This is a genomic window from Nocardia sp. BMG51109, assembly GCF_000526215.1.
In the GTDB taxonomy this organism is placed as follows: Bacteria; Actinomycetota; Actinomycetes; order Mycobacteriales; family Mycobacteriaceae; genus Nocardia.
The window spans coordinates 6,601,905-6,659,575 of record NZ_JAFQ01000004.1 but is presented as its reverse complement, the minus strand read 5'-3'; the positions used below and the strand labels follow the sequence as shown (position 1 = coordinate 6,659,575).

48 protein-coding genes and 3 pseudogenes (2 of these 51 cut by a window edge) are annotated in these 57,671 nt (G+C 67.1%); 34 read left to right on the top strand and 17 right to left on the bottom strand.

The genetic code is table 11. The features are described from left to right. Positions 1-763, top strand: partial view of a universal stress protein gene (locus D892_RS0131415; RefSeq protein ID WP_024805050.1) — the 3' portion only. Its footprint begins 164 nt before the window's first position; 763 of the gene's 927 nt are visible here — the last part of the coding sequence; its start codon lies off the left edge, out of view; it ends in the stop codon at positions 761-763. 41 nt (positions 764-804) lie between these two features. On the opposite strand, the pseudogene D892_RS0131410 reads toward D892_RS0131415, so the two are convergent. Then, positions 805-1,215, bottom strand: a pseudogene (locus tag D892_RS0131410) (cation transporting ATPase C-terminal domain-containing protein); the annotation flags it as partial. Positions 1,216-1,252: 37 nt separating this feature from the next. Here D892_RS0131410 and D892_RS0131405 point away from each other — a divergent pair. Then, a complete protein-coding gene (locus tag D892_RS0131405) occupies positions 1,253-2,005 on the top strand; it encodes a universal stress protein (protein WP_232236212.1) in 753 nt (250 codons plus the stop codon). A 211-nt stretch (positions 2,006-2,216) separates the two neighbouring features. Here D892_RS0131405 and D892_RS48880 read toward each other — a convergent pair whose 3' ends face one another. Further along, positions 2,217-2,585 (bottom strand): DUF302 domain-containing protein, encoded by a 369-nt coding sequence (locus D892_RS48880; protein WP_051499961.1) that lies wholly within the window; start codon positions 2,583-2,585, stop codon positions 2,217-2,219. Between the two features lie 63 nt (positions 2,586-2,648). After that, a pseudogene (locus tag D892_RS48875) lies at positions 2,649-3,104 on the bottom strand (GyrI-like domain-containing protein); the annotation flags it as partial. Positions 3,105-3,341: 237 nt separating this feature from the next. On the opposite strand from D892_RS48875, the gene D892_RS42575 reads away from it, so the two are divergent. From D892_RS42575 to D892_RS0131370, 5 genes are all read left to right on the top strand, one after another. Further along, positions 3,342-4,370, top strand: coding sequence for a hypothetical protein (locus D892_RS42575; RefSeq protein ID WP_156959755.1), 1,029 nt, complete (start codon positions 3,342-3,344; stop codon positions 4,368-4,370). Between the two features lie 110 nt (positions 4,371-4,480). Beyond that, positions 4,481-4,750, top strand: a complete 270-nt coding sequence (locus D892_RS0131390) for a hypothetical protein (protein WP_036567601.1) — start codon at positions 4,481-4,483, stop codon at positions 4,748-4,750. A 421-nt stretch (positions 4,751-5,171) separates the two neighbouring features. Further along, positions 5,172-6,554, top strand: a complete 1,383-nt coding sequence (locus D892_RS0131380) for a wax ester/triacylglycerol synthase family O-acyltransferase (RefSeq protein WP_024805043.1) — start codon at positions 5,172-5,174, stop codon at positions 6,552-6,554. A 315-nt stretch (positions 6,555-6,869) separates the two neighbouring features. Next, positions 6,870-7,184, top strand: coding sequence for a pyridoxamine 5'-phosphate oxidase family protein (locus D892_RS0131375; RefSeq protein ID WP_024805042.1), 315 nt, complete (start codon positions 6,870-6,872; stop codon positions 7,182-7,184). 94 nt (positions 7,185-7,278) lie between these two features. Beyond that, positions 7,279-8,988, top strand: coding sequence for a SulP family inorganic anion transporter (locus D892_RS0131370; RefSeq protein ID WP_036567599.1), 1,710 nt, complete (start codon positions 7,279-7,281; stop codon positions 8,986-8,988). A gap of 15 nt (positions 8,989-9,003) precedes the next feature. On the opposite strand, the gene D892_RS0131365 is transcribed toward D892_RS0131370, so the two are convergent. Then, the gene (locus D892_RS0131365; protein ID WP_024805040.1) at positions 9,004-9,639 is read right to left on the bottom strand and encodes a response regulator transcription factor; all 636 of its coding nucleotides are present in this window, start codon (positions 9,637-9,639) and stop codon (positions 9,004-9,006) included. Positions 9,640-9,815: 176 nt separating this feature from the next. On the opposite strand from D892_RS0131365, the gene D892_RS49810 reads away from it, so the two are divergent. Both D892_RS49810 and D892_RS0131355 read left to right on the top strand, forming a co-directional pair. Beyond that, the gene (locus D892_RS49810; RefSeq protein WP_024805039.1) at positions 9,816-10,373 is read left to right on the top strand and encodes a hypothetical protein; all 558 of its coding nucleotides are present in this window, start codon (positions 9,816-9,818) and stop codon (positions 10,371-10,373) included. Between the two features lie 36 nt (positions 10,374-10,409). Then, positions 10,410-10,880 carry a hypothetical protein gene (locus D892_RS0131355; protein WP_024805038.1) on the top strand — a complete coding sequence of 157 codons (471 nt, stop codon included), beginning with the start codon at positions 10,410-10,412 and terminating at the stop codon, positions 10,878-10,880. Positions 10,881-10,920: 40 nt separating this feature from the next. Here D892_RS0131355 and D892_RS0131350 read toward each other — a convergent pair whose 3' ends face one another. Next, the gene (locus tag D892_RS0131350; protein ID WP_024805037.1) at positions 10,921-11,907 is read right to left on the bottom strand and encodes an NAD(P)H nitroreductase; all 987 of its coding nucleotides are present in this window, start codon (positions 11,905-11,907) and stop codon (positions 10,921-10,923) included. 201 nt (positions 11,908-12,108) lie between these two features. Here D892_RS0131350 and otsB point away from each other — a divergent pair, with 201 nt between their 5' ends. Beyond that, positions 12,109-16,071: a trehalose-phosphatase gene (otsB, locus tag D892_RS0131345; RefSeq protein WP_024805036.1), complete on the top strand. Its 3,963-nt coding sequence runs from the start codon at positions 12,109-12,111 to the stop codon at positions 16,069-16,071. Between the two features lie 304 nt (positions 16,072-16,375). Here the strand turns inward: otsB and D892_RS0131335 are convergent, their stop codons facing one another. The 3 genes from D892_RS0131335 to D892_RS0131325 are packed head-to-tail and all read right to left on the bottom strand — an operon-like array spanning position 16,376 to position 18,354. Beyond that, positions 16,376-17,560: a site-2 protease family protein gene (locus D892_RS0131335; protein WP_024805035.1), complete on the bottom strand. Its 1,185-nt coding sequence runs from the start codon at positions 17,558-17,560 to the stop codon at positions 16,376-16,378. 19 nt (positions 17,561-17,579) lie between these two features. Beyond that, positions 17,580-17,768, bottom strand: coding sequence for a hypothetical protein (locus D892_RS47155; protein ID WP_156959754.1), 189 nt, complete (start codon positions 17,766-17,768; stop codon positions 17,580-17,582). A gap of 31 nt (positions 17,769-17,799) precedes the next feature. Then, entirely contained in the window at positions 17,800-18,354 is a 555-nt protein-coding gene (locus D892_RS0131325) for a flavodoxin domain-containing protein (RefSeq protein ID WP_024805034.1), read from the bottom strand. Between the two features lie 327 nt (positions 18,355-18,681). On the opposite strand from D892_RS0131325, the gene D892_RS48010 reads away from it, so the two are divergent. The 5 genes from D892_RS48010 to D892_RS47150 all read left to right on the top strand — a co-directional run bounded on the left by D892_RS48010 (position 18,682) and on the right by D892_RS47150 (position 23,365). Continuing rightward, entirely contained in the window at positions 18,682-19,566 is an 885-nt protein-coding gene (locus D892_RS48010; RefSeq protein WP_198037025.1) for a hypothetical protein, read from the top strand. Positions 19,567-19,722: 156 nt separating this feature from the next. Continuing rightward, complete coding sequence (locus D892_RS0131315) at positions 19,723-20,625, top strand: universal stress protein (protein WP_024805032.1); 903 nt, start codon at positions 19,723-19,725, stop codon at positions 20,623-20,625. 71 nt (positions 20,626-20,696) lie between these two features. Continuing rightward, the gene (locus D892_RS0131310) at positions 20,697-22,109 is read left to right on the top strand and encodes a serine hydrolase (protein WP_024805031.1); all 1,413 of its coding nucleotides are present in this window, start codon (positions 20,697-20,699) and stop codon (positions 22,107-22,109) included. 209 nt (positions 22,110-22,318) lie between these two features. After that, on the top strand, positions 22,319-22,915 hold the full coding sequence (locus tag D892_RS0131305; RefSeq protein WP_024805030.1) for a hypothetical protein: 597 nt from the start codon (positions 22,319-22,321) through the stop codon (positions 22,913-22,915). A gap of 300 nt (positions 22,916-23,215) precedes the next feature. Further along, the gene (locus tag D892_RS47150; RefSeq protein ID WP_156959753.1) at positions 23,216-23,365 is read left to right on the top strand and encodes a hypothetical protein; all 150 of its coding nucleotides are present in this window, start codon (positions 23,216-23,218) and stop codon (positions 23,363-23,365) included. 23 nt (positions 23,366-23,388) lie between these two features. Here D892_RS47150 and D892_RS0131295 read toward each other — a convergent pair whose 3' ends face one another. The 5 genes from D892_RS0131295 to D892_RS0131275 form a co-directional block, all read right to left on the bottom strand. Further along, the gene (locus D892_RS0131295) at positions 23,389-25,779 is read right to left on the bottom strand and encodes a lysylphosphatidylglycerol synthase domain-containing protein (protein ID WP_024805029.1); all 2,391 of its coding nucleotides are present in this window, start codon (positions 25,777-25,779) and stop codon (positions 23,389-23,391) included. Beyond that, positions 25,776-26,534: a phosphatase PAP2 family protein gene (locus D892_RS42565; protein ID WP_024805028.1), complete on the bottom strand. Its 759-nt coding sequence runs from the start codon at positions 26,532-26,534 to the stop codon at positions 25,776-25,778. Before D892_RS42565 ends, D892_RS0131295 begins: the two co-directional genes overlap by 4 nt. A gap of 165 nt (positions 26,535-26,699) precedes the next feature. After that, positions 26,700-26,957: a hypothetical protein gene (locus D892_RS0131285; protein ID WP_156959752.1), complete on the bottom strand. Its 258-nt coding sequence runs from the start codon at positions 26,955-26,957 to the stop codon at positions 26,700-26,702. Between the two features lie 133 nt (positions 26,958-27,090). Beyond that, positions 27,091-27,513: a TetR family transcriptional regulator C-terminal domain-containing protein gene (locus tag D892_RS0131280; RefSeq protein WP_084161303.1), complete on the bottom strand. Its 423-nt coding sequence runs from the start codon at positions 27,511-27,513 to the stop codon at positions 27,091-27,093. Between the two features lie 250 nt (positions 27,514-27,763). After that, the gene (locus tag D892_RS0131275; protein ID WP_036567593.1) at positions 27,764-28,282 is read right to left on the bottom strand and encodes a flavodoxin domain-containing protein; all 519 of its coding nucleotides are present in this window, start codon (positions 28,280-28,282) and stop codon (positions 27,764-27,766) included. A gap of 461 nt (positions 28,283-28,743) precedes the next feature. On the opposite strand from D892_RS0131275, the gene D892_RS48005 reads away from it, so the two are divergent. From D892_RS48005 to D892_RS49265, 4 genes are all read left to right on the top strand, one after another. Then, positions 28,744-28,890, top strand: a complete 147-nt coding sequence (locus tag D892_RS48005; protein WP_198037024.1) for a hypothetical protein — start codon at positions 28,744-28,746, stop codon at positions 28,888-28,890. 76 nt (positions 28,891-28,966) lie between these two features. After that, complete coding sequence (locus D892_RS0131260; RefSeq protein WP_024805024.1) at positions 28,967-30,349, top strand: glycoside hydrolase family 65 protein; 1,383 nt, start codon at positions 28,967-28,969, stop codon at positions 30,347-30,349. A 51-nt stretch (positions 30,350-30,400) separates the two neighbouring features. Beyond that, the gene (locus D892_RS0131255; RefSeq protein WP_024805023.1) at positions 30,401-30,823 is read left to right on the top strand and encodes an Hsp20/alpha crystallin family protein; all 423 of its coding nucleotides are present in this window, start codon (positions 30,401-30,403) and stop codon (positions 30,821-30,823) included. Positions 30,824-30,873: 50 nt separating this feature from the next. Continuing rightward, a complete protein-coding gene (locus D892_RS49265) occupies positions 30,874-31,194 on the top strand; it encodes a PfkB family carbohydrate kinase (RefSeq protein ID WP_024805022.1) in 321 nt (106 codons plus the stop codon). Positions 31,195-31,240: 46 nt separating this feature from the next. Here the strand turns inward: D892_RS49265 and D892_RS48000 are convergent, their stop codons facing one another. Together D892_RS48000 and D892_RS47995 are read right to left on the bottom strand one after the other, a co-directional pair. Then, positions 31,241-31,624 carry a hypothetical protein gene (locus tag D892_RS48000; RefSeq protein ID WP_024805021.1) on the bottom strand — a complete coding sequence of 128 codons (384 nt, stop codon included), beginning with the start codon at positions 31,622-31,624 and terminating at the stop codon, positions 31,241-31,243. A 181-nt stretch (positions 31,625-31,805) separates the two neighbouring features. Then, on the bottom strand, positions 31,806-31,970 hold the full coding sequence (locus tag D892_RS47995; RefSeq protein ID WP_198037023.1) for a hypothetical protein: 165 nt from the start codon (positions 31,968-31,970) through the stop codon (positions 31,806-31,808). Between the two features lie 1,100 nt (positions 31,971-33,070). Between D892_RS47995 and D892_RS49805 the strand changes: the two are divergent. Both D892_RS49805 and D892_RS0131235 read left to right on the top strand, forming a co-directional pair. Next, positions 33,071-33,814, top strand: a pseudogene (locus D892_RS49805) (beta-ketoacyl synthase N-terminal-like domain-containing protein); the annotation flags it as partial. A 39-nt stretch (positions 33,815-33,853) separates the two neighbouring features. Continuing rightward, a complete protein-coding gene (locus D892_RS0131235; RefSeq protein WP_232236210.1) occupies positions 33,854-41,461 on the top strand; it encodes an SDR family NAD(P)-dependent oxidoreductase in 7,608 nt (2,535 codons plus the stop codon). Positions 41,462-41,650: 189 nt separating this feature from the next. Here the strand turns inward: D892_RS0131235 and D892_RS42555 are convergent, their stop codons facing one another. Together D892_RS42555 and D892_RS0131225 are read right to left on the bottom strand one after the other, a co-directional pair. Beyond that, on the bottom strand, positions 41,651-42,457 hold the full coding sequence (locus D892_RS42555; RefSeq protein WP_198037022.1) for a helix-turn-helix domain-containing protein: 807 nt from the start codon (positions 42,455-42,457) through the stop codon (positions 41,651-41,653). A 692-nt stretch (positions 42,458-43,149) separates the two neighbouring features. Then, entirely contained in the window at positions 43,150-45,363 is a 2,214-nt protein-coding gene (locus tag D892_RS0131225; RefSeq protein ID WP_024805018.1) for an MMPL family transporter, read from the bottom strand. A gap of 169 nt (positions 45,364-45,532) precedes the next feature. Here D892_RS0131225 and fabD point away from each other — a divergent pair, with 169 nt between their 5' ends. The 13 genes in view from fabD to D892_RS0131160 are tightly spaced (at most 38 nt apart) and all read left to right on the top strand, a layout consistent with a single transcriptional unit that may run on beyond the window. Further along, the gene (gene fabD / locus D892_RS0131220) at positions 45,533-46,558 is read left to right on the top strand and encodes an ACP S-malonyltransferase (RefSeq protein WP_369801783.1); all 1,026 of its coding nucleotides are present in this window, start codon (positions 45,533-45,535) and stop codon (positions 46,556-46,558) included. Then, positions 46,555-46,965 carry an acyl carrier protein gene (locus tag D892_RS0131215; RefSeq protein ID WP_024805016.1) on the top strand — a complete coding sequence of 137 codons (411 nt, stop codon included), beginning with the start codon at positions 46,555-46,557 and terminating at the stop codon, positions 46,963-46,965. Before fabD ends, D892_RS0131215 begins: the two co-directional genes overlap by 4 nt. A 2-nt stretch (positions 46,966-46,967) precedes the next feature. Then, a complete protein-coding gene (locus D892_RS42550) occupies positions 46,968-47,753 on the top strand; it encodes an SDR family NAD(P)-dependent oxidoreductase (protein ID WP_036567588.1) in 786 nt (261 codons plus the stop codon). A 27-nt stretch (positions 47,754-47,780) separates the two neighbouring features. Beyond that, complete coding sequence (locus D892_RS0131205) at positions 47,781-48,233, top strand: 3-hydroxylacyl-ACP dehydratase (RefSeq protein ID WP_024805015.1); 453 nt, start codon at positions 47,781-47,783, stop codon at positions 48,231-48,233. Beyond that, positions 48,230-49,501 (top strand): beta-ketoacyl synthase, encoded by a 1,272-nt coding sequence (locus D892_RS0131200; RefSeq protein ID WP_024805014.1) that lies wholly within the window; start codon positions 48,230-48,232, stop codon positions 49,499-49,501. Before D892_RS0131205 ends, D892_RS0131200 begins: the two co-directional genes overlap by 4 nt. Beyond that, on the top strand, positions 49,498-49,935 hold the full coding sequence (locus D892_RS0131195) for a 3-hydroxyacyl-ACP dehydratase FabZ family protein (protein ID WP_024805013.1): 438 nt from the start codon (positions 49,498-49,500) through the stop codon (positions 49,933-49,935). The genes D892_RS0131200 and D892_RS0131195 overlap by 4 nt, the downstream gene beginning before the upstream one ends. Next, positions 49,932-51,215, top strand: a complete 1,284-nt coding sequence (locus D892_RS0131190; protein ID WP_024805012.1) for a beta-ketoacyl synthase — start codon at positions 49,932-49,934, stop codon at positions 51,213-51,215. Before D892_RS0131195 ends, D892_RS0131190 begins: the two co-directional genes overlap by 4 nt. Continuing rightward, a complete protein-coding gene (locus D892_RS0131185; protein WP_084161299.1) occupies positions 51,212-53,569 on the top strand; it encodes a beta-ketoacyl-[acyl-carrier-protein] synthase family protein in 2,358 nt (785 codons plus the stop codon). The genes D892_RS0131190 and D892_RS0131185 overlap by 4 nt, the downstream gene beginning before the upstream one ends. 6 nt (positions 53,570-53,575) lie before the next feature. Then, positions 53,576-54,703 (top strand): 3-oxoacyl-ACP synthase III family protein, encoded by a 1,128-nt coding sequence (locus D892_RS0131180; protein WP_198037021.1) that lies wholly within the window; start codon positions 53,576-53,578, stop codon positions 54,701-54,703. Further along, positions 54,696-55,526 carry an ester cyclase gene (locus D892_RS0131175; protein ID WP_024805009.1) on the top strand — a complete coding sequence of 277 codons (831 nt, stop codon included), beginning with the start codon at positions 54,696-54,698 and terminating at the stop codon, positions 55,524-55,526. Before D892_RS0131180 ends, D892_RS0131175 begins: the two co-directional genes overlap by 8 nt. Before the next feature lie 38 nt (positions 55,527-55,564). Then, positions 55,565-56,794 (top strand): FAD-dependent monooxygenase, encoded by a 1,230-nt coding sequence (locus tag D892_RS0131170; RefSeq protein WP_024805008.1) that lies wholly within the window; start codon positions 55,565-55,567, stop codon positions 56,792-56,794. Further along, on the top strand, positions 56,776-57,504 hold the full coding sequence (gene ubiG / locus D892_RS0131165) for a bifunctional 2-polyprenyl-6-hydroxyphenol methylase/3-demethylubiquinol 3-O-methyltransferase UbiG (RefSeq protein WP_036567586.1): 729 nt from the start codon (positions 56,776-56,778) through the stop codon (positions 57,502-57,504). The genes D892_RS0131170 and ubiG overlap by 19 nt, the downstream gene beginning before the upstream one ends. Before the next feature lie 2 nt (positions 57,505-57,506). Further along, positions 57,507-57,671 carry the beginning of an NADP-dependent oxidoreductase gene (locus D892_RS0131160; RefSeq protein ID WP_024805006.1) on the top strand. It continues 810 nt past the right edge of the window, so the window shows 165 of its 975 coding nt (coding positions 1-165); it begins with the start codon at positions 57,507-57,509; its stop codon lies off the right edge, out of view.

The window sequence follows — 57,671 nt, the reverse complement described above, 5'->3', positions numbered from 1 at the left end:
AGCCACCCGGCTGGGTGCCTACGCGGTGACGGTGGAACCGGTGCGGGATGCGGTACGCGCTCATGGCCGGGCCGTGGCCGACCGCGCCGAGCAGCTCGTGCGCGAGATCGCCCCCGATCTCCCGGTGACGGTCGAGCTCGCCGCGGACCGCGGGTCCGCCATGCTTGTCACCCGCAGTGCCGATGCGTACGCCGTTGTGCTCGGAGCCACCGGTTCGGCCGGGACGTTGGCGCACCTGGGATCCACGCTGCTGGAGGTGACCGCACACGCCGACGGCACGGTGATCGTTGTGCGCACCGACCCCGCCGGGAGCGACACCGTCCGCACCACCGGACCGGTCGTGGTCGGCATCGACGGCAGTCCGATCAGCGAGGCCGCGACCGCCGCCGCCTTCGCCGAAGCCGCCGAACGAGGAACCGAACTGATCGCCGTACATGCTTGGGGCGATTGGAATTTCGGGAAGTTTGCCCGCCTCGACGACCTGCAGCTCCCCGGCGCCGACTTCCAGCAGGAAGAGGAAGCGACCCTCGCCGAACGCCTCGCAGGATGGCAGCAGAAGTATCCGGACGTCGTCGTGACTCGCAAGATCTACCTGTCCCACCCTGCCGCGCACCTGCAGCAGTGGTCGGAAACCGCGCAGCTCGTCGTGGTCGGCAGCCGCGGGCGCGGCGGATTCACCAGCCTGCTGTTCGGGTCGACGGCCAATTCCCTTGTCCAGCACGCACATTGCCCGGTCATGGTGGTGCACCCGGCGAAACGCTGAATCTCTGCGCCCCACAGGGACATTACCGAGGGGCGGGGCGATCATCTTTCGTCCGTGCTGCCGGAGACACGGCGCAAGCGTTTGTCGATGGCGACGACGAGGCTCGCTGCCAGGGCAATAGCGACGATTCGCAGCCATGCCCGTCCGTCGATCGGTGCGGTGTCGAATACCGTGTTCATCGTCGGCAGGCAGCTGTACAGGTAGAACGCTTCGACGACCACGAACAGGTTCATTGCGGCGGTGCGCGCTTCGGCGAGACCGGCGCCGTGCGCGAGTTCCCATTCGAACAGCCACCAGGATCCGGCCACGAGCAGCGCCGACACCAGCAGGGTCCGAGCCACGAGGGCACGCGTCAACAGCGGCTGATCCGGGTTGCGGGGCGGCCTGGTCATGATGTCGGGCTCTCGGGGCTCGAAGGCCAGCATCAGCCCGAGTGCGACGGCAGTGGTCATGCAGCGCCGACGGCTACACATCCTCACATCGTCCGCGGTGCCAACGGGATTCGCGCCGGCGATCGATTTCGATCGGGAAGAGTTCGATTGGCTGCGGAACCTCGGTCGCCGGACCCTGACCGAAGCGACTCGAATCGCGCGGCTGGCCGAGCCTTCCGAAGACCTCGAGATCAGCACCGAGGTGACCCTCGAACCCATTGCCGCCGAACTCGTTCACCGTTCGGAGCATGCGTACCTGCTCGTTGTCGGCAGCCGCGGTCTCGGTGCCGTCCGGCGCGGGCTGCTCGGTTCGGTCAGCACCGCGGCGGCACACCATGCGCACTGCCCGGTCGCCGTCGTGCACTCGTCCGCGGCCGACTCGATCGCGGCCGGGAAGCCGATACTCGTCGGCGTCGATGGTACGCGAAACAGCGAGCCCGCCTTGGCATTCGCGTTCGAGGAAGCCTCGCGGCGCAAGGTCGGGCTGGTCGCCCTGCACGCCTGGATAGACGCGGGTAACCCCGACATCCTGCTCCCCGGCTGGGAGGCTGTCCGGGAATCAGCAGGGGTGGCACTGTCCGAGAGCCTGGCGGGGTGGAGTGACAAGTATCCGGATGTTCCGGTGCGCCGCATCGTGGTCCGTGATCGACCGGCACAGTCACTGCCGCAGGAATCCGGCAGTGCCCAATTGGTTGTCGTCGGAAGTCACGGCCGGGGTGGATTCACCGGCATGCTGCTCGGTTCCACCAGCAATACCCTGCTGCATGCGGTGGATTGCCCGATCATCGTCGTCCGCCGGGCCCGGCTGTGACGTGTGTATCCGAGTCGCGGCCGCTCCCTCCCGGGAGAGGTGGTCGCCGGAAAGTCCTGTGCCATTGCGGTTCCCGGCCTCGGTCCCACCGGCTGCGCGCGTGTGTTGCGGGACGGTGGCCTCTGATGCGAGAACGGAGTCTACTGGTGAACCACCGTGGTCTGGGACTGCGGTAGCCGATTGGCGAGCACTCGCGCGGCTTAGTCGATGGTCACTTTTCGTGCTGTGCCCGAGCCGGGACCGTGCGCAATGTCTCGATCGCGGCGGTGAGCAGACCACGGGCCTCGTCGGCGATCGCCTGCAGGTCGCCGTGTCCGGTGGCGCGCACCAGGACGTCGGGATCGGCGGCTTCGACCAGCGTGCCGGTGTCGGCGCCGCGAACCACGACGTTGCAGGGCAGCAGGAGCCCGGCCTGCCGGTCGGTGGCGAGCGCCCGCGAGGCGAGCCGGGGGTTGCACGCGCCGAGGATCACGTACGGCTCGATCTGCTCGCCGAGCTTCTCCCGGAGCGTGGCCCGTACGTCGATCTCGGTGAGCACACCGAAACCCTGCTGCCGCAACGCCTCTCGCGTCATCTCCATGGCCTCGGCGAATGGTGCGTCGACGAAAACCGTGATTCCCGGCGACGGTACGACCGGAATGCGGACCTCGGTGATCAGCCGGCGCGGGTCGCTCACCTCGTCGGGACCGACGAGATAGACCTCGGTCGGCGGGCCGGTCGGACGGTACCCTGCGTCGTGTATCCAGCACTGCAGGGCACGATAGGCGGCGTCGAGCCCGCCGTAGCCCCCTCGGTGCGAGGTCCGTGCCACCAGCGTGCCGGGTACGACGATCACCTCGGCACCGGACCGCAAGCTGAGCATGGGGGCGGGTTCGACCGGCACCCCGAAATCCACGAGCGTCGTGTGGTCGGTGGCCGACTCCTCGGAGAACGTGATGGTGGGTGCGCCGTTGGCGGTGAGACCGGCCCGCTGCACCGTCGCCGTCAATTCCCGCATGCCCGCGGCGATGTCCTCGCCGAGCCGGTCCGCGCGGATCTCGCGCGGGAGCCGCAGCACGGCCTGCGGCACGACCTCGCAAACGTCTACTCGATAGCCCATCGCACCCTCCTTCTCGATCCTGAGATCGAGCCTGCTCCGGCAGCAGGGCCGCGTCGAGAGACGAAAGACCTGCGATGACACACCATCGGGCCGAAAAGTCCCCGGGTGCGCACCGATAACTCGATCGTGTTCCGAAAGGCAGCGCGGCAGGGGACTTTCGCTCCTGTGGGCGGGCCGGCACGGAGCCGACCATCGAGTCATGACTCGAATCGATTCGATGGCATCGCGGAGGTCGTGGTGACAACGAGGTATCAGACGCCGGGACTCGGCGCGTCGGCGGCGTTGATTGCCATGCACCTGCCGGTCGGGATGCGGCGCACATTCGGTGAGTTGCGTTATGAGGCTGGTCGCTCGGGTGGGCGTGTTGCCCTACCCGTGGCGTTCGTGCGGGCGGACGACACCGTGGTCGTCCGGGTGGCCGGTGCCGCCGCGAAGACGTGGTGGCGCGATTTCCGGACACCGCGTCCGGCGTCGATCCGCATCGACGGAACGTGGTTGCCCGGGACGGGCCGGGTCGTCCTGCCGGGATCGCTGGAACACGAAGAGACGGAAGCGATCTACCAGCAGGGACACCTGCGAGAACAGGTGTCGGCACTCGACCCGTATGTGGTCGTCAAGGTGAATCGTGGCGTGGGGCCGGATCCCGGGGCCGGTCTCTCGCGGCGGTGGTTCGCCGCCGTCACACTCGGGGAGTTCCTCGGCTTCTGCGCGCCCGCGGTGGCGGGTGCGCTGACGATCGACGCCGCACCGGCCGTGATCGCGGCCGCCATGCTCGCCGCCGGTGCGATCGAAGGCAGCGTCCTCGGCCTGTTCCAGGCCAGGGTGCTGCGTTCGGTGCTGAAAGGCTTCTCGCCACGCGAGTGGATCACCGTGACCGTATTCGGTGCGCTGGCGGCATGGGCCGTCGGCGTGCTCATGATGGTGCACGGCGAGCGGCTGTCCGGCTGGTCCCCGGCGGTGCAGGCGCCGGTCGTGGTCGCCGGCGCGCTGGTCATGGTCTTCGCGATCGGCGTCGCCCAATGGTTCGTACTGCAGTACTGGACCAACCGCGCCGCGCTGTGGATCTGGGCGAACGCGGCCGGGTGGGTCGCGGGACTCGGGGTGTTCGGCCTGGTCACGACGCCGTTGTGGCAGCCGGGACAGTCGACCGTCCTGACGGTCGCGATCGGCGCCCTGGGTGGTCTGGCGATGGCCGCGGCGATGGCGGCGATCAACGGCGCCTTCCTGGTCCGCATCCTGGCGCCCCGGCACCTGATCACACCGTGACCGAAACCGGTACCACGAATGTCGTTGGTACCGGGCGACTGCGGTGATCGGCCCCAGTGGTGCCCCGGGCAGCCCGGGACATCCGAACACGAACAAGGAGATGAGCCGTGATGTTCTGGTACAGCCACGACATGAACGGGTGGGGATACGCGTGGATGGGCATCGGCGTCCTGTTCTGGGGCCTGCTGATCGCGGGCTTGATCATGCTGGTGCGGTATGTCGCCGCCACGGAACGGGGCGCCCAGTATCGCATCGACCCCCGCAGTCCCGAGCCTACCGCCGAACGCCTGCTCGCGGAACGCTTCGCGCGCGGCGAGGTCGACGAGAAGGAATACGCGAGTCGCCTTGTGGCCCTGCGTAATGCGGAGGGCGACCGATGAACACGAACGGACAGTCTCGAGGTGGCCCTGTTCGCTCACGGCATCCGCGCGGTGGTGAGACAGTTCTGGGTACGCGGAAGAGCGCTTCCCCGGCAGCGTCGATCCTGCGGATATCCGCCGGTCACCATGTATCAACGGCCGCAGTCGAGCACGCACGCGAGAAGATCGGGCGTGCGCTGGACTACGCTTCGGAGCCCGTCCTGTCGGCGCGGGTACGGCTCGCGAGGCACAGCGATCGGGCTGCCGATCCGGTTGTCGCCCAGGCGTCCGGCAGTCGTATCGACAGCGTTCTCTACCGTGCGGAGGAGACGGGTTACCTTCTGGCGCAGGTGGATCCGCATCCCGACGAGGTCACGCGCGGATCGGTGCCGATGCCGAAGCCGCGGACAAGCCGCGACGGTTGCCGCGACAGGCGTTGACAATGACCGAATTGAGCCCGCTCGACACGGGATTCATGGAGATGGAAGACACCGATCGGCACATCAGCCTCGGCATCGGTGCGGTAGCGGTCGTCGCGGGACCCCCGCCGACCCGGGAAGAATTCCGTGCCGGCGTCACCCGCGGTCTGCGGCAGCACGGGCGACTGCGGCAGCGGGTGCGCCGGGCACCGCTCGACCTCACCGCGCCGGTATGGGAGGACGACCCGAATTTCGATCTGGCACACCATATCCGGTGGACCGCCCTACCCGATCCGGGGGACGAGACGACGCTGCGGGAGTTGATTGCGACCGAGCTGACCGAACGACTCGACCGCGACCACCCGCTGTGGGAGGTCGTCATGGTCGACAATCTGGCAGGTAACCGCTGGGCGATGATCGTCAAGGCACATCACAGCATGGTCGACGGCATCTCGGGGATCACCCTTTTCGAGAGTTTCTGCGACCCCGCCCGGGAGATTCCGGATACGCGAGCCGAAGAAGCTGGACGGCAGCCGGGGTCCGGGGTACTGGAGTGGGCGAATCGAGTGGCTCGATTGCCTTACACCGCACCGCGTTTCGCCGTCAGCGCCGCTCGGGCCCTGGCGCCGGTACTGTTCTCGGCGGTCACGCCGAGTACCGCCTCCTCACTGAACGGGTCCATCGGACGCCAGCGCCGGTACGCGGTGGCGCGGGCGAGCCTGACGGAGGTGCGCGAGATCTGCGCGGCGCTCGATGTGACGGTCAACGACGTGGCGGTGGCGGCCCTCGCGACGGCGTACCGCCGATTGTTGCTCAGCAGGGGAGAGCAGCCCGAGGCCGGGATGCTGCGGATCGTCGTGCCGGTCTCGATGCGCACCGCCGATGCGAAATACGCTCTGGACAACCGGGTCTCGGCAATGATCGCGCACCTGCCGATCGAGATCGAGGACTCGATCGAGCGGTTGGCGGCCGTCCACGACCGGATCGCCCGGCATCGCTCCCGGGGCGAAGCCGAGGCCGAAAAATCGCTGCTGTCGCTGGCCGACTGGCTGCCGTTCGGGATGGTGGCGTGGATCTTCCGGACCGTGGCACGATTCCCGCAGCGCGGTGTCGGTGCCCTGGCTACCAACGTTCCCGGCCCGCGGCGGCCGCTGTGGCTGGACGGGCGCGAGGTACTGGAGATCTGGCCCTGCATACCGGTCGCGCTGCGGGTGCGCACCACCGTCGCGATCCTCAGCTACGCCGATCGGCTGACCTTCGGCATCACCGGCGACTACGACACCACTCCCGACATCGACATCCTCGCAGCGGGCGTCGCCGCGGAGATCGACGCGCTATTGGACCATGCGCGCACACGGCGGCCACTGCAGTTGGTGAGCAACCCCGGTTCGCCGCCGGATCGCTGATCGCAAGTCGTCGATTCCGGACACGGCCGGTGAGCCCCGTTGTCGCGCAGCCTCTTCGAAACCAACTCAGTCCGCATCACTCGGACGGACCGCAACCGGGCGATGTATCCGCCTGGAGACCGAAGTCGCCGCGCTGCCGGGACGCAGAACGGATGTGTTCACGACGCGCGGAGACAGTCCGGGGCTCCTGTAATAGGCGTTACCCACGAGAAGTTGGACAAGTGACCTTGTTTCCTGGGAGGGGCTGCGGGCGAGTGCTGGAATGGGCGGTTGGGAGGACGGGGTATTCGGCGAGTGCGGAGAGGTCGGTGTCAGATGGTGGACGACGGGGAGATCATCGTGCGTACCCGTTTGACCTTCCGGCTGACTGATGCGGTGCGTTCCGGCCCGACGGTTGTCGTAGCCTACGAGGTCGACGATATCGACCCGATCCGGCACATCGGCTGGTCCGTCGTGGTGACCGGCCTGGCTCGTCCCGTCACCGATCCCAAGCACATCGCCCGCTACGAGCAGGTGCTGCGGCCGTGGTCCGATACGGTGACGGACGCGGTGATCGCGATCGAGCCGACCATCGTCACCGGCGTCCGCCTGGTCGAGCAGGACCCGCGGACCGGCAGACTCGCTTCTTGAACCTGATCGCCCGGCACAATCCGGACCGCGGCTCACTTGCCCAACCTGCTCGGATCGTGCGCCATCGGAGCGGCCGACGCGCGATGCTTCGACTATGACGAGTCCAGCTGGTCGGACAGCGGCAGCGGGACGGGCGCTCCGGCTCCCGGGCCTGGCACAGTTCCGCGGATACCAGCGGGACTGGTTTCGGTTCGATGTGGTGGCCGGGGTGACCGTCGCCGCCTATCTGGTGCCGCAGGTGATGGCCTACGCGACGGTGGCCGGTGTGCCGCCGGTGGTGGGGTTGTGGACGGCGCTGGGCCCGCTGGCGGTGTACGTGCTGCTGGGCACATCACGCCAGCTGTCGGTGGGGCCGGAATCGACGACGGCGTTGCTCACGGCGGTCGCCCTGGCGCCGCTGGCGATGGGTGACCCGCGGCGGTACGCGGCCCTGGCCGCGGTGCTTGCGCTACTGGTGGGCGTGATCTGTCTGGTCGCGGCGCTCGCCCGCCTGGGATTGCTCGCCGACCTGCTGTCGAAGCCGGTGCTGGTCGGATATCTCGCCGGGACGGCGGGGATCATGATCGCGGGTCAGCTCGAGCGGGTGAGCGGCGTCCCGGTGACCGGTGAGACCATTCCCGCGCAGGTGGGATCGTTCGCGGCTAATCTGGCGTCGGTGCATTGGCCGACGGCACTGGTGGCGGCGGTCGTGCTGGGAAGTCTGCTCGCCCTGAACAGATGGGTTCCGCGGGTGCCCGGGCCATTGTTGGCGGTGTTGGGCGCCACCCTGGTTGTTGCCGTGTTCTCGTTGCAGCACTACGGAATTCGGGTCGTCGGTTCGATTCCCTCCGGACTACCCGTGCCCGGTGTCGACGGGATCGCCGCTGCCGACCTCACGCAGTTGGTACTCCCTGCCATCGGCATCGCGGTCGTGGCGTTCTCCGACAATGCCCTCACCGCACGGGCATTCGCTTCCCGTCACGGCCGCCATGTCGACGCCAATACCGAACTGGCGGCCCTCGGTGCGACCAATGTGGCTGCCGGGGTGCTGCACGGGTTCCCGGTCAGCTGCAGCGGGAGCCGTACGACGATTGCCGATGTCGCAGGGGCGCGCACCCAGCTGTACTCGATGGTCACTCTCGTCACTGTGCTGGTCGTACTGTTCTGGGCGCGAGGCATTCTCGCGGTATTTCCCGCCGCCGCACTGGGCGCGCTGGTGGTGTACGCGGCGCTGCAGCTGATCAACGTGGCCGAGTTCCGCCGGATCGCGCACTTCCGGCGCAGCGAGCTGGTGCTGGCCGTCGGCACCACGGCCGCGGTCCTCGGCCTGGGCGTGCTGTACGGCGTGCTGGTTGCGATCGCGCTATCGATTCTCGACCTGTTGCGGCGGGTGGCGCGCGCCCACGATGCCGTGCAGGGATTCGTCCCCGGATTGGCCGGCATGCATGACATCGACGACTACCCGAACGCGAGCCTCGTTGCCGGACTGGTCGTATACCGCTACGACGCGCCCCTGTGTTTCGCGAACGCCGAGGACTTCCGGCACCGTGCGCTGGAGGCCGTGGAACTCTCGGCGCAGCAGGGCGAGTCGGTGCGCTGGTTCGTGCTCAACACGGAGGCGAACGTCGAGGTCGATCTGACCGCTTTGGATGCTGTGGAGCAGCTGCGAGCCGAATTAACCGGTCGCGGCATAGTTTTCGCGATGGCACGCGTGAAACAGGACCTGCGTGACGCCCTGGACGCGGCCGGGCTGACCGACCGTATCGGCCCGGAACGGCTGTTTCCGACCTTGCCGACGGCATTGGATGCCTACCGCCGCCGCTGAAACCGGGCGGGTAACTCACCTGCCGCTGTGCAGTTTCGATGCGTAGACCGCGGCCTGGGTGCGTCGCTCCATGCCGAGCTTTGCCAGCAGCCGGGAGACGTAGTTCTTCACCGTCTTCTCCGCCAGGAACATGCGTTCCGCGATCTGCCGGTTGGTCAGCCCCTCGCCCAGCAGGTCGAGCAGTTTGCGTTCCTGCTCGGTGAGCGTGGCGAGCGGGCCGTCCGGCTCGGTGCCGCGGCGCAGCTGGTCCATCAGGGCCGCGGCGGCGCGGTTGTCCAGCAGGGAACGACCCGCCCCGACGTCCTTGATGGCCTGGGCCAACTCCATGCCCTTGACGTCCTTGACGACGTAGCCGCTCGCACCTGCGAGGATCGCATCGAGCATGGCCTGCTCGTCGGTGAACGAGGTGAGAATCAGGCAGCGCAGGCCGTCCAGTCGCGACAGCAGGTCACGGCACAGTTCGATGCCGTTGCCGTCAGGCAGCCGGACATCGAGCACGGCCACGTCCGGGCGCAGCGCGGGAATCCGGGCCATGGCCTGCGAAACGTCGCCCGCCTCGCCGACCACGGTCAGTTCCGGGTCGCCCTCGAGGAGGTCGGCCAGCCCGCGCCGGACAATCTCGTGGTCGTCGACCAGGAACACCTTGATCATGGGTCCCATCCAATCTGCATAGGGGATACCACCACCACGATAATCCGGCGAATCGCCTGTCGGTGCGGACCAAAGTCATCTTTCGAACGCCGAATGCCCTCCCGATCGTGTGGTGTTCGGGGGCCGGAAATTCATGGGACCTTCGGCCCTACATGCCCTGTCGGCGCGGTGGTGGGATGACCGAGATTGTTCGGGTTGCGATGGAGGAAGCGGGTCGGTGTCGAGCGAGTGCGGAGCTGCGGTGGGAAGTCGACGAGGGTATGGATTCATCGATCCGTGGAGTGGGTGCCACGGCGGATATGGCGGACCGTGCCTGCTTCCAGGTGGCGCAGGGCGAGAAAAGTGATGTCGTCCAGGCGGTCGACGTGACGGAGCCCGTCGTCGAAGTCGAGGCAGTCCAGGACGCGGAACCCGTCCGGCAGCACGAAGATGTCACCGGCGTGCAGATCGCCGTGCCCGTCGACGATGCGTCCGGTCGTAATTCGCTTGTCGAACAGGGGTTTGCGACCGTCGAGATAGCGGTTCACGAGCTGGTCGAGGCGGCGGACGAGTGGGTCTCGTTCAGAACGGCAAAGGGTTCGTCGGACATTCCGATCCTTCCAACGGATTCGGTGTTCGCTTCCGATCTCAGCGTGCTCTGTGAGATGACCAGGGGCTTAGAGGAATCGGACCGCAGTATCGAGGCACTCCGGCCCGATCGAGTGACGGCTCCGGAGTGTGCTCGGCCGGACTAGCATGGAAATGCTGCCGGGTCCGATCAGGAGCGCTTTATGCGATGGTACGCCGATTATCTGCGCTGGCTCTATCGCGGTGGCCGCCCGAACCTGTTTGCGAGACTGCAGAATCGGGCTTCGGCGCTGATGTTCGCCGCCGGCGTGCTCCCGCATCGGGTAGCGGCCCTCGGCATTCGCGGCCGGCGCAGCGGCCGGATCATCTGGTTTCCGGTGGTCCTGACCGAGTTCGACGGGCACCGTTACATCGTCTCGATGCTGGGTGAGACGAACTGGGTACGTAACCTGCGCGCCGCCCAAGGCCGGGCCGTGCTCCGGCACGGCCGCCGGGAGAAGGTGCGGCTGGCGGAGGTGGAGCCGGCGTTCCGCGCACCCATCCTCTGGCACTACGTGCAGGTGGCACCCGGTGCGCGGCCACACATTCCGGTCGGCCGCGATGCCGCACCCGCCGCGTTCGAGCGCATCACCGCCGACTACCCGGTGTTCCGAATCGAACCCGGAGCGCGGTGAGGTAACGAGACCTGCCTGGTAATGAGGCCGCCCCGGATTTCTACGACCGCGGGGCGGTCATCCGGAGAATGTCGGCGAGCGGCAGGCGCGGTGTCGGCGCGGGTTCGTCGTGTGCGGGGGCGGTACCGACGCGAATCACCACCTGCGGCACCATGGTTCGCCCGGTGAGCTTCTGAACGACGCCGCGGGCGCCGGGCAGTTCGGTGAGGTGGGTGAGCGGGCAGGTGGCGTATCCGGCGAGGGTGCATTCCAGCAGCACCCGGGACAGCACCTCGCCGCACCGCAGCCAATCCTCGGGCGTGTCGGCATCGGTCGACAGGACCAGTATCTTCGATCGGTCGGTACCGAGCTCGGGTCGGCGGGGCTCCCCGCCGGTGGCCGGTAGCTTACGCCCGATGGTGACGCGCTCTTGCTCCTGCGGAGTTGTCAAGGCCTCGCGGGGAATTCCGGCGGATCCGACGACATGCCCCGTCCACCAATGCAATTCGGCATGATAACTGGAGTCGTAACGGCGCAGCGCGGCACTGAGTTCGGAGGCGCGCGCCAAGTCGGGCCGCGTACTGTCGGCGAGGATATCGAGGACTGCGTCGGCGGGGTCGAAGGTGGTGCGCAGAATGGTCTCGAAATCGTCCCACCCGGGCGGCTCGGCGAACGGCAGGCGGTCGGTATACCGCGCCACGATGGCGTCGGCACGGTCGCGGTCGCCGGTGGTGACGATCCGGGACGGGCCGAATCGCACGGTGGCCAGGTGGTCGCGGCGGTTCGGATCCGGGAACCGCCGGACGAAGGTGCGCCACCCCGCCGCCGCCATGGCGGCGTGGAAATGGTCGAGGGCGATACCGCAGCTGAGGGTCATCTGCCGTCCCGAGGTGTCGGTGGCGGGCAGCATGCGATTGTGCACGGAGAACAGCTGCACGGAGCTGCCGTCGGACACCCACCGCCACGGCTGGCTGTTGTGCAGGGACGGGGCGCGTCCGGCGAGCAGAACCGCCTTCTCGACGACCGCACCGGTAGGCACGTTGTTCATGTACCTCACGCTACGAGCCCGAGGCAGGCCGGGGAGGTGCCGTTGGTCCCGACTACTACGGACCGTCGGCTTCTCCCGGCCCGGTGCGGAAGACCGCGACGCGCCGTGGGGTTACCGTGGGGGGACGGAGTGCCCGTCGCGGTACCGGAGGGACTTGCGGCCCTGGCCGGGCGACGGCCCGGCACCGATTCTGATGGGGTGATGCAGACGGAATATGTTGGCCCACTGATCGATTCACGCCGCCATGATGCGGTGATCTTCGATATGGACGGAGTGGTGACCGACAGCGCATCCGTCCATGCCGCGGCTTGGACCGAATTGTTCGATGCCTTTCTGGCCACCCGGCCACCGCATGCGGCCGAAGACCACTCGCCGTTCACCGAGTTCGATTACGAACGCTACGTCGACGGCAAACCGCGCTCCGCCGGGGTTGCGGATTTTCTGGCCTCCCGGGGGATTGCGCTGCCGTACGGGGAGCCGTCGGACGGACCGGACACGATGTCGGTGCACGGTCTCGGCAATCGGAAGGATCAGTTGTTTCTGGCGCGGATCACCGGTTCCGGAGTGTCGGCGTTCGGCACGACCGTCGCGCTGGTGCGGCGGCTGCACGCGGCCGGTATCGGTACGGCCGTCTTCTCCGCCAGCCGCAACTGTGCTCAGGTGCTGGCGGCCGCCGGGATCGCCGAGTTGTTCCCGGTGCGTGTGGACGGGATCGTGGCCGCCGAACTGGGTCTGCGTGGGAAGCCGGATCCGGCGATGCTGACCGAGGCGGCGCACCGGCTCGGCGCCGATCCCGAGCGCACCGTGGTGTTCGAGGACTCCGAGGCCGGTGTGACCGCCGGCTCCCGCGGTGGATTCGGGCTCGTCATCGGTGTCGACCGGGTCGGGCACGCCCAGCGGCTGCGGGCTGCCGGTGCGGACGCGGTGGTTGGCGATCTCGCGGACGTCCGCATCGGCGCAGGTTTCCGCCGCATGTCCGAGGTACCGGACGCGCTGGCATCCTGGCCCGGCATCGCGGATCGGCTCGATACCGAAAAGGCCACGGTACTCATGGATTTCGACGGCACACTCGTCGACATCGTGGGCGATCCGGCTGCCGCGAAGCCGGCCGATGATATCGAGGCGACTTTGGCCGGACTGGCCGAACAGTGCCCCGTCGCCATACTCAGCGGCCGAGATCTCGACGATCTGCGCTCCCGGGTGGCGGTCGACGGACTGTGGTACGCGGGCAGCCACGGCTTCGAACTACTGGCCCCGGACGGCAGTCGCCACGTCCACGACGCCGGGCCGGACGCCGAACAGGCATTGATCCGGGCCGCGGACGAACTCGGGCGGCGGCTGCTGCACGCGGTGCCGGGCACTCTGGTGGAGCACAAGCGATATGCGGTCGCCGTACACCACCGCAACGTCGCCGCCGATGCGGTGCCCGGGGTGGTGAGCGCGGTACACGATGTGGCCCGCCAGGTGGGGTTGAGGGTCACGACCGGCCGCAAGGTCACCGAGCTGCGACCGGACGTGGACTGGGACAAAGGCCGTGCCGTGCAATGGATTCTGGATCGCATCGGCACCCCGGCGATGCCGATCTATCTGGGTGACGACCTGACCGACGAGGACGCCTTCGACGCCGTCTCCGGCGCCGGTTTGGCAATCGTGGTGCGGCACAACGAAAACGGCGACAGGCACACCGCCGCGCAGTTTGCGGTCGCCGGCCCTGCCCGGGTGCGGGAGTTCCTGGACCGGCTGGCAGTCCGGCTCGGACGCGAATCCACCTGGGCGCCTTCGCAATCCTGGATACTGACCTACGACGGGTACGACGCGGCAACGGAGAAGCAGCGCGAGGCGCTGTGCACCGTAGGCAACGGATATCTCGCCACCCGCGGCACGGCCCCCGAATCGCGCGCCGGCGCACAGCACTATCCGGGCACCTATATCGCGGGTATCTACAACCGGCTGACCGACGAGATCGCCGGGCGCACAGTCGACAACGAGAGCTTGGTGAACATACCGAACTGGCTGCCGATGACCTGGCGCATCGACGACGGCGACTGGTTCGACGTCGATTCCGCCGAGCTGCTGGACTATCGGCAGCAGTTCGACCTGCGCACCGCCGTGCTGATCCGGCAGCTGCGGTACCGCGACGCCGCAGGCCGCGTCACCTCCGTCACCCAGCATCGGTTCGCCTCCATGCACACACCACACGCCTGCGCGTTGCGGACCACGCTGGTGGCGGAGAACTGGTCCGGCCGGCTGACCGTGCGTTCCGCTGTCGACGCCGCCGTGCGGAACTCACTCGTCGACCGATACCGCGAGCTGTCCGACAACCACGTGGACACTATCGCCGCTACGCCGATCGACGCGAGCACTGTTCTGATCCTGGTGCAGACCAACCAGTCACGCATTCCCATCGCTACCGCCGCGCGCACAGTGGCCGGGAGAAATGGCGAGAACTGGTCCGCGCCAACCGAACTCGTCCGCACAGGAGGATTGCTGGGACACGACATCACGATCGAGGCGGCTGCCGGGGAGCCGATCGAGGTCGTGAAGACCGCCACGGTGTTCACCGGTCGCGATCCGGCGGTGTCGGCACCCGACGACGCGGCCGTGCGGCTGCTCGGTGAACTCGGCGATTTCGACGAGCTGCGAACCGCGCATACCCGTGCTTGGGAGCAGCTGTGGTCACGACTGCGCCTCGACCTCGACGGCAGCGAGCATTCCCTGCGCGTGCTGCGGCTGCATCTGCTGCACCTGGTACAGACGTTGTCGCCGCACACGAGGGATCTCGATGCGGGTGTCCCGGCTCGCGGCATGCACGGCGAGGCGTATCGCGGCCATATCTTCTGGGACGAGCTGTTCGTGCTCCCTGTACTGAATCTGCGTTTTCCCGCACTGTCTCGCGCGCTGCTGCGCTACCGGTTCCGGCGCCTGCCCGAGGCACGACGTGCCGCACGCCGAACCGGTTGCGCCGGTGCGCTGTTTCCGTGGCAATCGGGCAGTGACGGTCGAGAGGAAAGCCAGCAGCTGCACCTGAATCCCCGGTCGGGGCACTGGAATCCGGATCCCAGCTCGCGTGCCCATCACGCGGGCCTCGCGGTGGCCTACAACGTGTGGCAGTTCTATCAGGCCACCGGTGACGTGGAGTTCCTCGGCGATCTCGGAGCCGAACTCCTGGTCGAGATCGCTCGATTCTGCTCGGACACAGCGGAATACGATTCATTGGACGGCCGATATCACATTCGAGGTGTCATCGGGCCGGACGAGTTCCACTCCGGTTATCCGGCCGCCCCCTTCGACGGAGTCAACGACAACTCCTACACCAACATCATGGCGGCATGGACCATGCGCCGTGCCCTGGACGCGGTGCAGGTTCTCCCACCGCGAGACCGGGAACGGCTGGCGGTCACGCCGCCGGAGACGGCGCGCTGGGCAACCGTCGCCGACCGCATGTTCATCCCGTTCCACGACGGTGTCATCAGCCAGTTCGACGGCTACTGCGAATTGAAGGAACTGGACTGGGGCGATTATCGCGGTCGCTACGGCGACATCCAGCGACTGGACCGGATCCTCGAGGCCGAGGGCGACGACGTGAACCGCTACCGGGTCGCCAAACAAGCCGACGTGCTCATGTTGTTCTATCTGCTGTCCGCCGAGGAGTTGCGAGAATTGCTGGGACAGGCGGGATATGAGCTGCCCGGTGCGATGATCCAGCGCACCGTGGACTACTACCTGTCCCGTACGTCCCACGGTTCCACCCTCAGTGCTGTTGTGCACGCCTGGGTGCTGGCCCGTGCCAATCGGGATCGGGCGCTCGAGTTCTTCGGCAGTGTTCTAGAATCCGATATCGCAGACATTCAGGGTGGTACCACGGCCGAAGGGATTCACCTGGGCGCCATGGCCGGCAGTGTCGATCTGGTACAGCGCTGCTTCACCGGCCTGGAGATCCGAGGCGACCGCTTGATTTTCGCGCCCCGCTGGCCGTCAGCACTGGGAACGCTCGTATTCCCGATCGACTACCGCGGCCACCGGCTCACCGTCCGAATCGACGCGACCACCGTCGAGGTCAGCTCGGACGCCGACGGGGCGCCCCCGGTCGAGATCGAATGCCGCGGTTGTGTCGAACGGCTGACTGTGGGGTGCACGGTGCGGCTGTCGGCTGCCGAACCGTGAGGTTGCCAACCCTGGCACAGCTGTTCGGACAGCACCTCGAACACTCGGCCGTCCGGCGTCAGGCGGTCGTCACCAGGCTGACTCCGCGCCGGACCGGCACGTCCGGGAATTTCTCCTGCGATCCCGCCAGCCGTTCGGCCAGCGCCGCCCGTTCGTCGGTCTCGATCTCGTTCACCGGGAACAGCAGGTACGGATCGCCGGCGAACCGGCCGATGTTCAGGTCGGCACGAGGATTACGGTGCCGCCCTGCCGGATCGACCGGGGCGCGGCTGTCGCGATAGGCAGTCTCGCGCCGTGGCAGTTGTCATGGCAGTGCGTCCCGATCCGGTGTCAGGCGGAGTTCGTTGGGCGGGCTCACCTTTCGGGTCGGCAGGCCGAGTGCGGATCGGTCGCAGGCGGTAGTGAGGTCGGTGGCGGTGACGATGCCGATGAGACGGCCCGACGCGTCGACGACGGTGATCGCATCGAGCGTAGGCCGCAGGACCACGCGGGTGGCGGCGTCGGCGAGCAGCTCGTCCGCACCGGCGATCGTGCCCGACGGCAGGCGTCGGGCCACCGCGTCGATCCGGGTGGCGTGGCGAACGGGGGCCGGCACCGCCGCGAGATCCGACCAGGCGAGGATCGCGACCGGGCGGCCTTCCGCGTCGACGACCGGAAAGACCCGGTGACCGGAGTCGGGTGCGCGCGAATCCAGCAGCTGCATGACGTGCCAGAAGTGGGGTATGGCCATCGGGTTCGGGGTCATCACGTCCCGGACCCTGGTGTCGCCCAGTCGGTGTCGCATTCCGGCGACGGTGAGCTCGGCGTGCGCCGCGGTCTGCAGGAACCAGCCGAGGAGCATCAGCCACGCACCGCCGAGATGCCCGAAGGCGATGATCTCCGCGATGCCGAGAACGATCAACGTGGTCCCGAGGAACTGTCCGCTGCGGGCGGCGACGGTCGCCGCGCGCAGTCGGTCACCGGTGCGCCACCAGATCACCGCGCGCAGTACCCGGCCGCCGTCCAGCGGTGCGCCCGGAAGCAGATTGAACACGGCGAGCACCACATTCGTTAGCGCCAGCCACCCGAGAGCGCCGGCGATCGCCCCGCCGGGAGCCGTGACCTCGGCGATTGCCGCCAGGCCGAAGGCGAGGGCGCCGATGCCGAGGCTGGCCAGCGGTCCGGCGATCGCGATCCGGAAGTCGGCGCGGGCGTCGCGTGGTTCGTCGGTGAGTTCGGAGGCTCCGCCCAGCAGCCACAGCACGATGCGCTCGACGCGCACTCCGCTGCGTGTGGCGACGATCGAATGCGCCAGCTCGTGTGCCGCCAGCGATGCGAACAGGGCGAGTGCGCCACCGACGGCTACGGCCCACACGACGGCGGTGGTCCCCGTGTCGCGCAGGTGGGTGCCGAGCATCCAGGTGAACAGCGCGATGGTGACCAGCACCGACCAGTGTGCGCCGAGGCGGATTCCGGCGACACGGCCGAGGGGGATCGTTTCGTGCAACATCGTTCGACAACCTTTCGAATCAGCTCCACCGGCCGCGCACGCGGGGCGCGGGGCGGTCATCGCTGTGCATCGCGAGCAGCAGCAGTACGGCGCCCGCCACGCCCATCAATGCGCACAGAAGGACAGCGGGCAGTGTGGTGATCAATGCCAGTGCGGCGAGAAGGATCGACAACGCGATCACATACATCGGCGTGTGGCGAAGTGTCATGGTCCCCGGACCCCTAACGTTCTCGGCTTCCTCAGGGGTGAATGACAGACGTCTGCGGTTGGGGTAGCCGCAGCGCCTCGGCGATCGTCCTGGTCCAGGCGGCGATCGCGGCCCAGTCCCGGAGATCGCCGAACCGGCCGCCACCCAGCAGCCGGTGGCGCAGCCGGGCGCGCAGCGAGACGCCGGTGCGTTCGTAGTGTCCGGCGAAGGCGTGGAAATCCCGGGCACCGATCGAATCTCGCAGTGCCGCAATCCGTTCGGGCACCCGCTGCGCGATGCGGCGGCCGATGGGCCCGCGCAGCGCGGCGGAAACCCCCACGCTGAACATCCAGACATCGCGGTCGGCGAGAGCGTCGTGGTGGTGACGGACGAACTCCCCGGCGGCCGGAAGATAGTCCATGTTGTGCACGGCGCTGCCCAGCACGACGGCATCGAACCGCGACAGCTCAGGGGCGTGCTCTACGTCGGCGACCTCCACCTGGGCACCGCGATTGGCGAGGTCATCGCCGATGTACTGGGCAATTTCGCGCGTTGATCCCTGCGCGGTTGCGAATATTACGGCGATACGAGGCTTGTTGGGCTCCATGCCCCAAAGCCTCCGCGTACGGTGTGTGGACGGTGAGAGGCGACGTGCCTGATGACGGCGGGACCAAGGTCATGTCGACAAGCCGTTCGGATTCGTTGCCGGGGCGGGACATGGACTGCGCACCGATGGTCCCGGGCCTCGGTGGCTAAGTGCTCTGCCGGTCCTCGTCGGTACTTCGCACAGTGGTGAGCGAGCCCGTGCAGGCCGGGCGACGCGGGCGGAACCGCGTCGGAGAGCGGAGAGATCGACATGAACAGACTCGAGCGGCAGTTGCTTTCGCTATTGGATGCGCTGCGGCGAGAGTCGAGTGCGGGCAATGCGCGCACGGTGCGCGATGCCGTGGTCGCAGCGCGGCCGGTTGCCGACGCGCTGGACGCGACGAGTTCCCAGCAGCGGCCGGTGCGCAAGTTCTACACGTACCTCGACGCCGCCAGCCGGGACGCGTTGGCGGACCCGGTCGCCTGTTCGCATCCGGAGTGGATGGACATCGAGGACGGGCTGCGTGCGGCGCTGATTGCCAGCAGGCGGGACTCGTCGGTCTTCGACCTGTCGTGTGTGCGAGACGACCTGGAGCGGTTGTCCGACCGCATCGATGAGCTGAAGCCTGAGCAACGAGAGCCGCTGCACTGCCTGCTGTCCTATGTCGACGCCAAGAACCGCGCGGCACTGGAGCTGGCGATGTGGCGCGATTGGAGTCTGCCGAGCCGAGCTTTGCGCACGGACCCCCTGACGGCGTACCGCTTACGAATCGGTGTGATGTCCGGGTACGTCACCGGCTCGGGTCGGCAGGGTCACGGCCTGTGCGATCACGGTGAGTCCCGCCAGTACACAGACCGGTTGCAGCCAGCTGAAGGTCTCGATCGTGTAGATCTGCACGATGATCCAGCCGACGAGCAGGGCGCCGCTGATCATGGCGATGGCCGGCGCTCGCGGGTCGCTGCGCGCCGTGACCACGGCCGTGAACGCCATGGGGATCCCCACCATCAGTGCGAGCGCCAAGGCGGCGACTGCGGGACTGTCGAAGGGGAGTCGTTGCTCCACGGTCGCGCCGAGATCGATTGTCCCGGTGGCCAGTCCAGCGGATCCGGCGAGCGACCAGATCGCGACGACACCGGACAGGAGCGCCAGTACGGACTGCCGGATATCGATCCGGCGCTTGTTCCGGGCGACCATCATGAGACCACGATCGCTCGATTGCCGTGGCTCGGGTAGAAGCGATGTACCCGTGCCGCCGGTGACCTTCGGCCGCCCCGCGGCGCCACCCGGTACTCACGCGGGCCGCAGGTCCACCCGCCGCATGACCTTGTTCTCTGGGCCCTGTACCCGCACCGGCGCGATGCTCGAACGGACACCGACGAAGGAGGCATTATGGCGGACCCCGAGACCCCCCATATCGACCCGGCCAACCCACCGATCGTGGTCGCCGTGGACGGCTCGGCCATCTCGTATCAGGCGGTCGAATGGGCGGCAGTGGATGCTGAAATGCGGCACTGCCCGCTGCACATCATCACCTCCCAGGCGTTCCCGACCGGCTACGGTTTCGGCGCGGCACTGGGGGAGCCGGAAATGGAGTGGCTGCGCAGCGACGCACAGCGCGTGCTCGCCGAGGCGAGCCGGATCGCGCACAATGCCGTGCCGGGAGACACGATCGCGGTCACGACCGAGCTGACCTTCGACCTGATCATCCCGACGATGATCGATCGTTCCCGTGAGGCGCGGATGGTCGCGGTCGGCAACCGCGGGCGCGGCGCCATCGGCCGCGCCGTTCTCGGGTCGGTGAGCACATCGCTGACCCGGCACGCGCACTGCCCGGTCGCGGTGGTGCACGGTAGCTCGCAGGCTGATGCGGTATCGGCGCGGAAGCCGGTGGTCGTGGGCGTCGACGGCAGCACCAACAGCATGTCCGCCATCGAGCTTGCGTTCGAGGAGGCGTCGTGCCGCAAGGTGTCGCTGATCGCCGTGCATGCGTGGAGCGATACCACAGGATACGACCTGCCCGTGCACGGCTGGGGGGAGATCCGGACCTCCGAGGAGATGATGCTGGCGGAGAGCCTGGCTGGTTTCGGGGAGCGTTGTCCCGAGGTGCCGGTCGAACGGATCGTGGTGTGCGACAGGCCGGTTCGATCGATCCTGGAGTACGCCGACGGCGCCCAGCTGGTCGTGGTGGGAAGCCACGGGCGTGGCGGGTTCGCCGGTATGACGCTCGGGTCGACGAGCACCGCGGTCCTGCACGCGGCCGAGTGCCCGGTGATCGTGGTGCGTGAGCGATGAGTTCGGGTATCGGAATGGGCGCCAGCCCTCGACAGGTCCGAGATCACTTGTCGGACACTAGCAATAGGCCGTTGGCGGCTCGGGTCGCAGAACTGTTCAACCGCCGACCGGTCGTCGGGGCTGTGGTCGCGGTGGTGCGCGACGGCGAGGTGGAGTTCGCGCGGCACGGGCTGGCGGATGTCGCCGCGCATCGGCCGGTCACGGAGGACACGGTGTTCCGGATCGCGTCGATCACCAAGACCTTCACCGCGATCGCGGTGCTGCAACTGTGGGAGCGCGGACTCATCGATCTCGACGCGCCCGCCAATGACTATCTGCGCGGCTTCCGATTGGTCGCCGACGACGTGGACTTCGGGTCGGCGACGGTCCGGCACCTGCTGACACACACCTCCGGAATCGGCGAGACGGCGTACCCGTGGCACGCGCTGCGACCGGATTTCGGGGAGAGCGTGCGACCGGGGTCGCCGGTGCCCGCGCTCGGCGAGTACTACCGGCACGGCCTGCGAGTCCAAGCCGAACCGGGCACCCGATGGACCTACACCGACCACGGATTCGCAACACTCGGCCAGATCGTCACCGATGTCACCGGCATCCCGCTCGCGGAATACCTTCGCGCGCACGTCTTCCGGCCGCTGGGCATGTTCGACACGACGCTGACCTCCGCCGATGTCCCGCGAGTCGATCGGGCCACCGGATACACCCTGGGCGCTCGCGGTCCGGAACCGGTTGTTCACCGCGAAATGATCACCGCAGCAGCATCTTCGGCGTGCTCCTCCGCCCGCGATATGGCCCGATACCTGAGTGCCCTGCTGGCCGGCGGACGCAACGATCACGGCCGCGTACTCGAGTCGGACACGCTGGCAATGATGTTCGCGCCGCAGTACCAGCCGGACCCGCGTGTCCCGGGAATGGGCCTGGGCTTCTTCCGAGGGCTTGTCGGGGCCCACCGGGTCGTCGAACATCAGGGCATTCTGCCGGGTTTCAATTCGCAGATATGGGTTGCTCCGGACGACCGGACAGGGGTGCTGGTCTTCGTCACCGGTGGCCACCGGGCTCTGCTGTGGTTGCCCGCCGAGACCTCGACCTTGATGCACGACGTTATCGGTGTCCCGGAACCCACTGTCCGGACCGATATTCCGCACCACCCGGAGATCTGGACCGAGATCTGCGGCCACTACCGGCTGCCCGGCTCGCTCGCCGACATCCGCGCGCGGGCGATGGTGGGCGCCGGTATCGAGGTGCGCATCAGAGCCGGACAGCCGGTGCTGCGCGTACTGACTCCCGTGCCGTCCCTGCTACGCGGGCTGCCGTTGCATCCCGATGATCCGGACGACCCGCGAGCGTTCCGCATCGACCTCACGCGATTCGGAATCGGCACGGGCCGAATCTTGTTCGGCCGGGAGTCCAGTACCGGAACAGCGGCACTGTACTTCGATCTGCATCCCCTGACCATGGTCCGCCGGACGGGTTGGCTGCGGCGGTAGAGAGCACAGCGCGCACCTGCAGTGGCACGGTGGCATCCCCCGTGCGCGCTGGTCGAAGAGCGGGGTCGGCCGTGCCGTCGCCCGTGACCTTGTCACCTCTACGAGGACGAATTCTGCTGCTGGACTTGGTGGTACGAGAGACATGCTGGCAGGAGGGCGCGGTAAGTGGCGGAGGACGGGCTAGGAACGCGGAGGGACATGGGTTCGCCGTGAGCGAGATGCTGCTGCACTATGTGGCCGTCGCCGGGGTCGTGTTCCTGGTGAATCTGATGCCGGCGTTCGGTCCACCCAACTCGGTGGTGCTGGTGTTGTTCCGGCTGAACTGGCACCTCAACCCGGTTGCCCTGGTTGTCATCGGCGCGTTCACCTCGGGCGCCGGGCGTTACCTGCTGGCCGCCGCGACCAATCGCCTCCGTAGCCACCTCAGCCCTCGGCGCAGGGCCGGGCTGCAGGCGGCCAACGACTATCTCACCGGCCGCCGCGGCCGGTCACTGGCCGGGCTCGGATTGTTCCTCGTATCTCCGCTGCCGTCGGCACAGATGTTCGAGGCCGCCGGGCTGATGGGGGTGCGCCTGCTCCCGATCACTGCCGCGCATGTGCTGGGGAGGCTCGCCAGCTTCTCCTTCTATCTCGCCGCGACCACCGCCGCCGAGCGCAATCTCGGCGCCACGTTCATCGACCCGCTCACCTCACCGTACGGCGTTGCCCTCCAGGTCGCGCTGCTCATCGCCATCGTCCTCCTCGCCCGCATCGACTGGACCAAATACCTCCCCGGTACCGACCCGCGCGGGCGCGCGGATACGTAACCCTGAAGGCGCCGGAGGCGAGGCCAGAGTCCTTGGTGCGGCTCGGCGAGCGTGCTCGGTTGTCTCGGCTGTCATCGACGTGATCCCCGTCGGCATCACCACCGAGCTCGCGGAACTGCTGACACGCCCCGGGAGCGAACAGCGCCGCCGAACGCGGCGAAAGTCCTCATCCCATAGAGTCTTTGCGACAGGCTTACCGGATCTTCGGGCGTCTCGGCGGCGATGACCATGGCCTCTGCCGCGATGGTTCGCCCATGCGGTGTCCTGGAGTGATGCCTGGCGAGTCCATGGGAGGTCGTGATGACACGGTCGCAGGCCGCCGTCCACCATCTCGCCTCGGCTCCAGTGGTGGTCGGCGTCGACGGTTCCGCCGCCGATACCGCCCTGGACTGGGCCGCGGACCATCGAACGGACTTCGACATCGGGGAACTTCGCCCGACAACGCCGTAGCGTTGGGACCATGCTTCCCGCTGTCAGAGAATCCGTTGGCGTTGCAGGGATTTGAAGAAGAAGAAGCCGACAGCGGCGGGGAGCCAGAAGGTGGCGAGGCGGTAGGCGAGGACGCCTGCGATCGCCGAGGGGCCCGGGACTCCGCCGACGGTGAGACCGGCGACGAGGGAGGCTTCGACGACGCCGAGGCCGGCCGGTGTGGGGCTGGCGGCGCCGAGTGCCGCGCCGCCGAGGAAGACCGCGGCCAGCAGCGCGGGTGCCGGGGTGCCGCCGAAGGCATGCACCGAAAAGCCCAGTGCCGCAACGTAGAAGATATTGGTACCGAGTTGTCCGCCGAACAACAGCAGGGCCTGGCGCGGCGACCGGGCGATCGACACGATCGCTCGGCCCGTACCGCGGAGCTGGTTGAACCAGCCGGGTCGCTCGAGGAACACCCATACGGCCGCACCGAGAACTGCCATGACGGTGACGAATCCGATGAGCAGACCCCAACCACTGGGTAGCGCCGAGGCGAGCAGCAGGCGCGTCTGGCCGAGCCAGAGTCCGGCGCCGATCAGTTCGAGGAAATGCAGGATGAATCCGGAGCTCACGATGAGCGCGATGGCGGCGACGGCGCTGGTGCGCGACAGTCCCGAGCGTTCCAGGTATCGCTCGTTGACGGCGGTGGAGCCGATGCCGAACGGGGCGAGCCGGTTGGCGAAGGACGACGCCAGTTGGACTTTGACCGTGCGCCCGAAGGCGAGTGGGCGAGGGGAGGCGCCCATCAAGGCAAGGGCGGCTGTGCAATAGGTCGCCGCCGCCATCGCCGATGCGCCTGCCAGCCAGGCCCATTGGGCGTCGTCCAGGACCGTGATGGTGGCGCCGAGCTGGTCGATCTGGGGGAGCAGGATGTAGGTGGCGAATACGGTGGCGGCTATCCAGCCGAGGGTCTGCCAGCGCACTCGAACCATCACCTCCGGCGGCGCGAGTTCGGAACCGGTCGCGTCGGCGAGGACCGAGCGCAGCTCGTCGAGCAGGCCGTGCTGCCTGCGGGCGGCGCTACGGGTCGCGGCCGCGAGTGCGAGGGGCTGCAGCTGCGGCGCGGCATCGACGAGGGCGGCGCGGCCGAGGACTCGCAGTGCGGTGTCGACGGCGCGTCGCGTGCCGACGGCGAGGCTCATGGAGACCAGCAGTTCGGCCACGTCGGAGTCGAGGCGGTGCCGGGTGGCGCCTGATTCGCCGAAGCCGAAGTCGACGATCCACGCGTGTCCGTCCGCGTCGACGAGCACGTTGGCCAGGCGCAGGTCGCGGTGCGCGATGCGGGCATCGCGCAGGAGGGCGAGCTGGCACCAGACATCGCACAGGGTGTCGTCGGATACCGCTTCGGTCGTGCGCGCGAGATTCCGTGCGGGAACGCAGGTTTCGGCGAACCAGGCATCGCCTCGGTCGGTGACTCCGACGCCGACGATGTCCGGGGTGCGCGCACCGGCCCGGCGCGCCAACAGAGCGATGAATGCTTCGTGCTCGGCTTGCTGTTTCGGTGTGGCGAAGGGTGATTCGTCCTCGACCTCACGGAACACTGTGTGCCGGAACGTCTTGAACAACAGGTCGGCGTTGCGTTCGTGGTATCCGATGATCTTTACGAACAGATCGGTCCCGGTTTCGGTGGTCACGGTGAAGGGGCGGGAGCCGCGGGCGTCCTCCTGCACCGGGACGATGTCGACGGGCCGGAAGCCGACGGCGGCGAGTGCTCGCCGCAGGTCGGGCGCCTCGGCGCGGTGGACGGGTGCGCCCCACAGCAGGTGCAGCGCGGCGGCGATGGTCCAGCCCAGGGCAGCGCCGCCGAAGACGTCCAGCACGAGGTGCGCGCCCATGAACACGCGCGCAAGGCCGACGATGGCCGCCGCGGCCCATACGGTGCGCCGCCACGGCCGTGGCAACCACGGGCCCGCCGCCGCGGCCAGAGCTGCCGCCACCGCCGCATGCCCGGACACGAACCCCAGCCCGCCCTGTTCGCTGCGCAGCACCAGATCGGGGATCAGGACGTCCGGACGTGCCCGTCCGACAACGTCTTTCACCACCAGCGCCAGGAGATAGGCCAGAGTTCCCGCGACGGCGAGATCGCGTGCGAGGCCGACTCGCCGGAAGACGAGAGCTGCCGCTGCCGCCACCCCGACCGCTCCGATGGTGCCCAGCTGCATGACCGGCCACAGCGCCGGTTGCACCCAGCCCGGCAGGTCGTTGACGAGATGGAACAGGTCGACCTCGAGCTGCGGCACGCGGGTGTAGTGCGCGACAATCGCGGAGATCGCGACGGCGAAGACTCCGAGGAGCACGCGGATCGCGTCGCCGAGGTGCCGTTCGACCGGTCGGCGACGCCGCGCTCGGGCCGAATCGGCCGCCGCCGGTGGTTTGGTCATCGCTTCGGTAGTCATGTGCGGCCCTTTCTCGATTCACCGGCACGATGCCACCGGGTCCCGCGGGCGGGCAGAGTCTTTGGCCTCGTCTCCGCATGACCGATGGGCGATCCCGCGCCGGCACCCGTACCAGGGACGCCGACAACGAGATTCAGCGCGGCTCCCACGGTGAGACCAGCGGCGGCTCCACCGAGTACGTCCAGCGGGGTGTGCGCACCCAAGTAGACCCGAACCAGGACGGCCGCCGTGACGGCACCGAAAACCACACTGCACCACCGGATACCGAGGTACGGACACAACAGCGTAGCCATCCCGAAAAGGATGATCGCGTGCCCCGACGGGAACGCGGGACCCGCCAACGGGACATCGCGCAGAACTGCACCGGAAATCGCGGCGCCCGGGCGAGGATGCCACACCAGCTGTTTGAGAATGTCGAACTCCACCGCCAGTTTCACCAGGGGGAGCAGCATCATTGCCGCCGCCAATCGGTATCGGCGGGCAGTAGCCGCGCCGACCGCGACCACCAGCGGCGCGCCGAGCACGCCGATGAGCTGCATCGCCCACAGTGGCCGATACAGCCCGTCCGGCGCGGAATTGAACCAGCGGAAGAGACTTCGATCCGTGCCATCGAGAACGCCGGTCCGGACTACCCAGACGGCAGCTCCGGTTGCGACGACGCCGCCGAGCGCCAACCACCCGTACCGAAGCGGGTGGCAATACTGCAAGGCGCTGAACCCTCTGGTGCGCAGGTGAATTCGGTCGATGATCGTCACCTCCGCGTTTCTCCTTCGATCTCGCCCGCCGGGGCAAATCAGGCTTGTGGGCCTCGATACGGTGTCCGTTGCCTCAGGCGAACTGCCGGTTATCCGACGTTCTCAGTGTTGCTGGGTGCGCGGAATCGTTCCGGAGGCGAAATTCCTTGGTCGCGGGTCCGAAAGTCATCGCCCGGCCTTCACACACTCGGTGGACACGATGCCGAACCACGGTGCCGTCGGGGTGTGGTGCATGGCGAAACGTACTCCGCTGCCGTCGATTCGGGACCGCGCGGGCAGTGTGAAACCCGGCGGTAGCGGCACGTCCGTGCGCTGCTGGTCGGTCATGATCACCAAGATGTTCGGGCGCCGGGACGGCGGGGCCGCCGCGGTGGACGGCGCGAACCCGCCCAGGGCGGGGAGCGCCGGAGCGGCAGCCATCATGGCCAGCACCCGGCGGCGAGTCGGCGACCACGGTGCCCGAGTGGTCGCGGCTGCGTCGGTTCGGGGGAGGTCATGGTGAAGTCTCCTGGAGTACAAGTAGTTTCGACAGCATGCGGTCGAACGGCGGTATTACTCAGCGGGTTCGGCCGGTCGGGGGCTTCGTGGCTGCGGAATCCGGCGCGCGGATCACGCCGCGCAGGGTGCTGGTGAAGACGGCCGTGATGGCGGCTCGATCTACCAGATCGGGATCCGTGCCGTGCTCGAGGGCGAGGCCGAGCCGTAGCGACTGCAGCGTCAGGGCCAGCTGCGAGGTCGGCACGGTGAGCTCGATGCCGAGCTGGTCACAGGCTTCGGCGAGGGTGGCGGCCAGTTCGTTGCGCAGGGACCGGCGGACGCCGACATAGACCTGGCGAAGGTCGGGGTCGCGGGTGGACTGCTGGGCGACCTCGTCCAGCCGTGCGGCCCGATAGCCACGCTCGGCGAAAACCTCCGCCGCCGCGTCCAGCAGGCGGCGGCGCACCTCATCGCGCCGGACGCGGGGAACAGGGCCACTCACGCAATCACCTCGGCAGACTCGACCAGCGGATCGGCATTGCAGTCACAACGGCACGATGTCGTTACCGAACTCCGAGGCAGGCTGTTGCCACAGGGAAGGTCGGCGCCATCACGGGATCGCGCGCGGGCGCACCGTTTCCCGATGATGGAGGACGCTGCCTTCGGCGACGGGCTCTACGACGTAGGTCAGGTGCCCGGTCGGCCGGCGGCTCCGAAAGTCGATGCCGAGTCGATGCGGTGGGCGATGTCTGTCAGCGCGTCTGGTACGTGAGCTGCGTCGCGATATCGGCGGCCCAGGCCGTGATGCGCTCCTTGTTCCGGAAATCGCCCGCGTGGGTCTTCGCCATTGCCGAAGCCGGGAATCCACGTGCGTCGGGGGTGAGCCGGCCGCCGAAGATCGCGTATTCGCGGGCACCGAGGCGCTCGGCGGCCTTGCGAACCCCGTTGGTGCCGGGGACCTTTCGCGGGTCGGACAGATCGGCGGAGTCGTCGAGCGGACCGCTGCCGAACAACCAGACCGGCCGCTCGCGCAGCTGCCGAGTAAACCGCCGGGTGAAGCGGCGAGCCTGTCCATGCCAGCGGCCGGCGTAGAGGGCGCCGCCGAGTACGACGGCACAGTAACCGTCGAGGGAGTGGATTTCGTCGGCCGACTTCGATTCGGCGGCAACGTGTTCCGATCGTAGCGCTGCCGCGATCCACTCCGCGATCTCGGCCGTTCCGCCGCGCTTGGAGCCGTAGGCCACCAGAACCGGATCTTCCTTCATTGTCATCAACCTCCTTGCGATGCCTTATTCGACGCCTTGCCGACGGTGGCCGACCAGTGCCGAAAGTCCTGGCGGCACCGGGCCGAAGAGTGTGTGGTCCGGCGGCGCCCGTCCTTCCCGGCGCGTGCCTTCGACCGGAATCCACCGGGAACGGGTGAGAGCGAACGCGGGGCTGTATCGGGGTAGATGGAAGGGACATCCGGCCCTGGCCCCCGGTGGCACCTGTGGAGCACCGTCGAAGGCGCAACGTACAACTGCCCGACGGAATCGAGAACCGAGGAGATGAACGATGATGCAATCCGATCCGATGCAGATGATGCACAGGATGATGATGTGCCTGCAAATGTGCGGAATCCTGCCGCCGATGCCGATGCACATGTGAGCCTCCGGTCCAGCGGGGACGAGCGCCTCGGCGGGGGCGTACGAGGCGATCCACGCTGGACGATCCGGGAGGATCCGATGCGTCGGTGTTCGTCGTCGGTTCCCGCGGTTTCGCGACACGGGGTGCGCCGGAGGAACTCGGCTCCCAGGGCTTGTTCGCAGCCGGGGTGTACACCGGTGTGGGTCCGGAGCAGCATCTGCTGGAGGGCGCCGTCGCTCGGTACGGCCGGTGAAACGAGCTGTCTGCGAGTCGAATCCGCGATCGGTGCGCTGGCGGCGGCAGGTGCGCAGCGAGTCACGGATGTCCGCGTGGACCGGATCGTGACCTGCGTCGCGGACTCTCCCGATCGGACCGGTACCGGGCGTGTCCTGCACAGCCTGCGGCACGCCTGGCGGACCGGCGTCGACGGTCTGCTCGCTGCCCACCGCGACACCTGGGCGCGGCGCTGGCGGGACGTGGGTATCGAACTGCCCGACGATCCGGAAACCGAACTCGCCGTGCGTTTCGCACTGTTTCAACTGTGGTGCAACACCGGCAGCATCCACGGCGAATCGGCGGTGGGTGCCCGCGGGATCTCCGGCCCCGGCTATCGCGGCCACATCTTCTGGGACTCGGATGTTTTCGTCCTGCCCGCGCTGGTGAGTATCGACACGGCCGCGGCCGGCGCTATGGTCGCGTATCGCGTGCACCGGCTGGATGCGGCGCGGAAACGGGCCCGGTCGGACGGTCGGCGTGGCGCTCGCTTTCCATGGGAATCGGCCGCCGACGGCACCGATGTCACCCCGCGCAGCGGATACCTCGGCGGAGTCCCGGTGCCGATCCTCACCGGCACCAGGGAGGAACACATCACCGCCGATATCGCTTGGGCGGCACACCATTACGCGGAATGGTCCGGTACTGCTCCGGCGCGGGAATTGCTGACCGAGACGGCCCGGTACTGGGCGTCGCGGGCACGGACCGACCGCGACGGCCGTGGGCACATCGATGGCGTGATCGGCCCCGACGAATATCACGAGTACGTCGACGACAACGCCTACACCAATGTGATGGCGCGCTGGAATCTGCGGCGCGCGGCTCGGTTGGCGCCCAGAAACACCTGGGAGGCAGAGGAATTCGAGCAATGGAACGAGCTGGCCGACGGCATCGTGGATCAGCTGTACTCCGACGGCCGCTACGAGCAGTTCACCGGGTACTTCGATCTCGAGCCGCTGACCGCCGCCGCGGTTGCCGGCCGCCCGGTCGCCGCGGACGTACTGCTCGGACAGGCCCGCGTGGCCGGTTCCCAGCTGATCAAACAGCCGGACGTGCTGATGCTGCACCATCTCGTGCCCGAAGAGGTCGCTCCCGGCTCGCTGGTACCGAACCTGGAGTTCTACGGACCGCGCACCACCCACGGATCCTCGCTGTCGCCGGCGATCATGGCCGCCCTGCTCGCGCGTGCCGGCCGCGCAGACGAGGCCCTGGAGATGCTTCGTCCCGCACTCCGATTGGATCTGGACGACCGCACGGCCACCACCGCCGCCGGGCTGCACATGGCCACCCTCGGCGGAGTCTGGCAGGCTTTGCTCGTGGGTTTCGCGGGTCCGGAAACGGTGGCCGAGGCCGCGGTCCCGGTGATGCTCGTGCCGGAGGCGCGGGGGACTTCGGTCATCGCCGTGAACTACCCGATGCCCTACTCGGGGAATCGGTGATCGAGTGAAATCGACAGTGTCAGAACACATTCAACCTCTCGAGGAGTGATCATGAGTCTGCTTCCCGCCCACCGCCGGGGTTCGCTGCTGTCCGAATTCACCGATTTGTGGAACGCCTTCCCGCCCGGAATGGTACCGGTCTTCGGCACCCACCTGTTGCGTGTGGAGGACACCGTCGACGACGGCCACTACGTGGTGCGCGCGGAGATTCCCGGCATCGATCCGGCGAAGGATGTCGAGGTGTCGGTGCACAACGGACAGCTCACCATCAGGGCCGAGCGCAGCGAACGGCATGAGGAGAAGGGTCGTTCCGAGTTCAGCTACGGCTCGTTCGTCCGCACGGTGACACTGCCTACGGGCGCCCAGGACCAGGGTGTCGAGGCCAATTACGCCAAGGGCATTCTCACCGTCTCCGTGCCGATGAAGGAACCGAAAGAACAGGTCAAGAAGATCGAGGTCAAGCCCGGCGAATAGCCGGCAGGCACAGTGCGGCCGCGTGGCCGCGCCGTCGGAAAGGTGCGCCGATGTCGGTCGTCACGCTCACGATGAATCCCGCGATCGACATCGCCACCCGCACCGACAAGGTGCGGGCGACCGACAAGATGCGATGTGCCACACCGCGGTTCGACCCCGGCGGTGGCGGCATCAACGTTGCCCGTACCGTGGTCGCGCTGGGCGAGCACGCTAGCGCGATCTTCCCGGCAGGCTGGCATACGGGCCGGTTTCTCACCGGCCTGCTCCGTTTCCGGCAACTCGACGGCGGTGCGACGGTATCTCGCACCGGCGAAACCACTATGTGGACATGGACGATCCCGATCCACGACCAACCACCGGCCGGCGAATGACCCGCGCCGTTGCCGGTCGCTGGCACAGCACCGACGGGCTCGTCGATCAGAAGGGCTGTCGGCGACCGGTCATGCAGGCGGCTGGATGGTAGTAGAGCCCGCCGGTGGCCAGGTCGAGTGCGCCGAACATGTGCCGCACACCCTGGGTGCGGTGGTAGGTCGCTCGCAGTCGTGCCGGCCGGCGTTTCGGGAACCAGCCGCGACCGGCACGCGGCTGCAGGTTCAACGGCCCGAACTCGTCCACACAGACCACCCGGCCGTCGTCGGGCGGGTGGTCGTAGAGGTCGAGCACTCGCGCCATCTTGGTCGTGAACTCGGGGTCGTTGCCGGCTTTCCAGGTTTTGGTGGCTTGCCACGACACCCCACCGGCTTTGAGGATCTGCCGCAACGTCTCCCTGCTGATATCGGCGATACCGTTGATACGCAACACATCCCGAAGTTTCGACAAGCTCCACACCGAGAACGGCCATTGCAAATCGCAGGGGCAGACCGGGCGATCCGACAGATCCGATCACGCGTCGCTCGATCGGTCTTCGCCGGCCTGCCCCTGTTCCATTTCGGGTCCAGTGCATCGAACCCTTCTCGTTGAAGTCGTGAACGACCTGCCGCACCTACGATTCCGACACTTGCATCAGCTTCGCGATCAGCCCCACCGGCTGATGCTGCGCCGAGGCCATCACCACCACCGCGCGCCGCATCCGCACCGGCTGCTTACTGCGACGCACGATCTGAGCCAGCTTGCGGCCTTCTTCCGAGGTCACCGCTCTGACGAACACATCCGGCTTCCTGGCCGTCGGGGAGATTGGGCAGACCTGTGAGGACCAGGCGAGACGAGTGCTCCGGCAGCTACATCATTAATCAAACCCGCCATAGCGGCACTCGGGCAAACCAGAGGGGAAGGACGGACGCGTAGTGCTCTGTGCTTGTGACCGTCCTGCGGAGATGTCGAGTTGTTCCACCCGGTCGGGGCGAGGTGAAAGATGTTCAAGACGCCTCGGATCGGTGCGGATACTATTCGACAGCACGTCATCGCCGAAAGTGAGCATAAATGACCCGAAGAACGGGTTGTGTGCTCGGAGTGTAAGGAAACCTGAATGCAGTCGATTTTGCGAATCACGATAGGATTTGCCACCGCCGCGTTTGTACTCGTACTCGGGCTCGTATCGTCTCCCGCCGCTGTGGCCGGCACGGCGAGGCTGGTTGGCGTCTACCCCGATCCTGAATGTGAGCGTTTGAAGAATGATTACTTCAATCGCGGGTACTACGCGTCCTGCGAGTGGCGTCCACCGACCCAGGTCGGTTATTCGGAGCTGTGGGTGAGCGGACACGGCCCTTAGGTCCTCTGTATCTTGTGATGGGATTGTTTGATCGGCCCGGCCGCGGGGTCGGTGGCAGCAGTTGGGGACAGGGATGGTTCGCGCCAGAGCATTAATGGCGTCTGCGCGGTGTCCGACTGCCGGTATTTGCTGTACAGATTTCGGGGGCTTGAATCGTTCCGGGAAAGCGTAAGGTCGGTGCTTACCTTGATTACGGTCATAGGTCCGATGTCGACAACGAACGAAATTTGCGAAACGTGGCATCTGGAGGCTCCCTGTGCCGCTGCCGGTTGTGGGCCGACTTCGGAGGACCTCGAGTTTCTTCTCGATCGTTATGGATTGTTAGGCGCACCTACGCCTGTGCCTGCGACCGGATGGACCGGAAAGATTGAGAATAATTCTCGTAGTCATGAGGTTCGGTGCTGGCGTCTCATATGTCGGTCAACTACTGACAAGGGTTTTCGACGGGATTGGTATGTCCGTTGGTTCAATTGATGTCGTCGGCGTTTCCTTCGCCCCTTTTCGGGCACGGTTGCGAGTCATGATACAAAGGTGAGGCGATGGATTCTGTGCACAACTCCTCGAGCGAAACTACCTCCGCCGCACGCGAGGGCATTGCCGTCGTGGGGATAGGTTGTCGTTTCCCGGGGCAGGCCCGCACTGCTGGTGAATTCTGGCAACTCCTGCTGGATGAGCAGGATGCCGTCCGAGGGGTTCCAGCGGATCGATGGACGAACACCGCCTTCTACGATCGCGTTGTGGGCCGCCCCGGACATCTCTGCACCGAATCCGGCGGATACCTCGACGACGTCACGTCGTTCGATGCGCACTTCTTCGGTATCACCCCTGCCGAGGCCGTGCGGATCGACCCGCAGCAGCGCCTTTTCCTCGAGACGACATGGGAAGCACTGCAGGATGCCGACATCGTTCCCGAACGCCTTGCCGGCACCAAGACCGCGGTCTACGCCGGGGTCTCCGGTCACGACTACGGGATCATCCAGCTCAATCCCGAGAACCGCTACCTCATCGGTGGTCATACGATGGCCGGTGTCACGAATTGCATTGTGGCGAATCGTGTCTCGTACTTGCTCGATCTTCGGGGACCCAGTATGACCGTGGACACGGCGTGCTCGTCCTCCTTGGTCGCCGTTCACCTCGCCTGCAGCAGCCTCCGCTCCGGCGAAGCCACGATGGCGATCGTCGGTGGCGTCAGCACGCTACTGAGTCCAGAGGCGACCATCGGGTTCAGTCAGGGGACATTCCTGTCACCCGAAGGTCGGTCCAAGTCGTTCGGTCAGGCAGGTGACGGATATGTTCGCAGTGAGGGATCGGGCACAATCGTCTTGAAGCCGCTGTCGGCGGCGATCACCGACGGCGATCGTATCTACGCCGTGATCCGTGGAAGCGCGACCAACCAGGATGGTCGCACGAACGGCCTCTCGGTCCCCAGCGAGGGCGCGCAGGCGCAAATGATCATCGATGCCTGCCGCGATGCCGGCGTTGCGCCTTCGGACATCGGCTACGTCGAAGCACACGGGACCGGAACGGCCGTCGGTGATCCGATCGAGGCGCGCGCTCTCGGGATGGCACTGTCTCCCGGGCGAAACGGGCACGACCCCTGCATCGTCGGCGCGGTGAAATCGAATCTGGGTCATCTCGAGTCGGCCGCCGGAATCGCCGGAATCATCAAGGCGTGCCTAGTTGTGCGAAACGGTGAAATTCCGGCGAATATTCATGCGGAGCAACCGAATACGACGATTCGGTTTCCAGAATTGGGCCTGCGGCTTGCCCAGGAACGCCAACCGTGGCCCGAAGGCAGGCCCCGCCTGGCGTGTGTGAATTCGTTCGGGTTCGGTGGATCCAATGCGCACATCGTCCTCGAGGGGCCTCCGGATGATGCGCCGGCGTGCTCCGGTGTGGAGATCGATGGCGAAATACATCAGCCCGTGCTGTTCGTGCTGAGCGCGAAGACGGAGGCCGCGTTGCGGGCGTATGCCGACCGTTACGCCGACTTCCTCGGAGAGCCCGGGACAGCGGCTCTGCTGCCCGCCGTCGCGTCGGTGCAGGCGCGGGCGCGTACACACTACGACCACCGTCTCGCCATGGTGTGCTCGTCGGCGGACGAGCTGCGCACCGCCCTTCGTGATGTGGTGGCGGGTTCGCCGCTCGATGCGGTCCGCCGCGGCGTGAAAGCGCCCGGCACCCCCGACGTGGCCTTCGTGTTCTCGGGCCAGGGCCCGCAATGGTGGGGTATGGCGCGTGAGCTTCTCCACCGGAACCCGGTGTTCCGGCAGACCGTCGGCCGCGTCGATGCCGAGCTGTGCAGGTACGCCGACTGGAGCGTGGTCGAGGAGCTACTCCGGGATGAAGCCGACAGTCGAATCGGCGAGACATACATCGCGCAACCGGCCCTCTTCGCGGTCCAGCTCGGACTGGCGGCGCTCTGGCAGAGCTGGGGAATCGTCCCCGCGGCCGTCGTCGGTCACAGTATCGGTGAGGTCGCGGCCGCCTTCGTCTCGGGGATGCTGTCCTTCGAGGACGCGGTGCGGGTGATCTTTCATCGAAGCCGGTTGCAGCAGAAGGCATCCGGCAAGGGGAAGATGCTCGCGGTCGGTCTGCCGCACAGCGAGGCGGAACGCCGGATCACCGCGTATCGCGGGCGGGTGGCCGTCGCGGCACTGAACGGCCCGGAATCGGTCGCCCTCGCCGGCGATCCGGACGCGCTCGAGGAGATCGTGCGTGACCTCGAGCGGGACAAGATCTTCTGCCGCGTACTGCAGGTCGGTGTGGCGTTCCACAGCCACCATATGGATCCGCTGCGGGACGAGTTGCTCGCCGCGCTGTCCGGGCTCACCCCGGGGCCGGTAACCATTCCGATGTATTCGACGGTCACGGGAGATGTCGTCGCGACCGGAGCGCTCGATGCCGAATACTGGTGGCGCAATGTTCGCGCACCCGTGCGGTTCGCGCCCACCATCGATCGCCTCATCGAGGACCGGCACCTGGCATTCGTCGAGCTGGGCCCGCACCCCATTCACACGACCGCCATCGCCGAATTACTCGAGAGGCAGCGAGCCGAGGGCGTCGTCGTGCCGTCGCTGCACCGGAACCAGGACGATCGCGTCACCCTCCTGACGTCCCTCGCCGCGCTGTACGCCAAGGGGTTCGACGTGGAATGGGACACCCTGTTCGACGGTATCCGCGAACGCGTACCGGTGCCGTTCTACCCGTGGCAGCGTGAAACGTATTGGCTCGAAGCGCCGTCCTCACGCGGCCGGCGGTTTCCGGCGCTGAAGCATCCGCTCGTCGGCGCCGAGAGCCACGTTGCGGACGAGCCGGGCAAATACGTCTGGGAACTGGTCCTCGATCCGGCCCGATTTCCGTGGCTGGAGGATCACCGAGTCCAGGGGCCCATCGTCTTTCCTGGAGCGGCGTACCTCGACATGGTGCTCGGCTGTGCGGAAGATGCCTTCGGCGCGGGCCGCTACTCGCTCGAAGAGGTCGAGTTCCGCCGTGCACTGTTCGTCCTCGACGACCGCCCGGCTCCCGTCGTGCAGGTGGTCCTGACACCGGCGCTGCACTACTCGGTGTACAGCCGTCAGCACGGCGATGAGGACTGGAGTCTGCATTCGGTCGGCGTGCTTCGCCGCGGTGCACCCGACGCCGCGCTCCCGGCGTCGTTGTCGCAGCTGCGCGACGACCTGCCCGTCGAGGTCGATCCCGCGGAACTTTACGGCAAGCTCCGGAACAACGGCTTGCTGCTGGGCCCGACCTTCAAGGCGATCGTCGAGCTCGCGTACGCTGATCTGAGGTCCGTCGGGCAGATCGAAACGCCGACGTCGCTGCAGGACGAGGCGCCACGCCATGCGATTCATCCGGCGGTCCTCGATTCGTGTTTCCAGTCGCTGACCGTCGCGATGGACAACGAACCGAACAGCGAAGCCAAGACGCTCTACCTGCCGGTCGGGGTCGAACGGCTCAGCTTCTATGCGAAGGCGAGCGGTCGCGTGCACTGCTACGGACGAGTGCGCCCGAGCGAGGTCCCCATGTATTGCGAAAGCGATCTGTGGATCGTCGCCGACGATGGCACGCTCGTGGCCGAGCTCGAAGGCTTCAAGGGCAAGTCCATCACCCAGCTCACCGATCAGGGCGACGCGCTCGTCCAGTGGTGCTACGAACACCGTTGGCGGCCGGCTCCGGTGCGCACGAAGACCCGCATGTCGGCCGATTTCCTCCCCTCCGAAGCGACCCTGCTCTCAGCCGTCGAACCGGTGATCGACGAGCTGCGGAACTGGCCGCTCAACCGCGAGTACCACGCCGTGACGGAATCGAAGATGAACCGGCTGTGCATCGCCTACGTGACCGAGGCATTCCACCGGCTGGGCATGGATCTCTCGGCGGGGCGGCGCTTCACGCTGGACGAGGCCGCGCGCGAGATGGGGGTGCACGACAAGCACCGCCGGTACCTCGGCCGTTTGCTGGAATTGCTTACGCTGCACGGTATTACCGCCGATGACGCCGACATGTGGGAGATACGGTCCGAGCCCGCCCGAGTCGATACCAGCTCGATGCTGGCCCTGTTGCGTGAGCAGCATCCGGAATGGCAGTGCGAGTACGCCGTACTGGAGCGTTGCGGAACAGAGCAAGACGCTGTCCTCCGCAACCGGGTCAATCCTATCGAGCTCATCTTCCCGGAGCGGGAGTTCCAATCGGTCGTCGATCTCTATGACATTTCGTTCTCTTTCGGTAAGTACAACCGAATCGTCCGCGAGGTCGTCGCGGAGTGCGTCCGAACGCTGCCGGACGACCGGCCGGTGCGCGTGCTGGAGATCGGCGCGGGCACGGGAGGCACCACCGGCTACGTGCTGCCCGAGCTGCCGGCCGACCGTGCGGAATACGTGTATTCCGATGTCGCACAGCTGTTCCTCGCCAAGGCACGCCAGCGGTTCGCCCACCTCGACTTCGTGGATTATCGAATCCTCGACATCGAGCTCGATGTCGAGGAGCAGGGCTTCGATCCGCACTACTTCGACATCGTCATCGCATCGAATGTCCTGCACGCCACCGAGAATCTCGGCGCCACCGTCGACAATGTGAGGCGCCTGCTGACAGCGCGGGGGATGCTGTTGATCGTCGAGGCGACAGTGCAGCCGCATTGGGTGGATCTGACCTTCGGTACGACCGACGGGTGGTGGAAGTTCGGCGATCACGAACTGCGGCCCACCTATCCGCTGATGTCGGAAGCGACGTGGCGAAACTTTCTGCCCACCAAGGGATTCGGGAAAGTCCAGATCTTCTCCGATAGGGCTACACCGCGGGAGTCGTGCAACTCGGTGATCGTGGCACGCGGGCCGGAGGTGGATTTCGAGCTCCATCGGCCGCGCGCCGAACCGGGGGCCTGGGTCGTGCTGGCCGACGCGGGCGGCGTTGCCGACCACTACCTGTCCCTGGTGGGGGAGGCCGGCGCCGCCGGCGTTGTCGTCACGCCCGGTGCGGAATTCGAGCAGGTCGACGAGCACAGATTCCGGGTATGCGCGACGAGCAGCGCGGATCTGAAGCGCGTGCTGGAGCGGGTGCGGGAACAGGCCGGGGACGTGGCCGGCGTCCTGCATCTGTGGAATCTGGATTTCGAGGGTTCGGAGCTCACCACCGAGCTGCTGCCCGAGATGGAAAGTCACGGAGCCTACAGTGCTGTAGCGCTGGTGCAGGCGGTGGAAGAGTTGGACTGGTCTACGACTCCGCGGTTCTGGATGGCGACCTGTGGGGCGCATGTCCTCGATCGCGAGGATCGTATTGCGCTGACGCAGGTTCCGATCTGGGGCGTACTACGGGTTCTGCTGAGCGAGCGCAGCAGCCTGCGGGCGAAGATCATCGACTTCGACCCGGCGACCGACGCTGCACAGCGCGCGGCGCAGCTCTTCGATGAGCTGCTGCACGGGCAGACGGCCGAAGACGAAGTCGCCTTCCGCGGGGACGCACGGTTCGTCGACCGGCTCGAGCACATCTCCCTGCAGGACCTCGAGGTTTCCGCCGCGATTCCCGCTCGGGTATCGGACGAGATCCCCTTCGCGCTGGCCGTCCCCGCCGAGCCCGAGATCGAGCGGCTGCGGTACGAACGACAGGCCTCGCCCGTCCCCGGTCCGGGCGACGTCGTGGTCCGGCCGCTCGCCGTCGGCCTGAACTTCCGCGATGTCATGCTGTCGCTCGGAATGTTGTCGGAGGGAGCGACTTTCGGAGGGCTCTACGACGACAATCTCGGAATGGAATGCACCGGCGTCGTCACGCAGGTCGGACCCGATGTCGAGGGACTCGTCCCGGGCGATCGCGTCGTGGCCTTCGCGCGGGGTTGCTTCGGCTCCACGGCGCGCACCGATGCCCGGCTCGCCTTCCCGGTACCGTCGACTGTGTCGGCCATCGAGGCGGCGACGCTGCCGATGGCGTACTTGACCGCGTGGTACGCCCTGGTGGAAGTGGGCCGGCTGCGTGCGGGCGAGCGGGTTCTCGTCCACGCGGCCACCGGCGGTGTGGGGCTCGCCGCGGTGCACATCGCACACTCACTCGGCGCTACCGTCGTTGCCACCGCCGGCAGCGACGACAAGCGAGACTACCTCCGATCGCTGGGTGTCGAGGCTGTTTTCGACTCTCGCTCTTCGACATTCGCCGAAGCGATCCGGCAGCATTGCGACGGTGTCGATGTGGTGCTCAATTCCCTTCAGGGAGAGAAAATTCCGAAGAGTCTCGAGCTCCTTCGCCCACGCGGGCGTTTCCTGGAGATCGGGAAGAAGGACATCTACGACGACTACAAGCTGGGCTTGAAGCCCTTCGGCAACAATCTGAGCTACACCGCGATCGACATCGACCGATTGCTGCTCGACGAGCCGGCGCTGTGTCGCGATGCCATGACGAAGGTTCTCGAGCGCGTTGCATCGGGTGTGCTGCCCCCGCTCCCGCATACCGATTTCGGCGTGGCCGACGTGGCTTCCGCATTCCGATACATGGCCTCTGCGAAGCAGATCGGCAAGGTCGTCGTCGACATCGCACCGGATACGGAAGTACTCGTCCATCCGGCCTCGGCTGGTGACCTGACGTTCGATGCCGATGGCACATACCTGGTGACGGGCGGCTACACGGGTTTCGGTCTGCGGACCGCCCAATGGCTGGTCGGCGCAGGCGCGCGCACAGTGGTGCTGGTCGGGCGCCGGGCTCGGATCGACGCCGAGAACGATCTGCCGATTGCGACGATGCGGGCACAGGGCGCCACCGTGGTGCTCGAACGTGCCGATGTGTCGATCGAGGCCGAGGTCGCGAGCCTGTTCGAGCGGATGGCATCGCTCCCGGCACTGCGCGGCGTCTTCCATGCCGCGATGGTGCTCGAGGACGTGGCACTGGCCACCATGACCGAGGAGCAGTTCCTTCGAGCCGTCCGGCCGAAGGTCGACGGCGCGTGGCATCTGCACAACCAGACGCGTGAGCTCGGCCTGGATGCGTTCGTGATGTATTCGTCGATGACGTGGTATATCGGAACGCCCGGACAGGCCAACTACGCGGCGGCGAACGGTTTCCTGGAAGCACTGGCGATTCATCGTCGCGAACTCGGATTGCCCGCATTGACGATCAACTGGGGCGCCCTGGGCGAGGTCGGGTTCGTCGCCCGCACCAAGCTCGACACGCTCACACGGATGGGCTGGACAGCGATCTCTCCCGACCATGCGCTCGGCTTCGTCGGAAGATGTCTGGCCCAGGGGATCAGCCGCGCCAGCGTATTCGGCGTGAACTGGGCGAAGATCAGCCAGGTCATGCCGATCATTCGCAGCTCGCCACGGCTGGCGCATCTCTCCCTGGAGGACCCCACCGGCTCTGCTGCCACATCAGGTACCGAGGGCATGCGGGCCGAGCTGCTCGAACTCCCCTCGGACGCACGCGAATCGCGGCTCGTCTCGGCGCTGTCCCGGCAGATCGCCCGGATCTTCGATATGCCGGTCGAACGGCTGGCGCTGGACGTCTCTCTGACCGATCTCGGTATGGACTCGCTCATGGCGGGCCAGATCCGCAATGCGCTTGCCAAGCATCTCGAGATCGACTTCCCGACCATGGGCCTGATGCGTGGACCGACCCTCACCGAACTCGCGGCCGAGGTTCTCGCTCAGGTTGCCGGCACCGAGGACCTCCCCGCGTCGGCGCCGGAGACCTCCGGCCCGCAGCGCTGGTTCCGGACGACGAGGGACCGATCGGACACCTCTTCGCTGCGGGTTTTCGCGTTGCCCTTCTTCGGTGGCGGCGCTTCGGTCTTCGGCCCGTGGGCTGACCACCTGCCCAACTCCATCGAGGTAGTGGCAATTCAGTATCCGGGTCGGGAGGAACGCATCGACGAGGCTCCGATCGACTCTATGCCGGCGCTGATCGCCGACCTGGCAGATGCCATGCTGCCGCACCTCGACAGACCTTTCGCGATCTACGGGCACAGCATGGGCGGGCTGCTCGCCTACGAGCTCACGAAGTATCTCGAGCGGCAGTACGCCGAGATTCCGAGGAAGCTCATTGTGGCAGGCTGGCCGTCCCCCGCGCTCGTCGAGCGGTACCTGCGCAACTTCGAACGCCTCGATGGCTTCGACATCGACCGTGAATCCGACGTCGGAGTGCTGCGGGCGCTGCGCGACAACGGCCTGTTCACAGCGGACGTCGACGACGCGTCTGTCGAGCCGCTGATGCCGTCGATCCGGGCGGACCTGAGGATGCTCGGGAACTACCGCTTCGAGAACAGTGTCGTGGTGCAGGCGCCGATCACGGTGCTTCGTGGCGCTGAGGACCCGCTGTTCGACGAGGGGCGCCTGCGGGCATGGGAAGACATGACGAGCGGAACCTTCTCGTTCACGACCGTCGTCGGCGACCATCTGTTCGTCCGGAATCCAGGAGCAGGGGTGATGCGAACGATCGCGGCCGAGCTGTCGTAGGGTTGCAGCGTCGGCTCGGTCCGCGACCTTCGGGCAGGGTGCTATCGGCTTGGGCTGCGACTGTCCCGCCGATGTGGCGCTGCTCGCTTGGACGGAAGTCGGGTCGTCCGCGTCGAGCGGATGCTCGGCGACGGAGCGATGGGCACACTCTCGGCGGCCGGTTCCCCGTTGCCCGCCGTACGGAGTCGCTCAAGGTTCTGGGTTCGACCCGAGATACCCGGTCGGCGTGGTACTCGTGAATTGACGGAATTCGCGGGTGAAGTGAGACTGATCGGCATACCCGTAGGTTGCCGCGATATCGATCAATCGCGCCTGCGGGGCGAGGAGCATGTGCTGCCGGGCCCGGTCGAATCGGATCAGCCGCGCCGCTGTCTTCGGAGTCAATCCGACATGATGAGTGAACTTTGTAATCAGATGTTTATGGCTCCATCCCACATCCTGCGCGATCCGGCGGATCGGTATCGCTCCGCCGGTGGCGGACAGCAGAGACCAGGCCTGCTGTACCTCCGGCAGCGGCCGGGATCCGTTCTCGAGGCGTTCGAGCAGGAAATTGTCGAGCAGGTTGAACCGGCCATGCCAGGTGTGCTGGTCTCGGATGCGCTCGACCACGCCGCGGTAACGGCACCCGATGACGTCCGAGAGATCGGCCAGTTGGTTGTTCAATTCGATACCCGGGATGCCGAACAATGTGAACGCACCCAGCGGGCTCAAGGACAGCTCGATATAGGACGGCGCACAAGGACCGTCGATGGGAACGTATCGGTCGCGGGCCCCGATGAGAAACTCCGGCGGGCGTTGCGCCGAATCGACGAGCTTGATGATAAGGCGAACAACCGTGCCGGCGGGCACGTAGTCTCGTCGGTGCGGTGTGCTCGTGATCGGATACCCGCGATACTGTTGTAGCAGGGCAGGCCGCAATTGCGGGTGCGGATGAACGTCGATTCGCGTCGCCTGACCCGAACCGGCGGCACCAACCGCCTCGGCACAGGTAAACACTGCACACCTCCTGCGTTCCTGGGCAGCCGCTCCACGGGATCGCGGCTCCTGCCTACCAACGCATGATTGCCACCAACTGAACACGCCATAACACCCCACGGCGCAGTTCGCATCCCATCAACAGCACCCGAACATGAAGGCGACGGCCACTCAGCGTCCCGATCGCGATCGGGTCCGACGATCATCGTACAGCTGAGAAGGCAAGGGGCCCGGAGCAACCGCCCCGGCCGCGGGAACGTCCACGCTTCGGAATTCGACGGAAACGTGTCGCTATCCAGCATCCTCGTTCCTACCGTTCATCGCACCTTCTTCATTGGCCGAAAGACGCATGTCGGCGTATGCACCCGCTTCGATAACGGCGAACTCCCAACTCTCGACCCGGAACCCGGCCCGCCGCTGCCGAAGTTACGAGGTGGCAAACCGTGTGTCTTGAAGGAAATTTACCTGCCGGGCTCGCTGCAGCCCCGGCCCCGCGAGGGACGAGAAGAGCCAGCTCAGGGACTACGAACACACGAACCGTGTCCCGTGCTCCAGTGCCTTAGAACACGGTCCCGACGAATCTTCTACCAGCGGTTCCGGCGTTCCCCCAGGGCGGCACAACACCGTCGATCACCGCTCCGTCCGCGTCCTCCGCATCTCCGGTCGAGCCGCAGCGCCGAAGGCGTGGTGGCCGGTTGGCGGCGATGGCAGTGCTACAGGGCGTCGCCCGATGTGAGCTCGGTGCGGTCGGGGGGCCTGTGGGTCGGCAGGGGCGTCCACCAGTTGAACCGCCCCATCAGTTTCATGAGCGCCGGCACCAGAATTCCCCGGACCAGTGTTGCGTCGACCAGGACGGCGACCGTCAGGCCGAGACCGAACAGTTGGATGAACGACACCTTCGACGAGACCATCGTGAAGAACACGATGGCCATCAATCCCGCTGCGGCGGTGACAATTCGACCGGTCCGGGCAAGTCCGCGCGCGACCGATTCGGTATTCGCCGAGGCGGTGCGGTCGGAGGCGAGCCACTCCTCGCGGATCCGGGACAGCAGAAACACCTCGTAGTCCATGGACAGCCCGAACGCGAGGCAGAACATCAGGATCGGAATGGTGGGTACCAGATAGCCGGTCGATGTGAACCCCAGCAGCTCGGACAGATGGCCGTCCTGGAACACCCAGACCATCGTGCCGAACGTCGCCGACAGCGACAGCAGGTTGAGCACGAGTGCTTTGACGGGCAGCACCAGACTTCCCGAGAACAGGAACAGGATCACGAAGGTGATCAGTACGATCAGCCCGATCGCCAACGGCAGCCTGGCTCTTATCATAGCCAGGGAATCCTGGTTCTGGGCGACAGCTCCGGTGAATAACGTTGGGGCCGGGGCAGTTACGGCTCGGAGCTGTTCGAGCTGGTCGGCGCCGGCCGATGTGTAGGGGCCGGCCCTGGTGCCGATGGCGACTACCGCACCGGCGCCGTCGGTGGTCTGTTCCGGTGGAGCCGACGCCGCTCGAACCCCGGAAACGAAGGTGCCCGAACCGGAGGCAACCCACGCCACGCCCTCGATTCGAGACAACTGTGACGCGTAGGACGCGAGATCGGAGGATCCGTCCGGCAGGTCCGGCAGAACGGCGTAGATCGTGTTGGCCGGATCGGGCGTGAAATCGGTGCGCAGTACATCGCCGACTTGCCGGCTGGATGCCGACGTCGGCAGGACCCGGTCGTCCGGAAAACCGAATCGCACCGACAGAAATGGGCTGCCCAGCAACAGAAGTACGAGAACCACCGCGGTTGCCACCGGTACCGGCCGGCGAGTCACGGCGCGGACCAGGCGATACCAGAACCTGCTCTCCGACTCGATCCGGCGCGGGGGCCGGTGCATCAGCCGATGCAGGGGGCGACGGATGTCCAGGGCGTCGATATGCCGCCCGAACAGTGCCAACGCGGCCGGAAGTAGCAGTAGCGCCGACAATGCGGTGGAGACGACGACCGCGAGGGCCGCGTAGGCGAAAGACTTGAGAAAGTAGTGCGGGAAGATCGCCAGCACCGGTAGCGAGGCGGCCACGGCCAAGGCTGTGAACAGCACGGTGCGGCCGGCGGTCCGGACGGTCCGCACCACTGCGGCGTCCACTCCGAGTCCGTTGCCGCGTTCTTCCCGGAATCTGCTCACCAGGAACAGGGCGTAGTCGATCGCGAGCGCGAGGCCCATGCCCGTCGTGATGTTCAGTGCGAAGATCGACACATCCGTGACCATCGTGAGCAGCCGCAGAATCGCCAATGTCGTGACAATCGCGAGGATTCCCATGGCGATTGGGAACAATGCGGCGATCAGACTGCCGAAGACCCAGACGAGGAAAATCCCGACCAGCGGAACGGCGATGGCTTCGGCGACCACGACATCGGTCGCGGATTGTTTGTTGATCTGATCGAGTGCGATCGCCTCGCCGCCCGCGCGGACCGTAACGTCGGGGCCGACCTGGGGCAGGCGGTCCACCACCGCCGCAGCGTTGTGCGGTGCATCCGAATCGTCGCCCGCCACCCGCGCGGCAATGATCGCATGATGGCGATCGGCGGACCGTAGCCCGGGTGCGAGGTCGGGTGGGACCGACCAATACGACTGCACCGCAGTAACATTCGGATCGGTGTGCAGTGCGCCGGTCAGGGTGGCGCCGGCCGTTCGCGCCGCCGGGCCGTCGACGCCACCGTCGGCGGTCATGAGCAGAACCAGATTCGGGGCGCCACCGTGGAATCGGTCGGCGAGCAGATCGGTCGCCCGGGCCGATTCGGTATCGGCGGGTGTGAATCCACCGGCCCGAAGATGTGCTGCGGCCGATGAACCGAATACTCCCGACAGGACGAGGATCAGCACCGCGCCCCACAGGATGGTGCGCGGTATGCGCAGTGCGAGGGTGGCTGTTCGAGTGAGCATCGCGGCCCCTGCCGCTCGAGACCGGTGACTGGATGCTGCCACGGTAAAGCAAGGGGGGAGCGGGGTGCTGATGCGCTCGAGAAAGATTCAAGAATCCTGTCCAGCTTCCCCCCTTTGAATCAGAGGGTCCAGCGGTGCATCTCGTTCGCCGGTTAAGGAGGCTCAGGCAGTGTCGACAGTTTCCGTGTCGGGTCTCGGAAGCGGGGGGAAGGTTACGCCCGCCCGAGTACTCGCGATGTTCCCCGGCCAAGGTTCCCAGCGTGCGGCGATGGCCCATCATCTGCTCCGGGAGCATCCGCAGACGGCGAGACCGATCTTCGCCGAAGCGGAGGAGGCGCTGGGGCTTCCGCTGATCGAACTGTGCGTCACGGGCGGCCCGGACACCCTGACCCGCACCGAGGTCGCACAACCGGCGATCGTGACCACCAGCATCGCGACCTACTCGGTCCTGGTGGCGAATGGTTTTCGCCCCGACGTGGTCGCGGGGCACAGCCTCGGTGAGTTCAGCGCCCTCGTGGCGGCCGGAGCTCTCGCCTTCGCCGATGCGCTCACGCTGGTTCGCCGGCGAGGGCAATTGATGGGTGAGGTAGCCGATCGAATACCCGGCTCGATGGTGGCGATCGTCGGAATTCCCGCGGGTGACGTCGAGCGGATCTGCGTGAACGTGGCGGCAGCGACCGGGGGGATCGTAGAGGTGGCGGGCCTGAACGCGCCCACGCAGACCGTTATCTCCGGCAGTCGCGCCGCGGTCGCGGCGGCGGCGCGGGAAGCGAGGCAGGCCGGTGCCGATCGCACCGTCCCACTCGATGTCGGCGCACCGTTCCATTGCTCGCTGATGCTTTCGATAGCAGAGGAATTCAGTGACGAACTGGCTGCCGTCACCTTTTCCGACCCGAGTTTTCCGGTGCTGAGTTCGGTGACCGCGGGCGTGGTCGAGGACGGCGAGCATGCCCGACGATTGCTCCGCTGTCAACTGGCCGGGCCGGTTCGGTGGACCGAACTTCTCTGCACCGCACAGTGGTTCGCGATCGACTACTACCTCGAGGTGGGGCCGGGTCGCGTGCTGAGTGGCTTCGTCGACCGCAGCGGTGCCAACGCCACGGTGCGAAGCACCAGCGACGCTCGTCGGCTTGCCGCGGCGCTCCGCAATCTGTCGGTCCCAGTCGCATCTCATCGAAAGGCAGTACGGAAATGACAAGTACCATCAGCGATTACGAACGCATCGTGCAGATCGCCGTGGCGGACGCGCTCGGCCTCGACCCGGCGGAGGTGGTTCCCGAGGCCACCCTGATCGACGAGCTCGGTGCCGAGAGCATCGATCTACTCGACATCATGTTCCGCGTTCAGCGCGATACCGGGATCAAGATCGCCGTATCCGATGTGGCCGCCCTGCTGCAGGGAGGAATCCCGGACGAGGAATTCGGCGACGAGAACGAGGTGGTCAGCGACGTCGGCCTGGCACATCTGGAAAAGGTTCTCCCACAGTTCGATCGCAGCCAGCTGGACGGTCCGTTGAAGGCGGATCAGGTACTCGGCTTGATCACGGTGCAGAACCTGATCGACCTCGTCGTCGACCGTGCCGCCACCGAGGCCGTGCGATAGTCATGGCGGCTCCGTTGGAAGGCCGCAGCGCCCTGGTGACCGGGGCTTCTCGCGGTATCGGCCGGGCGATCGCGCAGGAGTTGGCGCAGCAGGGCGCGGCCGTCGCCGTCAATTACCGCACTCGCGTGGAGGATGCCGAGAAAGTGGTGCGCGAGATCCGGGGACGGGGTGGCACGGCCGTCGCGCTCGGCGCGGACGTCTCGATCGCCCGCGAGGCCCGGCGGCTGGTGCACCAGGCCGCGACGCGGCTGGGTGGTCTGCACATCCTGGTCAACAATGCCGGCACCGCCGCGGACGGGCTGATCTACGAGACCACCTTCGCCGACTGGTGGAAGGTGCTCGAGGTGAACCTCGGCGGGACGTTCAACTGCACCAACGCCGTAGCGGAGCATTTCATGCGCCAGTACGACGGGGTGATCGTGAACGTGTCCTCGATCACGGGAGATTTCGGACTACCCGGACAGTCGAACTATTCGACCTCCAAGGGAGCGATCAATTCGTTCACCTACGCCTCGGCGGTCGAGTTCGCCCGGTTCGGCGTGCGCGTGAACGCCGTTCTGGGCGGGATCATTCCGACCGATCTCATTTCCCATGTCATGGTCCGCGACGACGGTCGCGGCCACCTGCAGGTCCCGATGCGCAGGTACGGAACTGTCGAGGACATCGCGGCGGCGGTCGCCTTTCTCGCCGGTCCTACAGCCTCCTATATCACCGGCGAGCTCATTCGCGTCGACGGCGGCATATCGCGTCGGCTCGGCGTGATCCTGAACGCCAACGCACACCGCTAGCGCCTCGAGTTCGCCAGGAAGGCAGATATGCGATTCCACCTCGTCGACCGAATCGAATCCTGGGAGTCGATGCGGTCCATCACCGCCAGCAAGGTCACCTCTGTCTACGAGGACTATTGGCAGCTCACGGAAAACGGGCCACGGCTGCCGTTCGGGATGGCGCTCGAAGCACTCTGCCAAGCGGGTGCGTGGCTGGTGTTACTCAGCTCGGAACACACCAAACGGGCGGCACTGTTGACAGTGGGCGAGGCGTCGGCCCACCGGGACCCGCGACCGGGCGACATACTCCGCATGCACGTCGACGTCGTCGCCACCAACAGTGCGGCCGCTGTGGTCGACGGGCGCATAGAGGTGGACGGGACCACGGTATTCGAGGCTCGCGACATCATGTGCGCGCTCATCGACGCGGAGAATCTGGAGAGTCCGGCCGAGACCCGTACCACGGCACGACATCTGCTGGGCAAGGAAGCGACGCAATGAGACGCGCGGTCATCACCGGAATGGGGGCGGTCACTCCACTGGGAGTCGACGCCGAGACGACGTGGCGCGGCCTCATCGCCGGTCGCAGCGGTGTCGGACGCCTCACCACCTTCGACTGCACCGGCTTTCCGGTGCGAATCGGTGGACAGGTGCCCGACGATTTCGACCCCGACTCCGCGATCCGGCCGGATGCCGACCGTCGCTGGATCGGCCGGCCCGGCCGATTCGGCCTCGCCGCCGTGACGGAGGCGCTCGCGGACGCGGACTGCGCCGCGGCGTATCCGCCGGACGAACGGGGCCTCGCCATGGGTGCCAGCGTCGGGCGCCCCGACCTGCCTCACCTCCTCGAAATCGCCAGGGTGCGAAGCACATCCGGCGATCCCACGGCATTCGTGACACAGCCGCCGCAGCGGGTCATGGCCGACGATCAGAACCTCGCACTGAACGCGATGGCGCGCATGCTCGGTGCGTCCGGGCCGATGGTCGGTATACACACGGCCTGCTCGGGCTCCGGTCATGCGATCGGTGAGGCGCTGCGGATGATCCAGGAGGGCGACGCTCGGCTCATGGTGGCCGGCGGCTACGACTCGCTGACCACCTGGGCCGACATCCTGGGGTTCGGCCTGCTCGGCGCGATGACGGACCGGTACAACGACAATCCCCGTGCGGCGTCGCGGCCTTTCGACAACGAACGGTCCGGCTTCGTGATCGGGGAGGGCGCGGTAGCGTTCGTCGTCGAGGAACGGGAATCGGCGCGGGCCCGGGGAGCGCATATCCATGCCGAAATCCGGGGCTACGGAGCGAGTCTCAACGCCTGGCGGATCACCGACTCGCCGCCGGACGGCGCGGGCGCGATCGAGGCGATGGAGGCCGCGATCGACGACTCCGGCTCGGACATCCGCGATATCGACGTCGTCGTCGCGCACGGCACCGGCACGCAGGGCAACGACGTGTCGGAAACCAGGGCGATCAAGAAGGTGTTCGGTGACCACGCGTATCGCCTCGCGGTCACCTCTCCCAAGTCGATGACCGGTCATCTGACGGCCGCCGCGGCCGCGTTGAACGTGCTCGTCGGCGTCGGGGCACTGCGCGAATACACGGTGCCGCCGACGATCAACCTCGAAATCCCCGATCGTGCATTGGATCTCGACTACGTGCCGCACTGTGCCAGGTCCATGCGCGTATCGACGGTACTGATCAACGCACTCGCCTTCGGCGGGGCGAACACGAGCCTCGTCATCGCTTCCCACCGGGAGGACTCGCCATGACCGCCGCCGAACTCGATGCCGCACACGTCGTCGCCGTCGTACCGGCGTCGATCGCTGTCCCCGGATTCGACCGGATCGTCGAACTCGAGCCCGGCATCCGCGCTGTCGCGATCCGGAACATCCCGGGAACGTTGCCGCTGTTCGCGGATCACTTTCCGCGATATCCGATCATGCCCGGCGTGCTGCTGCTGGAAAGCATGATCGCGCTCGCGGCCCGGGCGTCGGGCACCGGCGAATGGCGGTTGTGCACCGCGACCGCGGTGCGTTTCCGGCGGTTCGTCGTTCCGGGAGACCAGGTCGTGTTCGCCACCGACGCGGCCGGACCCGCGGCCGGGCTCTGGCGCGGCACGGCGACAGTCGACGGTCGTGTGGTGGCGAGCGTACGAGCACTGCGGTTGGCCCGGATATCTCCGGTCGAAACGAGTGCGCCATGACGGCGCCGCGTCGCGCGGTGATCACCGGCATCGGTATCGTCACCGCGCTCGGGACCGGCGTGGCGGACAACTGGTCGGCCATCGTGGCGGGCCGCACGGCGATCGGCCATTTCCGGCTGTTCGACCCGACCCCGTTGCGCACCCACCTGGGTGCGGAAATCCTCGATTTCGTTCCGTCCCGGTATCTCGGCTCGCGTGCACGGAAGATGTCCACGCGTGGCGATCAGCTGGCCGTGGCCGCGGCCCTGCTGGCACTCGACGACGCCGGGCTCGGACAAGCGGAGCTGGGCCACCGCGCGGGGCTGTTCCTCGGGGGAAACAAAGACATTTGTCATCGGGACGAGACGATCGCCGAACTCGGCCGGATCCGGAAGCCCGACGGCACGGTCGATCTGCGTGCACTCGGAGAGAATGCCGCGACGCTGATACCGCCGCTGGCATATGTGGAAGGTCTGCAGAACGGCGCCGTCTTTCACGTGTCGTCGAAATTCGGTATCAGAGGCGCGAATTGCTTCTATGCGGGCACCGCGGATGCCGGGGCGACCGCGATCGGGCGTGCGATGCGTGCCGTGCGGCACGGTGTGGTCGATCTGTCGCTCGCCGGTGGTTTCGATGACGCCACGACCTGGTGGGCGATGTCACGAATGGACGGGCTGGGCGTGCTCACCCACCGAAACGAGTTGGGCGAGCGGGCCTTCCGGCCCTTCGACCGGGACCACAGCGGATCCGTGCTGGGGGAAGGCGCGGTCGTGCTGGTCATCGAGGAGCGTGATCGGGCACATCAACGCGCCGCTCGATGCTACGCGGAGATCACCGGTTTCGGCGCGGGCAACGACGGCAGGCGCCCCCCGGCACCGGATCCGCGAGGCCGTGGTCTGTCGCGAGCGATTCGGTACGCCGCCGCCGATGCCGGCGAACTGTCGAACGCGATCGACTACATCGCCGCGCACGGGTGTGCCACTCCGGCCGGCGACGTGTCCGAAACCCGGGCCCTGCATGCCGCTTTGGGCCCGGCCGCCCGGGACGCGCAGATCAGCAGTGTCAAGCCGCAGACCGGACATCTGGTCGGCGGCGCCGGTGCCCTCAACGTGGCGGTCGCGGCCATGGCATTGCATTCGGGCATCGTGCCCGCGACGCGGAACCTGCGGACACCGGCGCGTGGTTGCGATCTGGATTTCGTTCCGGGCGCCGCCCGGCAGTCGCGTCCGAACGGCGCGCTCGCGCTGGCGCGCGGCCTGGAGGGGCAGGCGGTCGCGGTGGCGCTGAACAAGATGGGATGAGAGGGCTTTACGAGATGGACGAGTGGATCTCGGGCTCGCGGGTTGTCGTCACGTCGCTCGGTGCGGTGACGGCGCACGGTGCCGGCGTGGCGAGCCTGTGGGAAGCGGTGCGTAACGGACACGTGGCAATCGGCCCGATACGCGGACTTCGGCTGGACGGGTTCGATGCTCCGATCGGTGGTGAGGTCGAGGCGTTGCGGAGGCCGAAGTACGACTATCTGACTCGGCTCGGTCTCCGTTATCCCGAGCCCGCACTGGATTTCGCTCTCGTCGCCGCGGAGGAGGCGATGTCCGGTGCGGGCGTCGAGGTGCCCTCGACTCGCTGGGGTGTCTCGTTCGGCAGTTGCAACGGCGGAATACGCAGCGGCGAAATGGCTTTGCGGCGAGCCCGTGAGCGGGACACGAAGCCGCGGGACGACAGGCATCTGCTGATGGTGCCGCCGCACGCCATGGCGGAGGCACTGAGCGCGGCATTCGGACTTCGAGGGCCCGTATTGACGGTCAATACCGCCTGCGCCTCGAGTGCTCACGCCCTGGCACACGGCGTCGAGATCATTCGCGCCGGCCGTGCCGACGCGATGCTGGTGGGCGGCAGCGATGCGCTCACCGAAATGGCCTACGCGGGATTCGGCAGCGTCGAGTCGTTGTCGGCTCGTCCGGCCGCGCCGTACTCGCGCAGTCGCGACGGCCTGTCGCTGGGCGAGGGAAGCGGAATGCTCGTCGTCGTTCGTGCCGATATCGCGCACGCCGCCGGTGCCCCGGTACTTGCCGAGATCCTGTCCTACGGCATGTCCGGCGATGGATACCATGCGACCGCCCCGCACCCTGCCGGTGAGGGGGCGGCGCGCGCGATCGGAAGCGCGTTGTCCGGGGCAGCGTTGTCCGGTGCCGATGTCGCGTACATCAATGGGCACGGGACCGGCACGCCGAAGAACGACTCGGCGGAGAGCAATGCGGTGCGTGCGGCGCTCGGCGATGCCGCGCAGCGGGTGGTGCTCAGCAGCACGAAATCGATGATCGGGCACCTGCTCGGCGCGGCCGGTGCGGTCGAGGCGATCGTGACGGTCAAGGCGCTACAGGAGCAGTGGGCCCCGCCGACCGCGGGATTCACCGGTGCCGATCCCGGGTGCGGGCTGGACGCCGCACCCAACGAAGGCCGCCCGCTGGCCATGGATGTCGCGCTGTCGAACAATTTCGCCTTCGCTGGAGCCAACGCGACCGTCGCTTACGCCAGGCCGGGGACCCGCCCCCGCCCGAGTGCCGGGTTCCCGGTGGACGACGTCGTCGTCACCGGCGTCGCGGTGGTGAGCGCGGCCGGGACCTCGGTCGACGAACTCTGGCGGGCCTATCGCGCGGGCCGCACGCTCGGGCGCGACGAAGACGGTCTGCGGGTCGCCCGGATCACCGACGACCTGAGCCGCTACACCGCGCCGAGGGAACGACGCCGGATGGACCGGTTCGGACAGCTTGCGGTGGCGACCTGCCGGGGTGCGCTCGAACAGGCCGGGTTGGATGCCGACGAGCGAATCGGCGTTGTCCTCGGCACCGGAATCGGCCCGATCCAGAGCATCGGAGATTTCTTCCTGCCGGTTGTCGCGGGCGGGCCCGCGATGGCCAATCCCGCCGTATTTCCCAACACCGTCTTCAATGCGGCCGCGGGGCAGGTAGCGATGGTGCTCGGCGCCAAGGGGCCCACATCCACCACGACAGTGGGGCATTCGTCGGGGGCCTCCGCGGTGACCGTCGCCGCCGATCTGTTGCGGGCCGGGCATGCCGAGGCGATCCTGTGCTGCGCCGTCGACGAACTGTCGGACTACGCCATCGACGCGTATCGCGGTCTGTCGCTGCTCGTCGGGCGCGCGGGGCGCGACTATCTCCTCGCGGAAGGCAGCATCACCCTGCTGCTGGAACGATCCTCGTTCGCTCGTGCGCGGGGCGCCCGAATTCTGGCAGGTCTGGGTGGATACGCGACGGCCTCCGACGCGGTCGGCATCGGCCGCTGGGACCGGCGCGGCCACGGGCTGGAGCGCGCCATGCGTGGGGCGCTCGGGGAGGCCGGGGTGCGGGCGGATCGACTCGCGGCCGTCTGGGCCAACGCGGCCGGGCTGCGTGTAGCCGACAACCCGGAGAACCGGGCCATCGCGCGCCTCGGTCTGCCGGGTTCCTGCCGCGTCGAACGACCGAAGCGCATCCTCGGTGAGCCCGGTGGCGCCGGAGCGCAGTTGTGCGCCGCCCTGGCGATGGCGAGCTGGCACAACGGATTTCCCTACGGGCCGGCACTCGTCAACTCTTCGTCGCTCGGCGGCACGCACACCGGTTTGGTCCTGTGTCCGCCCATTCGTGAATCGGAGTGATCGCATATGCCCACTACCACCGACCGACATGTGTCCGTCCTCAGCACCGGAGCTCACCTGCCCGGTGCGCCGATCGACAATGCGAGGCTCGCAGACCTGTGCGGGCCACTGCCCGAGGAGGTGGCCGACGGGATTCAGGTGCGCTCCCGGCACTGGATCGCCGACCCCGAAACCGGTTCGCACCGAACCGGTACCTCGGCAATGGCCGTCGCCGCCGCACGGCAGGCGCTCGACCGCGCCGCAGTGGATCCGTCCGAGGTGGATCTGCTGATGATGTCGACGGCGAGCCCGGAGTATCCCCTGCCCGCGGCCGCGACCTACGTGCAGGAGCAACTGGGGCTGCAACGGTGCGCCACAATGGAATTCCGGGCGGCATGCGCCGGATTCGTGCAGGGCATGGACTACGCGCGGCGGTTACTCGCCGACGGCACCTACGACACCGCGGTGGTGATCGGCGCGGAGTCCATTTCGCCACTGCTCGTTCCCCTCTACCTGGGCCAGGATCCGCAGCGGATTCGGATGCGGGACCGGCTCACCCTGTACACCTTCGGCGACGGTGCCGGTGCCGCGGTGCTGCGAGCGCAGCCTCGGGACTCGGCGCGGCGAGAGCCGGAAAGGTACGCGTTCGGCACACAGTGCCTGGGGGGTATGCGCCGGCCGGGGATGCAGATCGTCGGAGGCGGCACCGATCTGCCCGCCTCGGAGCAGGCGCGACGTAAGCGCCTGGTGGAGATCAAACTCGACGTCGCGGGTACGACCACGGTCGGCCCGCAGGTCTTCCACACGGCCCTGCGCGACATGCTCGCCCGCAGCGGACTGGCGCTCTCCGATATCGACGCGTGTGTCCTGCCGGAGGGCAACGCGGACTACTTCGCGGAAGGGTTCGGCGACGTGGGCATCTCCGGTGAGGACCGTGCCGCCTTGCAGAAATGCATCGTCGAGAACCTCTCCGACGTCGGGGCGACCGGTTCGGCCGCGGTTCCCCTGGCGCTCGACGCGGGCTGGGTGAGCGGCAGGATCCGCCCCGGCGCCACGGTGCTGCTGCTCGGCGTCGAGGCGAGCCGCTATGTGTACGCGGGCCTGACCCTGGAATGGGAGGCGCGGACACCGGCGGGGACGGTGCGCCATGCATGAGGAATACAACAAGGTCGTCATCCGCCGCGTCTTCGACGAGTTCGTCAACCGCGGTGACTTCTCCGTCGTCGACGAGATCTACCGGGCCGATGTGGTCGATCACCAGCCGCTACCGGGCGCGCCCCAGGGACGCGACGGAGTCAAGTACACCATCGCGGGATTGCGCACCGGGTTTCCGGACCTGCACGTCACGATCGAGGAGATGAGCGCCCACCGGGACTACGTGGTCATCCACAACACCTGGCGCGGAACGCATCTCGGTGAGTTCCTGGGGCTACCGGCGACGGGTCGGGCGGTCGAGTTCCGAGGCGTCGTCGTCTGGCGGCTGGCCGACGGACTCATTGCCGAGCGGTGGGGGATCGGCGTCGAATCCAGCATGCTGTCCGCGCTGGGGCTGGGCTGGCTCGCCTCGGGGGCGGCCGGGCCGGGCCGGGCCGCCGTCCTGTCGCCACCGCAGTTCGTCACGCAGGTTCTGCCCATCGTGCCCGGCGCATCGGCACGCTGGAGTGCCCTGCGACAGCAACTCGCGGGCTCGAAGGCGGAGGACTATCAGGCATCGCGACGACGTGGGGGAATCGTCGGCGAGTGGTTTCGGCAGCAGGAAGTCCAGGGGATGCAGGTCGTGGTGCACAGCGTGCAGGCCCGCAGTCCGGGCCGTGCGATGCGGCGGCTGACCGGATCCACGGATCCGTTCGACAGCTGGCTGCGGGAGGCGGCGAGAAGCGTGTTCGGGGTTGATCCTTGGGCTCGGTTCATCGACGACCCAGGGCATCCCGCGCACGAATGGCGGACGTCGACTCCCGCTCGGGCGGTGCGGCGATGACCGCCACCGATCCGGCCCTCGGCGAAGGAGATACCACGATGCCGACGCGACCGGTGCGGCGAGTCCTGATCGCCGGAGGCGGGATAGGTGGTCTGGCCGCCGCTCTTGCCCTGCAGCGCAAGGGTTTCGGCGTGACGGTGTTCGAATGCGCCGATGCGCTCCGGGACGGCGGCGCCGGACTGCATATATGGACCAACGGAACGATCGTCCTCGATCGCCTCGGCGTCGCCGGCCCAGTACTGGAAGTCGCGCCCGCACAGCAGATCTGTCACTTCGGCACCTGGCGGGGCGAGATGTTCGGTGCGTGGCCGGTCGGTGATTTCGTGACCGAGTACGGCCGGCCGACACTCGCCGTCGAGCGATCGGTACTGCATTCGATCCTGCACGATGCGCTGCACGGTGATCCGGTTCGCACGGGGGCCCGAGTGGTCGGCTTCGACCAGGACTCGGAGGGGGTCACGGTGCGGCTCGCCGACGGACGACACGAGCGGGGCGACATCCTCATCGGCGCCGACGGTATCCACAGCGTCGTCCGCGCCGGGCTGTTCGGTGACACACCGGCCCGGTTCAACGGCTATATCGCCTGGCGCGGTAAAGGGCGCCTGGAGCACGAGCTGATCCCGCCGGGCAGCTTCTACGCACTGTTCGGTCGTGGCACCCGATTCACCTACTACGACGTCGCGCCCGGCGTCGTGCATTGGATGAGCGTGGCCAACGGGCCGGCCGGAGGTCACGACGAGCGCGGGGTCGCGGCCATGCTCGCCGAGCGGCATCGGGGCTGGATGCCGCCGGTCCAGGACATCCTCGCGGCCAGCCCGGAGGAGGACATCATCCGCAGCGACGTGTTCGACCGTAAACCGGACCGCCGCTGGGGAATCGGCCGGGTGACGCTGCTCGGCGACGCCGTGCACCCGATCACGTTCAACATCGGCCAAGGGGCCTGCCAGGCCCTCGAGGACGCGCTCGTCCTCGCCGAACGCCTGGATGCCTGCCGCGACGATCCGGGACGCGCATTACGCCGCTACGAGCGCGAACGGCGCGGCCGGACCGCCTCGATGCAACGCGTCGCCTGGCTGATCGGTCGGATGGGCGCGGTGGAGCATCCACTGCTGATCGCCGCACGAGAAGTGTTCATGCGTCTCGTGTGGCCGGCGCTGGCGTTCCGCATCGCCGAGCACAACCAGATCGCCTACGCGAGGCGGTGGAGCCCACCGCCCCCGCCGATGCCGAGTACGGAAGAAGAGAACCGATGGCCGATCACATCGTGAACGACGACTACTTTTTCGGCGCGTTCGCCGACAGCTGGTGGGACAGTGATTCACGGATGCGGGGCCTGGCGTCGTTCCAAACCCCGCGGTTTCGATACTTCGACCGTTTCCTCGGGGAATGGGCGGGCAAGCAGGTACTCGATGTCGGTTGCGGTGGCGGGTTCACCACCGAATTCCTGTGCGAGCGCGGCGCCGATGTCGCCGGGATCGACCCGTCGCCGCGACTGATAGCAGCGGCGCGGCGGCACGCCGAACAGACGGGCAAACGGATCGCCTACACCGTGGGAAGGGCCGAGGAACTGCCGTACGACGCCGGCCGTTTCGACGTCGTCACCTGTGTGGACGTCCTCGAACACGTGCGGGATCCGGCACGCACGGTCGGCGAGATCGCACGCGTTCTGAAACCCGGTGGTCTGTTCCTCTACGACACGATCAACCGGACAATGCGGTCGCGGCTCGTGATGATCTGGATTCCCGAGTATTTGACTCGGATCGTCCCCCGTGGGGCGCACTCCTGGCAGGACTTCATCACGCCGAAGGAGATGCGCCGGTATCTCGCGGACGCCGGTCTGGTGCCGGCGGACAAGATGCGCGGATTGTCGATCCTCGGTCGAAGGAGGGACGGCCGATTGATTTTCTTGCGGACCCCTGATGTATCGGCCACGTATATGAGTGTCGCCCGGCGCCTGGGCGACGGCGTCGAGGAGTAACGATGAAAGCAGTTTTCTACCACCGCTTCGGTGACGCGGACGTCCTGGAGTACGGCGACCTGCCGGAACCGAAGATGGGCTTGGACAGCGTGAAGATTCGAGTCAAGGCGGCGGCCGTGAATCCCGTCGACTGGAAGGCGCGGGAGGGATATCTGGACACCGTCTGC

Excerpts from the sequence above, each read along its gene's own strand:
- D892_RS48880 (WP_051499961.1), bottom strand. The coding sequence starts at position 2,585 with ATGGAGATGACGCGAGAGGCGTTGCGGCAGCAGGGTTTCGGTGTGCTC.
- D892_RS0131390 (WP_036567601.1), top strand. The coding sequence starts at position 4,481 with ATGTTCTGGTACAGCCACGACATGAACGGGTGGGGATACGCGTGGATG.
- D892_RS0131380 (WP_024805043.1), top strand. The coding sequence starts at position 5,172 with ATGACCGAATTGAGCCCGCTCGACACGGGATTCATGGAGATGGAAGAC.
- D892_RS0131375 (WP_024805042.1), top strand. The coding sequence starts at position 6,870 with ATGGTGGACGACGGGGAGATCATCGTGCGTACCCGTTTGACCTTCCGG.
- D892_RS0131370 (WP_036567599.1), top strand. The coding sequence starts at position 7,279 with ATGACGAGTCCAGCTGGTCGGACAGCGGCAGCGGGACGGGCGCTCCGG.
- D892_RS0131365 (WP_024805040.1), bottom strand. The coding sequence starts at position 9,639 with ATGATCAAGGTGTTCCTGGTCGACGACCACGAGATTGTCCGGCGCGGG.
- D892_RS49810 (WP_024805039.1), top strand. The coding sequence starts at position 9,816 with ATGACCGAGATTGTTCGGGTTGCGATGGAGGAAGCGGGTCGGTGTCGA.
- D892_RS0131355 (WP_024805038.1), top strand. The coding sequence starts at position 10,410 with ATGCGATGGTACGCCGATTATCTGCGCTGGCTCTATCGCGGTGGCCGC.
- D892_RS0131350 (WP_024805037.1), bottom strand. The coding sequence starts at position 11,907 with ATGAACAACGTGCCTACCGGTGCGGTCGTCGAGAAGGCGGTTCTGCTC.
- otsB (WP_024805036.1), top strand. The coding sequence starts at position 12,109 with ATGCAGACGGAATATGTTGGCCCACTGATCGATTCACGCCGCCATGAT.
- D892_RS0131335 (WP_024805035.1), bottom strand. The coding sequence starts at position 17,560 with ATGTTGCACGAAACGATCCCCCTCGGCCGTGTCGCCGGAATCCGCCTC.
- D892_RS47155 (WP_156959754.1), bottom strand. The coding sequence starts at position 17,768 with ATGACACTTCGCCACACGCCGATGTATGTGATCGCGTTGTCGATCCTT.
- D892_RS0131325 (WP_024805034.1), bottom strand. The coding sequence starts at position 18,354 with ATGGAGCCCAACAAGCCTCGTATCGCCGTAATATTCGCAACCGCGCAG.
- D892_RS0131315 (WP_024805032.1), top strand. The coding sequence starts at position 19,723 with ATGGCGGACCCCGAGACCCCCCATATCGACCCGGCCAACCCACCGATC.
- D892_RS47150 (WP_156959753.1), top strand. The coding sequence starts at position 23,216 with ATGACACGGTCGCAGGCCGCCGTCCACCATCTCGCCTCGGCTCCAGTG.
- D892_RS0131295 (WP_024805029.1), bottom strand. The coding sequence starts at position 25,779 with ATGACTACCGAAGCGATGACCAAACCACCGGCGGCGGCCGATTCGGCC.
- D892_RS0131285 (WP_156959752.1), bottom strand. The coding sequence starts at position 26,957 with ATGATGGCTGCCGCTCCGGCGCTCCCCGCCCTGGGCGGGTTCGCGCCG.
- D892_RS0131275 (WP_036567593.1), bottom strand. The coding sequence starts at position 28,282 with ATGACAATGAAGGAAGATCCGGTTCTGGTGGCCTACGGCTCCAAGCGC.
- D892_RS0131255 (WP_024805023.1), top strand. The coding sequence starts at position 30,401 with ATGAGTCTGCTTCCCGCCCACCGCCGGGGTTCGCTGCTGTCCGAATTC.
- D892_RS49265 (WP_024805022.1), top strand. The coding sequence starts at position 30,874 with ATGTCGGTCGTCACGCTCACGATGAATCCCGCGATCGACATCGCCACC.
- D892_RS0131225 (WP_024805018.1), bottom strand. The coding sequence starts at position 45,363 with ATGCTCACTCGAACAGCCACCCTCGCACTGCGCATACCGCGCACCATC.
- D892_RS0131215 (WP_024805016.1), top strand. The coding sequence starts at position 46,555 with ATGACAAGTACCATCAGCGATTACGAACGCATCGTGCAGATCGCCGTG.
- D892_RS42550 (WP_036567588.1), top strand. The coding sequence starts at position 46,968 with ATGGCGGCTCCGTTGGAAGGCCGCAGCGCCCTGGTGACCGGGGCTTCT.
- D892_RS0131205 (WP_024805015.1), top strand. The coding sequence starts at position 47,781 with ATGCGATTCCACCTCGTCGACCGAATCGAATCCTGGGAGTCGATGCGG.
- D892_RS0131200 (WP_024805014.1), top strand. The coding sequence starts at position 48,230 with ATGAGACGCGCGGTCATCACCGGAATGGGGGCGGTCACTCCACTGGGA.
- D892_RS0131195 (WP_024805013.1), top strand. The coding sequence starts at position 49,498 with ATGACCGCCGCCGAACTCGATGCCGCACACGTCGTCGCCGTCGTACCG.
- D892_RS0131190 (WP_024805012.1), top strand. The coding sequence starts at position 49,932 with ATGACGGCGCCGCGTCGCGCGGTGATCACCGGCATCGGTATCGTCACC.
- D892_RS0131185 (WP_084161299.1), top strand. The coding sequence starts at position 51,212 with ATGAGAGGGCTTTACGAGATGGACGAGTGGATCTCGGGCTCGCGGGTT.
- D892_RS0131180 (WP_198037021.1), top strand. The coding sequence starts at position 53,576 with ATGCCCACTACCACCGACCGACATGTGTCCGTCCTCAGCACCGGAGCT.
- D892_RS0131175 (WP_024805009.1), top strand. The coding sequence starts at position 54,696 with ATGCATGAGGAATACAACAAGGTCGTCATCCGCCGCGTCTTCGACGAG.
- D892_RS0131170 (WP_024805008.1), top strand. The coding sequence starts at position 55,565 with ATGCCGACGCGACCGGTGCGGCGAGTCCTGATCGCCGGAGGCGGGATA.
- ubiG (WP_036567586.1), top strand. The coding sequence starts at position 56,776 with ATGGCCGATCACATCGTGAACGACGACTACTTTTTCGGCGCGTTCGCC.